General features: G+C 58.3%; 40 protein-coding genes and 3 pseudogenes (1 of these 43 cut by a window edge). 19 read left to right on the top strand and 24 right to left on the bottom strand.

Annotation, left to right across the window (positions count from 1 at the left end):
- Positions 1-408: the end of an ABC transporter permease gene (locus AC5FRW_RS13445; protein WP_493568970.1), read on the top strand. The gene continues 597 nt to the left of window position 1, outside the view; 408 of the gene's 1,005 nt are visible here — the last part of the coding sequence; its start codon lies off the left edge, out of view; its stop codon occupies positions 406-408.
- A gap of 333 nt (positions 409-741) precedes the next feature.
- On the opposite strand, the gene AC5FRW_RS13450 is transcribed toward AC5FRW_RS13445, so the two are convergent.
- The 8 genes from AC5FRW_RS13450 to AC5FRW_RS13485 form a co-directional block, all read right to left on the bottom strand.
- Complete coding sequence (locus AC5FRW_RS13450; RefSeq protein WP_493568971.1) at positions 742-2,634, bottom strand: ABC transporter substrate-binding protein; 1,893 nt, start codon at positions 2,632-2,634, stop codon at positions 742-744.
- A 671-nt stretch (positions 2,635-3,305) separates the two neighbouring features.
- Positions 3,306-3,560 carry a hypothetical protein gene (locus tag AC5FRW_RS13455; RefSeq protein ID WP_493568972.1) on the bottom strand — a complete coding sequence of 85 codons (255 nt, stop codon included), beginning with the start codon at positions 3,558-3,560 and terminating at the stop codon, positions 3,306-3,308.
- Between the two features lie 2 nt (positions 3,561-3,562).
- The gene (locus AC5FRW_RS13460) at positions 3,563-4,333 is read right to left on the bottom strand and encodes an IclR family transcriptional regulator (protein ID WP_493568973.1); all 771 of its coding nucleotides are present in this window, start codon (positions 4,331-4,333) and stop codon (positions 3,563-3,565) included.
- Positions 4,334-4,429: 96 nt separating this feature from the next.
- On the bottom strand, positions 4,430-5,527 hold the full coding sequence (locus tag AC5FRW_RS13465; protein WP_493569013.1) for a Gfo/Idh/MocA family protein: 1,098 nt from the start codon (positions 5,525-5,527) through the stop codon (positions 4,430-4,432).
- Positions 5,524-5,760: a hypothetical protein gene (locus AC5FRW_RS13470; RefSeq protein WP_493568974.1), complete on the bottom strand. Its 237-nt coding sequence runs from the start codon at positions 5,758-5,760 to the stop codon at positions 5,524-5,526. Before AC5FRW_RS13470 ends, AC5FRW_RS13465 begins: the two co-directional genes overlap by 4 nt.
- A 42-nt stretch (positions 5,761-5,802) precedes the next feature.
- Complete coding sequence (locus AC5FRW_RS13475) at positions 5,803-7,953, bottom strand: ABC transporter ATP-binding protein (protein ID WP_493568975.1); 2,151 nt, start codon at positions 7,951-7,953, stop codon at positions 5,803-5,805.
- A gap of 191 nt (positions 7,954-8,144) precedes the next feature.
- Positions 8,145-9,317, bottom strand: coding sequence for a mandelate racemase family protein (locus AC5FRW_RS13480; protein WP_493568976.1), 1,173 nt, complete (start codon positions 9,315-9,317; stop codon positions 8,145-8,147).
- Positions 9,318-9,371: 54 nt separating this feature from the next.
- Complete coding sequence (locus AC5FRW_RS13485) at positions 9,372-10,175, bottom strand: SDR family NAD(P)-dependent oxidoreductase (RefSeq protein WP_493568977.1); 804 nt, start codon at positions 10,173-10,175, stop codon at positions 9,372-9,374.
- A 74-nt stretch (positions 10,176-10,249) separates the two neighbouring features.
- Between AC5FRW_RS13485 and AC5FRW_RS13490 the strand changes: the two genes are divergently transcribed.
- Positions 10,250-11,125 carry an amidohydrolase family protein gene (locus AC5FRW_RS13490; protein ID WP_493568978.1) on the top strand — a complete coding sequence of 292 codons (876 nt, stop codon included), beginning with the start codon at positions 10,250-10,252 and terminating at the stop codon, positions 11,123-11,125.
- 61 nt (positions 11,126-11,186) lie between these two features.
- Here AC5FRW_RS13490 and AC5FRW_RS13495 read toward each other — a convergent pair whose 3' ends face one another.
- Entirely contained in the window at positions 11,187-11,522 is a 336-nt protein-coding gene (locus tag AC5FRW_RS13495; protein ID WP_493568979.1) for an L-rhamnose mutarotase, read from the bottom strand.
- Between the two features lie 98 nt (positions 11,523-11,620).
- Here AC5FRW_RS13495 and AC5FRW_RS13500 point away from each other — a divergent pair, with 98 nt between their 5' ends.
- The 5 genes from AC5FRW_RS13500 (at position 11,621) to AC5FRW_RS13520 (ending at position 18,392) form a co-directional block, all read left to right on the top strand.
- Positions 11,621-12,604: a glycoside hydrolase family 18 protein gene (locus AC5FRW_RS13500; RefSeq protein WP_493568980.1), complete on the top strand. Its 984-nt coding sequence runs from the start codon at positions 11,621-11,623 to the stop codon at positions 12,602-12,604.
- 99 nt (positions 12,605-12,703) lie between these two features.
- Entirely contained in the window at positions 12,704-14,125 is a 1,422-nt protein-coding gene (locus tag AC5FRW_RS13505; RefSeq protein WP_493568981.1) for an alpha-L-fucosidase, read from the top strand.
- A 163-nt stretch (positions 14,126-14,288) separates the two neighbouring features.
- On the top strand, positions 14,289-15,686 hold the full coding sequence (locus tag AC5FRW_RS13510; protein WP_493568982.1) for a sulfatase-like hydrolase/transferase: 1,398 nt from the start codon (positions 14,289-14,291) through the stop codon (positions 15,684-15,686).
- Between the two features lie 85 nt (positions 15,687-15,771).
- On the top strand, positions 15,772-17,220 hold the full coding sequence (locus AC5FRW_RS13515) for a M81 family metallopeptidase (RefSeq protein WP_493568983.1): 1,449 nt from the start codon (positions 15,772-15,774) through the stop codon (positions 17,218-17,220).
- Positions 17,217-18,392 (top strand): hypothetical protein, encoded by a 1,176-nt coding sequence (locus tag AC5FRW_RS13520; RefSeq protein ID WP_493568984.1) that lies wholly within the window; start codon positions 17,217-17,219, stop codon positions 18,390-18,392. The genes AC5FRW_RS13515 and AC5FRW_RS13520 overlap by 4 nt, the downstream gene beginning before the upstream one ends.
- Before the next feature lie 45 nt (positions 18,393-18,437).
- Here the strand turns inward: AC5FRW_RS13520 and AC5FRW_RS13525 are convergent, their stop codons facing one another.
- Both AC5FRW_RS13525 and AC5FRW_RS13530 read right to left on the bottom strand, forming a co-directional pair.
- A complete protein-coding gene (locus tag AC5FRW_RS13525) occupies positions 18,438-20,420 on the bottom strand; it encodes a PAS domain-containing protein (RefSeq protein WP_493568985.1) in 1,983 nt (660 codons plus the stop codon).
- A 149-nt stretch (positions 20,421-20,569) separates the two neighbouring features.
- The gene (locus AC5FRW_RS13530) at positions 20,570-21,844 is read right to left on the bottom strand and encodes an AGE family epimerase/isomerase (protein WP_493568986.1); all 1,275 of its coding nucleotides are present in this window, start codon (positions 21,842-21,844) and stop codon (positions 20,570-20,572) included.
- A 964-nt stretch (positions 21,845-22,808) separates the two neighbouring features.
- Here AC5FRW_RS13530 and AC5FRW_RS13535 point away from each other — a divergent pair.
- The 3 genes from AC5FRW_RS13535 (at position 22,809) to AC5FRW_RS13545 (ending at position 26,559) form a co-directional block, all read left to right on the top strand.
- Positions 22,809-23,648, top strand: coding sequence for a ParA family protein (locus AC5FRW_RS13535; RefSeq protein ID WP_493568987.1), 840 nt, complete (start codon positions 22,809-22,811; stop codon positions 23,646-23,648).
- The gene (locus AC5FRW_RS13540) at positions 23,645-24,097 is read left to right on the top strand and encodes a DUF7970 domain-containing protein (protein ID WP_493568988.1); all 453 of its coding nucleotides are present in this window, start codon (positions 23,645-23,647) and stop codon (positions 24,095-24,097) included. The genes AC5FRW_RS13535 and AC5FRW_RS13540 overlap by 4 nt, the downstream gene beginning before the upstream one ends.
- A gap of 1,115 nt (positions 24,098-25,212) precedes the next feature.
- Positions 25,213-26,559, top strand: coding sequence for an orc1/cdc6 family replication initiation protein (locus AC5FRW_RS13545; RefSeq protein WP_493568989.1), 1,347 nt, complete (start codon positions 25,213-25,215; stop codon positions 26,557-26,559).
- Positions 26,560-27,086: 527 nt separating this feature from the next.
- Here the strand turns inward: AC5FRW_RS13545 and AC5FRW_RS13550 are convergent.
- Positions 27,087-27,410 carry a DUF6788 family protein gene (locus AC5FRW_RS13550; RefSeq protein WP_493568990.1) on the bottom strand — a complete coding sequence of 108 codons (324 nt, stop codon included), beginning with the start codon at positions 27,408-27,410 and terminating at the stop codon, positions 27,087-27,089.
- A gap of 230 nt (positions 27,411-27,640) precedes the next feature.
- On the opposite strand from AC5FRW_RS13550, the gene AC5FRW_RS13555 reads away from it, so the two are divergent.
- Positions 27,641-28,069, top strand: a complete 429-nt coding sequence (locus tag AC5FRW_RS13555) for a CopG family ribbon-helix-helix protein (RefSeq protein ID WP_493568991.1) — start codon at positions 27,641-27,643, stop codon at positions 28,067-28,069.
- 138 nt (positions 28,070-28,207) lie between these two features.
- On the opposite strand, the pseudogene AC5FRW_RS13560 reads toward AC5FRW_RS13555, so the two are convergent.
- The 5 genes and pseudogenes from AC5FRW_RS13560 to AC5FRW_RS13580 form a co-directional block, all read right to left on the bottom strand.
- Positions 28,208-28,416: pseudogene (locus AC5FRW_RS13560) on the bottom strand (IS6 family transposase); the annotation flags it as partial.
- Between the two features lie 84 nt (positions 28,417-28,500).
- A complete protein-coding gene (locus AC5FRW_RS13565) occupies positions 28,501-28,752 on the bottom strand; it encodes an AbrB/MazE/SpoVT family DNA-binding domain-containing protein (protein ID WP_493568992.1) in 252 nt (83 codons plus the stop codon).
- Between the two features lie 359 nt (positions 28,753-29,111).
- Positions 29,112-30,035, bottom strand: coding sequence for a transcription initiation factor IIB (locus tag AC5FRW_RS13570; protein ID WP_493568993.1), 924 nt, complete (start codon positions 30,033-30,035; stop codon positions 29,112-29,114).
- A gap of 138 nt (positions 30,036-30,173) precedes the next feature.
- Positions 30,174-30,629 (bottom strand): SWIM zinc finger family protein, encoded by a 456-nt coding sequence (locus tag AC5FRW_RS13575; protein WP_493568994.1) that lies wholly within the window; start codon positions 30,627-30,629, stop codon positions 30,174-30,176.
- Between the two features lie 137 nt (positions 30,630-30,766).
- Positions 30,767-31,180, bottom strand: coding sequence for a PadR family transcriptional regulator (locus tag AC5FRW_RS13580; protein WP_493568995.1), 414 nt, complete (start codon positions 31,178-31,180; stop codon positions 30,767-30,769).
- 129 nt (positions 31,181-31,309) lie between these two features.
- Between AC5FRW_RS13580 and AC5FRW_RS13585 the strand changes: the two are divergent.
- A pseudogene (locus tag AC5FRW_RS13585) lies at positions 31,310-31,904 on the top strand (DUF8170 family protein).
- Positions 31,905-31,962: 58 nt separating this feature from the next.
- Here AC5FRW_RS13585 and AC5FRW_RS13590 read toward each other — a convergent pair.
- A pseudogene (locus tag AC5FRW_RS13590) lies at positions 31,963-32,954 on the bottom strand (transposase).
- A 254-nt stretch (positions 32,955-33,208) separates the two neighbouring features.
- Between AC5FRW_RS13590 and AC5FRW_RS13595 the strand changes: the two are divergent.
- Entirely contained in the window at positions 33,209-33,661 is a 453-nt protein-coding gene (locus AC5FRW_RS13595; protein ID WP_493568996.1) for a hypothetical protein, read from the top strand.
- Here AC5FRW_RS13595 and AC5FRW_RS13600 read toward each other — a convergent pair.
- The 4 genes from AC5FRW_RS13600 to AC5FRW_RS13615 form a co-directional block, all read right to left on the bottom strand.
- Positions 33,649-34,788: a hypothetical protein gene (locus AC5FRW_RS13600; protein ID WP_493568997.1), complete on the bottom strand. Its 1,140-nt coding sequence runs from the start codon at positions 34,786-34,788 to the stop codon at positions 33,649-33,651. The genes AC5FRW_RS13595 and AC5FRW_RS13600 overlap by 13 nt on opposite strands.
- A 326-nt stretch (positions 34,789-35,114) precedes the next feature.
- Positions 35,115-36,302 (bottom strand): hypothetical protein, encoded by a 1,188-nt coding sequence (locus tag AC5FRW_RS13605; RefSeq protein ID WP_493568998.1) that lies wholly within the window; start codon positions 36,300-36,302, stop codon positions 35,115-35,117.
- A gap of 455 nt (positions 36,303-36,757) precedes the next feature.
- Positions 36,758-36,928 (bottom strand): hypothetical protein, encoded by a 171-nt coding sequence (locus tag AC5FRW_RS13610; protein WP_493568999.1) that lies wholly within the window; start codon positions 36,926-36,928, stop codon positions 36,758-36,760.
- A 48-nt stretch (positions 36,929-36,976) separates the two neighbouring features.
- Entirely contained in the window at positions 36,977-37,663 is a 687-nt protein-coding gene (locus AC5FRW_RS13615; RefSeq protein ID WP_493569000.1) for a DUF6735 family protein, read from the bottom strand.
- A 119-nt stretch (positions 37,664-37,782) separates the two neighbouring features.
- Here AC5FRW_RS13615 and AC5FRW_RS13620 point away from each other — a divergent pair, with 119 nt between their 5' ends.
- On the top strand, positions 37,783-38,214 hold the full coding sequence (locus AC5FRW_RS13620; RefSeq protein ID WP_493569001.1) for a TRAM domain-containing protein: 432 nt from the start codon (positions 37,783-37,785) through the stop codon (positions 38,212-38,214).
- Between the two features lie 77 nt (positions 38,215-38,291).
- Here AC5FRW_RS13620 and AC5FRW_RS13625 read toward each other — a convergent pair whose 3' ends face one another.
- Positions 38,292-39,608 carry an ATP-grasp domain-containing protein gene (locus tag AC5FRW_RS13625; protein WP_493569002.1) on the bottom strand — a complete coding sequence of 439 codons (1,317 nt, stop codon included), beginning with the start codon at positions 39,606-39,608 and terminating at the stop codon, positions 38,292-38,294.
- 280 nt (positions 39,609-39,888) lie between these two features.
- Here AC5FRW_RS13625 and AC5FRW_RS13630 point away from each other — a divergent pair, with 280 nt between their 5' ends.
- The 4 genes from AC5FRW_RS13630 (at position 39,889) to AC5FRW_RS13645 (ending at position 42,376) form a co-directional block, all read left to right on the top strand.
- Positions 39,889-40,884 carry an HNH endonuclease gene (locus tag AC5FRW_RS13630; protein ID WP_493569003.1) on the top strand — a complete coding sequence of 332 codons (996 nt, stop codon included), beginning with the start codon at positions 39,889-39,891 and terminating at the stop codon, positions 40,882-40,884.
- Between the two features lie 169 nt (positions 40,885-41,053).
- A complete protein-coding gene (locus AC5FRW_RS13635; RefSeq protein WP_493569004.1) occupies positions 41,054-41,422 on the top strand; it encodes a hypothetical protein in 369 nt (122 codons plus the stop codon).
- Between the two features lie 314 nt (positions 41,423-41,736).
- Positions 41,737-42,030: a DUF433 domain-containing protein gene (locus AC5FRW_RS13640; RefSeq protein WP_493569005.1), complete on the top strand. Its 294-nt coding sequence runs from the start codon at positions 41,737-41,739 to the stop codon at positions 42,028-42,030.
- 1 nt (position 42,031) lies between these two features.
- Positions 42,032-42,376, top strand: coding sequence for a DUF5615 family PIN-like protein (locus AC5FRW_RS13645; RefSeq protein WP_493569006.1), 345 nt, complete (start codon positions 42,032-42,034; stop codon positions 42,374-42,376).
- Positions 42,377-42,480: 104 nt separating this feature from the next.
- On the opposite strand, the gene AC5FRW_RS13650 is transcribed toward AC5FRW_RS13645, so the two are convergent.
- On the bottom strand, positions 42,481-43,239 hold the full coding sequence (locus tag AC5FRW_RS13650; RefSeq protein ID WP_493569007.1) for a DUF8170 family protein: 759 nt from the start codon (positions 43,237-43,239) through the stop codon (positions 42,481-42,483).
- 122 nt (positions 43,240-43,361) lie between these two features.
- On the opposite strand from AC5FRW_RS13650, the gene AC5FRW_RS13655 reads away from it, so the two are divergent.
- Positions 43,362-44,477: a hypothetical protein gene (locus AC5FRW_RS13655; RefSeq protein ID WP_493569008.1), complete on the top strand. Its 1,116-nt coding sequence runs from the start codon at positions 43,362-43,364 to the stop codon at positions 44,475-44,477.
- The last annotated feature ends 320 nt before the right edge of the window (positions 44,478-44,797 follow it).

Genomic DNA, 44,797 nt, shown 5'->3' on the forward strand with positions numbered 1-44,797 from the left:
TCGATCCGCCACGAGTCCTACGTGGAGGCGTCCAGAGCGATGGGGATGTCCTCACCACACATCCTTCGCAAAGACGTGACAAAGCAGTTGATGCCCTACATCACGATCAACGCAGCCAACGCGGCACGGGGCGTCATCTTCGAGTCCGTCGGGCTGTACTTCCTCGGAATCCTGCCGTTTACCGCGGCCAACTGGGGCGTCATCATGAACGAGGCCTACCAGACCAGCGGCGTGTTGAGCAATCTCGGTCGGATCCACTGGATGATCTGGCCGATGCTGACCATCTCGGTGTTCTCGATCGGCCTCATTCTGCTCTCACAGGGGATGGACCGACTGTTCAACCCCCGTATTCGGGCCCGTCACTCCGATACGGCCGGCGAGGAGACGGCGACGGCGAAGATGGACTGAGACTGTCCCTGTAACTCTCTTGGGCCTCGCCACACCAATACAGCGAATCTTTTGACGAAGGTACAGCCGAGAGGGTGAGACTCCTCGCCATTTTGCGCTCATTGTCGAACACACTGCGACCGGACTACCACGACGACGCTTCGCTCTCACGACCGAAGCGACTCCCGACACGGCAATCGGGATCACAGGCGGCCAGACGAGTGGTCTCATAGTGTCGTAGCGACATCGTCGCCACTGTGGGCTAAATAGCGTGCAGCGTCGGAGTAACGAACGAAACCGTGTGAAAGCGAAAAGTGGACTGGGGGCAGACAGGTGCGGTGAGGTCGAGCAGCCTTACTTGTACTTGTATTTGATCGCCCCTCGCTTGAGTGCCGCGTGCATGCCGGCGTAGATCTCGTAGGTCTCGTCGCCGACCGGCATGTTGAAGTCTTTCGTGTCACCCCAGAAGCCGGCTTTCGGCTGGAGGATGACGAGGTGGGGCAGATCGTAGTTCCAGTACCGGGAGAGCAGGCGGATGTTCTCGCGCGTCTGTGCTTCGGATTCTGCGCTCAGCGTCTCGTCGTACAGTTCCCAGAGGTTGATCTCCTTGCCGTCGCCGGAAATCTCCTTGGCACCCGGCTCCGTCGGAATCTTCGGCTTGAGGGGCATCCCGTTGAACGGGGATCGCTCCTTGCCCTCGTCGAGCCACTTCGGGAGTTCGGTCCCGTAGTTTTCGAGATTCGCGAGACGCATCCCGCCGATCTGGCTCGATCGGAAGTAGGAGATCGGGTGGTTCAGGAAGTTGTTGTGGAAGAAGAAAGTCAGGTCGTAGTCCATCTGGTTTCTGGCACGCTTGTAGTAGACACCGCCGGAGACGCCTTCGAAGTTCATGTCGAAGCCGAACTGGTCCAGCTGCGAGTTGACCGTGCGCGCGCCTTTGGTGAATGCGCCCCAGTTGATCGAGAGCGTGTTGAACGAGACGGTCTTGCCTTCGGGGTCGACCCACTCCCCGCCTTGCTTGCTGTAGCCAGCCTCGTTCAGGTACTCCGTCGCGCCCTCAGGATCGGCAGCGATCGGGTAGTCTGCCATCTTGCTGTACAGATCGTCGCCGAGCCAGTTCTTTGCCATCCGCTTGCCCATCCCCGTCTGCTTGGGGACCGCGGCGGCCTGTGGCTCCTGGTTCGCGATGATGCTGTTCCAGTCGATCAGATGGGCCATCGCCTGCCGGACTTTCCGCTTCTTGAAGTGCTTGTTCTTGTGGTTGAACGCCACCTTGCGGAGCTGAACGGATCGGCTCTCCGTGATATTCTTCAGGTGGTCTGGACCGGTGAAAGAGGGCTTCAACAGCCCGCGGCCGAGATCCAGCTTGTCCTGCTTCTTGATGATGTCCCCGCCTTCCTTGATGGCCCGGACGCGGTAGGTCTCGATCTGGTTGTCCTGATACCACGGATGATCCTTACGGGCCTCGAACACCATGGCCTGATTGTTGGCTTCTGTCAGCTCGTAGGGGCCGTTTCCGAGGCCGTTTTCGAGGACCTCGGTGCTCGTCACTTTGAACTTTTCGAGCTCCTGCGTGACGGAGTCACGACCCGACTGGCCCGACGCGTCCTGGTACTTCTCCAGCCACTCCTGGTAGAGGCTCGGATGGGCGGCGAGGAAAGTTCCGGTGGAACTCTCCTTGAGGATGGTCGGGTTCTGTGGCTTCTTGTACTTCCGTTTGAGCGTCCGGTCGTCTTCGGTCCAGACACGCTTCATCGAACTCCCTTCGGGATTCTGGAGTCGCGAAATCTCGTCAGAGATGTACTGGTGTTCTGCGATCACCTGATCGCCGTTCCACCACGTCAAATTGTCCGGGAACGTCCACGTCTCGACTTGCTTGTCGGAGTCGTACGACCAGTCGTCGAGGACCCACAGCTGCTTGGGCCGGGTCACGTGGTACAGGCCTCGCGCAAGGTTCCACGGTAAGTCCGGACCGAAGATGTTCCAGTTCACGTCGGTCGGAATCCGTCCGATCTTCCTGACCAGTTCGGGATCACGTGGTTCGGCGTCCGGGGCTGGCGTCGACGTATCGCCGCTGCTATCAGTCGACGAGTCGCCGCTGCCGTCGCCCGACGTGGTTGTCGTCCCATCGCCGCTACAGCCCGCGAGAGCTGCAGCGCCACCGGCAGTCATAGCGAGTAGATGACGGCGCGAGACGGGATGTTTACTGTACTCTCCACTCTCCTGGCGGTCTCTGTTTGCCACCATATCACACCCCAGTTACCTCGACTATTTATAACTTTTCATCATCAGGATACAACGAATCCACAGTCCAGTCGCTTGCGACGATCTGTCGCGGTCAGCGCGAATCGACGGCAGTGGTTCGCAGTGTCGCCACGGCTGGAGTCGGTTCCAGCAGGCGACACGAGAGATTCGTTATGTGTTGCTGAATACCACGTTAGACGACCTCGTGCTGCCGATATCATGAGGTAAGGCATCCGAGAAAACCCTCAATAACAAACGTACTTTTGTTAGGAAGAGTAACGACACCACAGCAGGAATGTTCAGCTACAAAGAATTTGATTATTCATTATAGAACTCACCTTCGGCTGTTCGGCTCGTTTCGTCACCGTGGTACATATTCACGCTTTTTTGCAGACCTTCACGGTTGATTACTGTGTTTCAGACATCCGTCTAGCGACGGTACTGTCTGGCGTGGATTCGTCTGAGTGGAATAACCCGACAGAGAGCCTGATATAGGCGTTTTCGGAGGTCCGGCTATTCCCAATCGCGGTGTGTGACAAAGGTACGTTTGTTAGACTCAGTTGGTGAGTGCAAGCGAGCGCGTTCAGCAGCAAAGAATTGCGTTCAGCATTGCAGATTCTCCGTTCGACCAGATAGTGCAATCCAGAACCGACGCTGCGAGGGTCGTCGGACAGTCACTCGACGGGGTCGTTTCCGGTGATCGACCAACAGGCGAGGATGAGGACGACGAGCAGCCCTTCGAGGAGTCCGATACCGAAGAGGTTGAGAACGGCGAGAACGTGGTTCGCACTCCCGGGTTCCGTCACTGAGACCGAAACGGCGAGGAGTACGAGTGCGACTGCAAAGAAGCCAAACAGCGCTGCGATGCCGCGCTTCTGGCTACAGACGTACTTCAGCAGGAATCGTGGAAACGAATCACGTCGTGACACGGTTACGAGTACGCCATGTTCAGTTCGATCACGTTGACTGCTTTGCGCAGCAGGCTCGGGATCTCCTCCTCGTAACGCTCTCCGTTGAGGCGGTTGACCGGCCCAGAGACGCTGATCGCCCCTCTGACAGTCCCGTCTTTGTCGAGGACCGGTGCGGCGACGCAGTGGAGGCCTTCGAGACGCTCCTGCCGGTCGAATGCGATGCCCTGCTCTCGGATGGTCTCCAGTTCGTCGAAAAGGGTGTCGCGGCGCTGGATCGTCTCGTCGGTCATACTCGGCATGCCGTGCCTGTCGAGGATCGCCTCCACTTCGTCACGGTCGCGGTGGGCCAGGATCGCCTTGCCCAGCGCAGTGCTGTGGAGATAGACGCTGTGGCCGATACGTGCGTCGACGTTGACGGCGTCGTCGCCGTGTCGGCTGTAGATGTAGACGCCGCGCCCGTGCTCCTCGACCATGAGGTTCGCCAGCTCACCGGTGTCCTCGGCGAGTTCGTCGACCTCTGACTTGGAGACTTCGTAGACTTGCCGACGGGACCGAGCGTGGGTCCCGAGGCTGAGGAACTTGAGGCTGATACGGTACGTCGACCCCTCCTTCGCGACGTACTCCATCTCGCGGAGCGTGCTCAGATGGTTGTGGACGCTACTTTTCGGGAGGTCGGTCTCCGCAGCGAGTTCGGAGACGCCGGCCCCGTTGAGTTCTTCCAGTGCTTCGAGGACGCGATAGGAGGTCTGTGCAGCCTTGATCGGGTACGTCGCTTTTGGACCGTCCGGCATGAGACGGCCTACAGTCCCATGTTAAAAAACAGTTGTTCTCTTTCGAAGAACTAGCGTGGTCGAACCCCGAACTGTCGAGTGTCGGAAGTCAGTTCGTCACCACGAGGTGACCGTCACGTCTTCGAGTGGGCGCTCCAGGGGCAGCGAGACGATGCTCTCGGTGTTGTGTGAGACGTACAGGCCGATGATCACTTCCAGCGATTTGATCGCGTCGGACCCGGGCGAGTGGTTCGTCGTCGTACCCGACAGCAGATCGCTGACGTGGCGCGCCGCGTTGGGAAAGGCCGACTGGTAGTCCTCGTCCCACGACCACGCGTCTTCGATCCCGGGCAGGTCCGCTTCGACGTGCGTGCCGTCTTCGAGTCGCCAGTAGCGCCACTCGCCGTCGTCGTTATTGAGGGACAGTTTCCCCTCGGTCCCAATGAGCTGAAAGTGCATCGAGGAGATGTCCCGTTCGAGCGTACAGTCGACGTTCACGTACACGTCCTCGTCGGTGACGAGAAATCCCCCACCGCCGGAGTCGGTCACCCGCTCGTCGGCGTCGAGGGCGGTCGTCGCACCGTTCGTTCCCGTCAGGTGGCCGGCCACCGTGTTGATCTCCTGATCGAGGAGGTACGCCAGCGTGTCCAGCACGTGCGTGGAGTTACGGAGCAATTCCTGTCTGAACTGCGCGGAGACGGACCGCACGTCGCCGATGATCGCCTCGTCCTGCAACAGTGTCCGCAACCGCTGGAGTTTCTCGGTGAACCGAAAGGAGTGGTTGACGACGAGGTCGATGCCCCGCTGGTCGCACGCGTCGATCATCGCCCGGGCGTTCGCGACCTGCGAGGCGATTGGCTTCTCACACCAGATAACCGAGGGTGGATCGGCCGCGTTGGCGGCGTCGACAACGTGGTCGTGATGGAGATACGACGGCGTACAGACGGAGACGACATCGAGGTCTTCGGCGGCGAGCATCGACTCGTGGCTGGTGTAGCGACGACCGAGGGGAACGTCCCACGCGTCCCCGAAGGTCTTGAGTTTCTCCTCGTCGACGTCCGCGACGGCGACGAGTTCGATGTCCTCGGTGGCCTCGTAGCCACCGGCGTGACTCGCTCGGACCTTCTTCTCACCGATGTCGCCCTCGTCGTGCATGCCGAGGATGCCGAGACCGGCGATACCGCCCGCACCGATGATTCCCGCCCGATACATTATGGTTCGTACGAGAGCTTGTACAGGAGGTAGCCACCGAGGCCAACGAGTATGGCCGAGACGCCCCAGATGCCGAACATCCCCGCGAACACGCCGTCGATGACCAGCGCACCGAGGACGATGAGGACGAGACCCAGCATCGCGATGCGGAGGAGGTGCGATTCCCAGACGTGCCCGAGGGCGCGTCTGGCGACGTTCGGAGAAGTCGCTTCGCTCGAAACGCTATTCGAACTCATACACGCAGGTGCGACAGACGACTCAATAAAAGTTCCGCCGTGTTACGCGTCGTCGGTCAGGGAGGGACTGTCCCAGTACTCGTGAGAGTCGTCCGTCCTGAAGCAGGACGCACAGTGGTCGTCCGTTTCGAGCGTGGGCGTCTGTTCGGCACAGACCTCACGGGCCTCTGGACAGCGCGTGTGGAACCGACAGCCACTGGGCGGGTTCACGGGATCGGGAATGTCGATGGTTCGCATCGGCATCTCGGATTCGTCTTTCCCGGCGAGGTCGGGCGTCGCCCAGCGCAGTGCCTTGGTGTAGGGGTGCTTCGGGTTCTGGAGGATCTGCTCGACCGGGCCGATCTCGACGAGTTCGCCGAGGTACATGATCCCGATTCGGCCGTCGGCCTTCTCGGCGAGGTACCGGGCGTTCGAGAGGTCGTGAGAGATAAACAGGAAGGACGTGTCGAACCGGTCCTGCAGTTCGAGCATCAGGTCCATCGTCTCGACGCGCAGGGACACGTCAAGCGCGCTGATCGCCTCGTCGGCGAGGATGAGGTCGGGGTTCATCAACAGCGCGCGGATGAGTGCGATACGCTGCTGTTCGCCACCCGAAAGCTGGTGGGGGTACCGCTCGGCGTAGTCCTCGGCCGGCGTGATCCCGACCGTCTTGAGCATCCCGTAGATGCGGGCGTTGCGCTCTTGTTTGTCGAGTTCCGGGTACCAGCGTTTGATCGGTTCGGCCAGTGTGGTCTGGACCCGGTGGTAGGGGTTCAGCGCACTGCCGGGGTCCTGATGGATGATCTGGAGCGCACGGCGGATGTCGGCGAAGGGAACCGACACGTCACCTTTCCCGTCCTTTGCCTCCCAGATGTCCTGCCCGCGGTAGGTGATGGCCCCGCCGGTCGGTCGCTGGAGACCGACTGCGGTCTTGCCGAGCGTGGTCTTGCCACAGCCAGATTCCCCGACCAGCGCCACGACGTCGTTCTCGTAGATGTCGAGGTCGACACCGTCGACGGCCCGGACCGTCTCGGATTCGGAGAAGAACCCACTCAGTGGTCCGTCGTCGTCCCCGAAGTGGACCTCGATCGAATCCATCGACACGAGCGGGTCCTCGTCGCGGTGGTCTGACCACGTCGCCGACACGTCGGCCGACGCTGCGCTGTCCTGGCCGTCGTCCAGCGAGAAGGGGATCTCCGACTGTGCTTCTTCCCAGTGGTGACAGGCCACGTCGTGGCTGTCGGTCGCGTCGTAGAATCCCGGATCGGACTCGCGACACTGCGAGTCGGCCAGCGGGCAGCGTGGATGGTAGCGACAGCCATCCGGGACGTTGACCGGGTCGGGTGCAGCACCGGCGATCGGTTCCATCTTGTCGATGGGGGCTTCGAGGTTCGGGACGGCATTGAGTAACGCCCGCGTGTACGGGTGGGCTGCGTGGTCGAGCAACTCCTCGGTCGGACCGACCTCGACGAAGTCGAAGGCGTACATCACGGCCAGCCGGTCTGCAAGCTCCGAGATCAGCGCGAGGTCGTGCGTGATGAACACGAGCGTGAGGTCGTACTTCGACTGGAGGTCTTCGAGGAGTTCGAGAATCGACCGCTGCATGAGCAGGTCCAGTGCAGCCGTCGGCTCGTCCATGACGAGCACCTCGGGTTCCAGCACCAGTGCCAGCGCGATGAGGGCACGCTGGGTCATGCCCCCGGAGAGTTCGTGTGGGTACGACTCCAGTACGCGGTCGGGTTCGAGATAGAGGTCAGAGAGCAGTTCCCGTGCGTGTTCGAGACCGTCCTCCACGTCGGTGTCGTGAGCCAGCAGCGTCTCTTTGAAATGAGTCTCGATGGTCGTGGTCGGATTGAACGATGACATCGCGCCCTGGAACACCATCGAGATGTGCTCCCAGCGGAACGATTTGAGCTGATCTTCGGGTAACGACGTTACGTCGACCGGCTCACCGTCTTCGGGGTGGTAGCGGACGGTGCCACTGAGTTGGCCGGGCTGGACGACCGCATCGAGCAACGCCGAGGCGAACATCGACTTGCCCGAGCCACTCTCCCCGACGATGCCAAGGACCTCCTCGCGGTCGATGTGCATGTTCGTCTCGTCGAGGACGCGTGACTCACCGCGGTCCATATCGAACGTGACAGATGCGTTTCTGACCTCCAGGATGGGGTCGGCGACACTACTGCCCGACTGCTGGTGACTCTGAGTTTGCATAGTCGAATCCTGACTGCCCTGTAATTGCGTACCACGGACAGGGGCTTACTGGATACATTCGAAGGGTCACATATTATTTTGACGGTTAGGGCATCGACGAGCGGCCCGCGAGAGCGGGCGTTGCACTGTCGGCTGTCCGTTCGTGACCTCGTACGCGAGTAGATCGGTCACAGCAGAGAGGGCCGGCGGTATCAGTCGTAGACGTGCAGGCTCCCGGTCGCGTTGGTCTCGATGTAGTCCCAGTCGTACTCGACACCGAGGCCCGGACCGTCGGGAACAGAGACACGGCCGTCCTCGTCGACGGTGTCGAGCATATCGGAGTAGTCCCCTTCGTACACCGGTGGCTGCGTGTTCTGACAGTCGGGGTGGACCAGCGCGAGTTCGTAGTAGTTGGTGTTCCGGCAGGCGGCGATGCAGTGGCGCTGGGCCGGCCCCGGGGCGTGGAACTCCACGTCGAGACCGAAGGACTCCGCCATGCGTGCGGTCTTCATCGCGCCGGTGATCCCGCCGTCGTACTCGGGGTCGGCCCGGACGAAGTCGGTCGCGCCCGACGCCACGAAGTCGGTCTTCGGTTCGAGACCACGGACGTGTTCGGTCTGGAGGATGGGAGTATCGAGGTGCTCGCCCAGTTTGTTGTGGCTGTGCTGAGAGATGCCGCCGTCGCGGTACGGGTCCTCGTACCAGAAGAAGCCGGCGTCGTCGCAGGCGCGTCCGACCTGTAAGGCGTCGCCGAACGTCTCGTACTCGCAGGCGGGGTCCATCATCAGGTCCATCTCGTCGCCCACACGCTCGCCGACCGCTCGAACTGCGGCGGCCTCCCGGTCGACGTCCCGAGCGCCGTCGCCGCCGCCCCAGCCGTGAAGCTTGAAGCCGCCAAAGCCACGGTCGAGACACGCTTCGGCGAACGACGCGAACGCCTCGGGCGAGTCCAGCCCACCGTTCTCGTCGCCGTGGTAGGTCGACGCGTAGGCCGGGATCGACGTCCGGTAGGTGCCAAGCAGTTCGTGAATCGGCGCGTCGTGATACTTGCCGGCGAAGTCCCACAGCGCGATGTCGATGGGACCGATCCCCATCCGATCGTACTTTCGAAGCGCGCGTTTGACTTCCGACCAGTGTTTCTCGCGGTGGAGCGGGTTCTTCCCGACGAGATAGTCGGCGATAATGTTGTACTGAGCGGCCGCCGGTGAGTTGCCGCCGACGTACTCACCAGTGATGCCCGTGTCGGTGTGGACCTTGATCGCGAACAGTTTCCGCTCTGTGGTGGTCCCCGGCTCGTACACGAGATTGAATCCGTGACGGTCCGTCCCAACGTCTGGCAGCGGATAGGCGAACTCGGTACTCTCGATACTGGTGATCTCGACCATACACACACCGCCACACGGCGGCTAATAAAACTGGGTGACTTTCGTCGCCGCTCGCTACTGCAGGTTCCCGCCCCCACCGATTCGCAGGATGTCGCCGACGACGTACTCGGCCCGGTCCGAGCAGAGAAAGAGCACGCCGTCAGCGACATCGTCCGGGCGGCCGAGGCGACCGAGCGGGCGCTGCTGGCCCCAGTCGTCGAGGACAGCCTCGACAGTCGTGTCCTCTGTCTCGGCGACGGCGCGAGCTTCTTTGCGAAGCTGAAAGGTGTCGACGGCATCGGTCGAGACGGCGTTGACGCGGATCCCCTCGGTCGCGAAGTCGTGGGCGAGACGCCACGTGAGTCCGTTGACCGCCGTGTTCGAGATGCCGTACAGCCCACGCCCGCCGGTCCGCCGGTCGCCGGTCTGACTGGAGACGTTGACGATGCACCCCTCGACGCCCGCCTGTGCCATGTGCTGGCCCACGAGCGTCGCACAGTAGAACTGTGACCGGACGTTGACCGCCATCGTGTGATCCCACTCGTCGAGGTCGGCCGAGAGCAACGACTCCTCCCGCGGCCAGACCGCCGCGTTGTTGACGAGTACGTCCACCTGTTCGAACGCCGCGATGGCTTCCGCGACGAGGAACTCGACATCGTCCGGTTCGGCCATGTCGCCCGGGATACCGACGACGCTGCCGTCGCCGAGGTCGTCGAGTTCGGCCGCCGTCTCCGCGACCTCGCTTTCGGTACGCGCGTTGACGACCACGTTGGCGTCGTGTTGGGCGAACGCCGCGGCGACGCTGCGGCCGATTCCTTTCGTCGATCCGGTGACGATAGCTGACACTCCCTCGAAGTCGTACGTCGCTGTGCCGACCATAGCAGTGCAGTAGCGAGACCGGCGTCCTAAACCCTCCGGAAAGATTCATCACCCGCGGCCCTGAACGGCGGCGTATGCTGATCGACACGCACACCCACGCATGGGGGGCGGACACCGCCGAATTGCCGTGGCAACACCCGGACGTGACGCCACCGGGATGGACGGGACCGTACACGCACGAGGACCTCGTCGCGGACATGGATCAAGCCGGCGTCGACGAGGCTGTCGTCGTGACGACCCCACTGTACGGTCGCGGCGAGCGAGCCAACGAGTACACGAAGCGAGCCATCGAGGCGTCTCCCGACCGCCTCTACGGCGTCGGATTGATCGACCTGTTCCCCAGACCCGAGCGACCCGGTCCCGGCGCGCAGGTAGCACGCGTCGTCGACCACGACCGGATGCTGGGCGTCCGCCTGCACGCGGCTTTCGAGTACGCCCCCGCACCGACGACGCTCGACCGGTCGGCGACGTGGTTTCTCGACGACTCCCTCGCAGGGTTCTGGGAGACCGCTGCGGAACTCGACACCGCCGTCTTCGTCTTTCCGAAAGCCCAGCAGCTGCGCGACGTGGCACGGCTGGTGGAATCGCACCCGAACGTGACTTTCGTGATCGACCATCTGGGGTGGCCGGACGAGACGACAGCGCCCGACGCCGCCCCGTGGACCGATTTCGAGGCACTCGCCGAGGCCGACAACGTCGCAGTCAAGGTGAGTTCGGTGCCCCGGTCTTCCGACGAGTCCTGGCCGTACGCGGATATGCACAGCTACCTGCGGCGGCTACTGGAGTGGTTCGGTCCCGAACGACTCATGCTCGGCTCAGATTACCCGTGGATGGACGACTGGGCAAGCTACGAGGCGTGCCTCTCGTGGCTCGACGGTGTCGACTTCCTCTCCCCACGTGACGAGGCGTATCTCCGCTCTCGGTCGTTCACCGAGGTCCACGGCGTGTGAGCCGACCGCGGGCGTGTCGTGTTGTTCGCCGCGTTCGGGCGACGTGGCCGCGACGGCGGGGCTACTCGTCGCTGGTGAACGACCAGATCTCGTCCATCGTCGGCATCTCGCCCGTCTCGGGATCGACGCCCGAGCGTTTGAACTGGTCGACGTGGGCCTCCCACTCCAGACACGCCTCGTCGCTCTCGTAGCGCTCCTGATAGGTCTCGAACGATTCGGCTTCGACGACACAGACGGCAACGTCGCCCTCGACGAACAGACGAAACTCCTCGACACCGCCCGATTCCATCGCCTCGGTCACGGCCGCTGGCACGTTCTCGTGGCTCTCGACGTACTCGTCGACGCGGTCGGGATCGAGACGCTGCATGATGACGACAGTCTCGGTATCGCTGCCCATAGCACACGGTCGGAAGGCAGTACCTAAATACGTGTTCCCCCGTGGTCCGGGGCACCGCTTCACGTAGATTTAAGACGAGTCTGGCGTAACGGTGGCGTATGTCAGAGACAGCCCAGTCTCAGGAGACGCTCGCATCGGACGACGTAGTCGGCGCGTACGTCGCCGACCGCTGCTTGCCGGACGTCGACATCCCCGCATCGAAGCTCACGCACGTCTACTACGCGTTCGCGGACATCGAGGACGGTGTGATCGACGACGACGCCGAACACATCGACAAACTGGTCGCGCTCCGCGAGGACAATCCCGACCTGCAGGTCATCGTCTCGGTCGGTGGCTGGGGGCGCTGTTCGGAGTTCCCCGACATCGCAGCGACCCCGGAGAGCCGTGATCGGTTCGCAGATAGCGCCATCGAGTTCATCCGCGAACACGACCTCGACGGCATCGACTACGACTGGGAGTTCCCGGACGAAGACGAGACCGACGACTTCACTGCGATCCTGGATCACCTGCGCGAGCGCCTCGACGAGGCCGGACGCGAGGACGGCCGCGAGTACCTGCTCACCTCGGCACTGAGCAATCTGCCGAGCCATCTCGTCGGGGTGGACCTGCCGGCCGTCGCCGAGCGTCTCGACCTCGTCAACGCGATGACTTACGACATGCTCCTCAACGAACGGAGCCACCACACGAACCTCTACACGTCGTCGCTGAACCCACGTTTCAGCGTCGCCGACACCGTCGAGACGTACGTCGAGGCCGGCGTTCCCCGCGCAAAGATCGTGATCGGCAGTGGGTTCTACTGCCGTGGCACGGAACGCATGGGCTACGAGGAGATGCAGGCCGAGTTCGGCGACGACGACACCTACACCAGAAAGTGGGACGAGGAAGCGAAAGCCCCCTACCTCGAAGCCGAAGGGGAGTTCATGAACTACGACGATCCCGAATCGATCGGTCACAAGGTCGAATACCTCCGCGAGGAGTCCCTCCGTGGGATCATGTGCTGGCAGTACGGCCACGACGCCGAGCACAACGAACTGCTCGATGCGATGTACGGCCGGATGGTCGAGACGGCCGACGACGCGTAGGATCTCGGTGTCTCGTCTGGTGGAGACCCCGGCGACCCTGCCGGCGAACCGTTCCGGGAAGCCAAACCGTTTTTGTACTGTGGGTGTGGCTCGGGGTGTATGGGTGAGCAGTACGATCCGACATGGGAGTCGATAGACGAACATCCGGTCCCGGACTGGTTCGAAGACGCAAAGCTCGGGATCTTCATCCACTGGGGACCGTACTCGGTGCCCGGGTGGGCACCAGTCGGGAGCTACGCGGAGTGGTACCCCTTCGGAATGTACCGTGAGGACAGCGAGATCAGCGAATACCACGAGGACGAGTGGGGTGACGACGTGGACTATCTCGACTTCGCCGAGATGTGGGACGCCGAGAACTGGGATCCCGAGGAGTGGGCGTCCTTCTTCGCGGACGTGGGTGCGAGATACGTCGTCATGACCGGCGAACACCACGACGGCTTCCCGCTGTGGGACAGCCACTACATGCAGTACAACGCCGCCCAGATGGGGCCGGAGCGGGATCTCGTCGGCGATCTCTGTGACGCAGTTCGGGCGGAAGGGCTGCGCTTTGCGCCGTCGTATCACGCCAATCAGAACTACTACCAGCCCGGATTCGACGGGCTGTTCGGCCACCCCGATTACGACGCGACCACCATCGAAGACGCCGTCCCCGGCCCGGAGTACGTCGACTTCATGAACGCGAAACACCGCGAACTCATCAGGAAGTACGAACCCGACCTGCTCTGGTTCGACACGCCCCGGATCGACGGTGATCGGCTCAACGCTCAGGAACTCGTCGTCGACTTCTACGAGCGCGCGGCCGAGGAGTGGGACAAGGAAGTCGCCGTCAACGACCGCGCAGCACGGGAGTCGTGGGGTCACCACGGCGACTTCGTCACCCCGGAGTACGACCACTTAGACGACATCAACGAGGGCAAGTGGGAGATGTGCCGCGGCGTCGGCTACTCCTTTGGCTACAACCGCGCCGAGGACGAGGACGATCACCTCGACGGGAACGAACTCGTCGCGATGTTCGTCGACGTCGTCAGCAAGAACGGGAACCTCCTCATCAACGTCGGCCCGAAAGCCGACGGCACCATCCCGGAACTCCAGCGTCGCCCCATCGAGACGCTCGGCGAGTGGCTCGACGACAACGGAGAGGCCATCTACGGGACGACCTACTGGGCCACCTGGGGGCGTGATCCCGTCGCCGAGACCGAGGACGAGGTTGACGAGTCGGTGGCCGAGGACGGGCTTCCCGACGACCCGGTGAATCACGGCATCCGGTACACGTGGAAGGAGATGACCCTCTACGTCCACTTCCTCGACGAGCCGGACGAGTCGGAACGGCTCGCGCTCGGCGAGCACGCCGATCTGTCCGATCTGTCGGCAGCCGAGGCCGTCGCGACCGGCAAGGATGTACCGGTGACTGTCGAAGACGGCATCGTCACGCTGTCGGTCCCGGAATCGGCCGTCGACGAACACGTCACGACAGTCGCGCTCTCTGAGGTACCCAATCCGCAGGAAGCCGCGGACGACTGATACTGCCGGCTGGAAGCCCGTGACGAGATTCGCCCACCCCCGGGGCGAGTAGCTGAAACAGGCAGCCAGCAGTGTGCCGACCGACCAGCGTCCGGTGCGCCACTCGTTTCGAGGGGGCGGTCGCTCCCGGGGCTTCATTATGACTGGCTGTCTGGGGCCGTGTATGTCGACCGACCGGCCGAACGTGCTGTTCGTGCTCACTGATCAGCAACGAGGGGACTCTCTCGGTGTCGACCCTGCCTGTCCGCGTACCGAGAACGGTGACCCGCTCGTCCACACGCCCAATCTCAACGAACTCGCCGGGAAGGGGACGCATTTCCGCCGATCCTACACGCCGATTTCGTCGTCGATTCCCGCACGGCGATGTCTCTGGACGGGGCAAACCCCCGCGACGAACGGCTGTCCGAACTGGACGACAGACCCGTGGGACTTCGAGACGACACTGCCGGCGACGCTGACCGACGCTGGCTACCAGACACGGCTCGTCGGGAAGACACACGCCATCCCACAGCGCAATCACTTCGGGTTCGAACATCTGGAACTGCACGCCGGGCTACGCGACGAAGACGACTACGACGAGTGGCTCGCCGACCGGACGACCGGCCGCGCCGACGAGATCAGTCACGGCATCGGCCGGAACTCGTGGGATGCTCGACCGTGGCACTTGGCCGAGACCCAGCATCCGACGAACTGGACGACCGACCGCGCTGTCGAGTTCGTCGAGAAACGCGATCCGACGCGCCCGTTCTTTCTGACGGTGTCGTACGTCCGTCCCCACCAGCCATACGACCCGCCACAGCACTACTGGGACCGCTACGACCGTCGCGATGACATTCCCACTCCCGCCCACGGCGAGTGGTCCGAAGCGGAGTACCGGGAACACGTCCCCACCCACCCGCGGACCGACGCGTGGTGTGCGGACCTGCCGACGGACGCCAACCGCGCCGCCCGCGTCGGCTACTACGGCTCCGTGACGCACGTCGACCACCAGATCAATCGGCTGTTCAGACACCTGTTCCGTGCGGGCGAGCTAGACAACACCATCGTCGTCTTCGCAGCCGACCACGGCGACATGCTTGGCGATCACCTGCTGTGGCGCAAGTGCTACGCCTTCGAGGGGGCAGCCAGAGTCCCGTTGCTCCTCCAGATACCAGGGGTCGACCAGCAGTCCATCGTCTCTTCGCCAGTCGGTCTCGAAGACATCATGCCGACAGTGCTCTCGCTGTGTGACGTGGCGGTTCCCGACAGTGTGGAGGGTGTCGACCTCTCGACCGTCGCACGCGGGGCAGGAACCGACGACGGAGTCCGATCGCTCTATCACCACGAACACGGACCGATCTACCACGACACCAATGCCTACCAGTCGCTCGTCGGCTCTCGCTGGAAGTACGTCTGGAACCCGGTGACCGGTGCCGAGTTACTGTTCGACCTCGAATCGGATCCACTGGAGACAGTTGACCGATCCGACGAACGCACCGAGATCATGAGCCGATTACGCGAGGCGCTCGTCGAACGCATCGGCGACCGGCGCGAGGAGTTCGACGCGGTGGTACCGGCGTAGCACACGAGCGCAGTTGTACCCAGCGCCACCACTGGACTGCGAGACGTGCCCATAGATTTTTTACCGCTGACGCTGTCGGTCCGGTATGCGTGTTGCAGTAGCGACTCTTAGCCACGAGACGAACACATTCACAGACCGACCGACGACGTTGGAAGACTTCGAGACCGCGACCGGCGACGCGTTGCTCGATTCCTTCGCCGCGAAGCGGTCGCTCGACGGCATCGTCGACCGACTCCGCGAGACCGACGTAGAAGTCGTGCCGACGGTCGGGGCCGCAAACATCCCCTCCGGCACGGTAACGCCGGATGCCTTCGAGTGGATGCGCTCGGAACTGGCCGCCCGACTCGACGGTGAGCACGTCGACGGTGTCTGTCTCGACCTCCACGGGTCCATGTACGTCGACGGGGAACCCGACCCCGAGGGTGCGATCCTCGAAACGGTTCGCGAGGCCGTCGGCGACGACGTCCCGGTCACTGCCGCCCTCGATATGCACGCGACCATCACCGAACGGCTCGTCGACAGGCTCGACGGCGTCGCAGGCTACCGAACCGCACCGCACACCGACGTGGTCGAGACGGGCGAGCGAGCGGCCGACATGCTCGTCGACCACCTCCACGGGGAACTGGATCTGGCGCTGGCGTGGGAGGCCATTCCGATGATACTGGCTGGCGAACGCTCGGAGACGGAAGCCGAACCGATGGAGACGTTGATCGAACGACTCCGGGCGGCCGACGAGCGGCCGGGTGTCGTCGACGCCAACTACTTCCTTGGCTTTCCCTGGGCAGACTCGCCCCACGCCGGGTGTCACGCACTCGTGACCGGCGACGCGAGCGCCCGCGAGACGGTCACGGAGACGGCGGCCGACCTCGCGACCGCGTTCTGGGATCGTCGGAGTGAGTTCGACTTCACCACCGAGGCATACGCTCCTGCGGACGCACTGACGGTCGCAGCCGACGAACCCGAGCGTCCGGTCGCCGTCGCCGAAACGGGCGACATTCCCGGTGCAGGTGCCAGTCAAGACGCCGTCGACTTCCTCGAACAACTGATCGAGCGTGACGACCTCGAACGGCCGGTCGCTGCGATCTACGCAGACGCCGACGCCTACGCCACCTGTGCAGACGCCGGCGTGGGTGCGACAGTCGACCTCGAACTGGGGCAGTTCGTCGACCGAGAGGGTGGTCTCGAACTCACGGGAACGGTCGAGCAGGTCGAAGCGTACGACAGAGCCGACGTTGCGCTCCTCGCGACCGACAGTGTCGACATCTTCATCGCCGACTCGAAGACGAACTTACACCGCGATCCCGACTTCTTCGCGGATTTCGACATCGACATCGCCGAGCGCGGGGTCGTCGTCCTCAAGAGTGGCTACCTCAGTCCGGCGTGGAAGGCGGTCGCTGCCAGAAAGCTGTTCGCCCTCACTGCCGGCGATACGAATCAGCGCGTCGAGGAGGCCCCCTACGAACACGTTCCGCGACCGATCTATCCAGCCGATCAAAACACGACCTTCGAGGGGAACGCGAGGTGGTCGGCGTGAACGCCGCCATCTGGTCACATCCGTGGGACCTCGTCGACGAGGGGCCGGCACAGGCGGCCAGCCGTCTCGCTGCGCTGGGCATCGACGAGGTGAATCTGGCGACGACGATGCACTCCGTGCAGACGCTCAATCCCCACAACCCCGAGCGAAAGACGTTCTTCGCCGACGCCAGTGAGTACTTCCAGCCCGACTGGGACCGCTATGGCGAGATCACACCGGATGTCAACGAGACGATGGGGGAAGACGACTGGCTGGCCGAGATCGCGGCCGGATTCGAGGGCACCCCCGTCGATCTGAACTCGTGGGGTGCGACGTTCCACAGCTCTCGGCAGGGGCAACGCCACCCCGACGCCACGCTTACCTCGCCCTTTGGCGACTCGCTCGTGTTCGGCCTCTGTCCGTCCAACCCCGACGTACAGGAGTTCGGCATCGAGATGACGGGTGACCTCGCCGACCGTGGTGTCTTCGAGACCGTCGAGATGGAACTGGCGGACTACCAGTACGGGACGGGCTACGGCTGGCACCACCAGGAGTTTTTCCACCGGCTGGGACGGCTGGCCGAGTTCCTCTTTGGCCTCTGTTTCTGCGAGCACTGTCAGGACAACGCCCGGGCAGCCGGAGTCGACGTCGAACGCGCCCGCCAGTCGGCCCGCGCAGGACTGACAGACCGATTCGAGGGCCACATTGCCCACGATACGGACGTCGGGGGTTGGCTCATGGAACACCCCGAGGTGTTCGCCTACGCCGATGCCCGCCGCGAGACGTTGACCGACCTGTTCGGGGCGTTCGACGACGTGCTCGGAGACACCGACTTCGGCTACTACTTCAAGATGGGCGGCCTCGGTGACGACCGGATGGGCGTCGAACACTCGTGGAAACACGGACTGGATCTCTCGGGGATGTCCCGGTACATGGATGAAGCCACCGTCCTCGCGTACCACTCCGATCCGACGGTGGTTCGGGACGACGTTCACACGACCCGGTCGCTCGTCGACGCTCCCGTGCGGGCAGGAATCCTCGCGGGCGATCCGATCGTCCACTCGCGTGCACAGTTACGCGAGCAGGTCGAAGCGGCCGTCGACGCGGGCGCGGACTCGCTGTCGTTCTACGGGTACGGTGTCATCCCCGAGCGAAATCTCGACTGGATCGGGGACGTACTGGCGACGCTGTAGTGCGACCAGCGCCGTCAACAGGAAGTCGCCATCCGACGACGGCCATCACTCACAGTCGAGTTCACAGACCGTCACGTCGGCGAACGTCGCCTCGCACTCGTCGGTCGGGATCGCACCCGAGACAGCGAGCCCGACGTGGATCGGATCCGACAGTGCGACCGGTCGCTGGTCGAGACGACGCCAGTTCGAGCCATCGAGCGAGACCAGATAGGTAACCGTCTCGCCGATGCGGTCGATTCGGAGCCACTGTGGCCCGGCGTCGTCGTCGAGGAGGTGTCGACTCGTCTCGCCGCCCGTGTCCGTCCGCCAGAGGACCTCTGTACCACGGCCGACCGTCCAGCCCAGGAACCCGTACGGGTCGACGGGACCGAGTCCGTCACGGACCATCAGTCCCGCGGAGCCGTAGTCGTTGCCGTGCTCGATGTCGACGAGTCGCGCTTCGATACGAGCGTCCCCCTCGACAGCGGTGTGTGCAAAGTAGTAGTCCCGTTCCTGTCGCTGTGTGCCCGTGGTCCCGGCGAGTGTCCACCAGTTGCTCACGGACTCGACCTCGACACTGCCCGTCACGTCTCCCTCGCCGACCGGGTCGCTCTCGGTCAACGAGAGGTCCGCACCCGGAACACAGTCCGTCTCCGTGCCGGTGACGACCAGTGGACCACGGATCTCGACCCGTGTGCCGGTCTCCTCGCGATCGGTGACCGTCAGCGACCAGTTGTTGTGCTCGACGATCTCGGAGACGAACGCGAGGCCGGATCCCTGTCCGTCGGTCGGTGATTGGAACCCACCTTCGGTCGTTCGCCCGCAGTCGTTCGAGGGCGTGGCCGCGTCGTCGGCCACGTAAAAGCCCTCCTGAAGCGCGCCGACGGACACCGTCACGCCTTCACCGCTGTCGGCTGCGTGTCGGAGGAGACTCTCGACGATGGGTCGGATCCCGCCCATCGATGCGTGAATAAGCGTCTCGTCGGGCACGTTCAACTCCAGTTGCGCGTCGCCGGTCGCGATGAACGACCACACCTCGTTGACGACGTACGCCAGATTGACACTCTCCGTGGCACCGACGTTCGGGGGCTTGCGGGCGATCGTACTGAGGTCCCGCAGTCGCTGTTCCATGCAGTCGTGGGCGCTCTCGATTGCCCTGAAGGCGTCTTCGTCGCCCGTCTCACGGGCGATGCCGAGCTGTCCGTTCGCCGTCTGTAGCGTGTCGAGAACCTCCTCCGAGAGGAAGGTCGCGAACTGGTCGAAGCGGTCTTTCAGCAGTTCGAGTTGCCGTTCTTTCTGCTTGAGATCCGTGATCTCGTAGGACAGCCCCAGCAGTCCCTTCACCGCGCCGTCGTCGTCGTACCACGGTACCTTGGTCGTCCGCGCCCAGTACCGGTTGCCCGGCGGTCCGGGCGCCTCCCCACGGTCGACGATGCGCTCGCCGTTCTCGATGACCCGCATGTCGTGGTCGTAGAACTGCTCGGCCGATTCGGGATCGTACGCGTACAGTTCCCGGTCGGTCTTCCCGATGACGACATCGGGATCGATGCCGCCCCACGCCTCTGTCTTCCGAAGATGACGACCCTCCTCGTCTTTCACGAACATCGGAATCTCGATCGAGGACATGAACGACTGGAGCATATCGCTCTCTTCGGCGGTCACGAGCCGGTCACGATACGTATCGAGGTGGTCGGCGACGACATCGCACAGTTCCTCGTCCGGTGTCGAAGTCGGCACGAGCGTCGTTTCGCCAGCCCGAGTCACGTCGCTGACATCGGCCACCGTGCCATCGAACAGGAGGACGACCGGCAGATACTCGTCGCGGTCTGTGACATCCCGTCGGAACCCGACGACGTCGTCACAGTCAGGCGCGAGCACGAGACAGGCAACGTCGTCGTGCTCTGAGAGCACGTCCATTGCCCGTGCCGTCGACTCGGCAACGTACACACTGTCGGCCACGTCGTCGAGAGCCGTTTCGAGCCGCTCACGCCGCGTGCCCTCGGCACCGACCACGACGACTGCCTTCGGAGGGGAGAGTATCGGGTTCATCAGCGCACGACGTATTGCGTGTCCCGAGAATACAAAACGTTTGTCAACACGCACTGTCGTCTCGGAGTGGTGCAGTCGTCTCTACTATCACCGCCCGTTCTGCCAGCGCTCAGCTACACAACCCCGAAGCGACGCTATCTCGTCCGGTCTCAACGATCCTGCATCCGTTCGAGGGTGTTGATGCATTCGAGGAGGGCGCGGCCGTTGTGATATGCGCCCTTGTACATCGCACCCTTTCGTCCGACCGGTTCGAGTTCGGTCGTGACGCCGGAATGCCACTCACCGACCGTCTCGTCGACGTGATGAGTCTCGATGAAGTCGTATATCTCCTCGAACACCTGCGCGTACGTCTCGTCGCCGGTAAGCTCGAACATACGGAGCGCACTCGTCATCGCTTCGGCCTGCACCCACCACGCTTTGATCCGGCTCGTAGCCGACTGGTCGAAGGGACCGTAGAAATAGAGGCCTCCGTCCGCCTCGTCGTATCCGTACTCAAGCGTGTAGTCCCAGAGCGTGTCGTACAGATCACGGTAGTAGGTCAACTGCCGGTCCAGGGCAGTGGCCGCCTCCATCGTGAGCCAGACGTTCTCGACGTCGTGTCCGTAGGAGACGATCCGATAGTCCTCCTGTTCGATCCGTGGTTGCCAGTCGGGAGTGTACTTGTCCGTGCAGGCACCGAGTCGCTTTCGAACGACCGTGTTCGTGTTGATCGTCAACAGTTCGTCCAGTCGCTTGCGCGCAGCCTCGTCTTCGGTCGCTCGATAGTACGTCGTGATCGCCTCCATCAAATGGAGATGCGTGTTCATCAACTTCGTCGACGGATCGAGTTCGGCGTCCACGTCCTCTTTCGGGGACCAATCCGGCTCGATGTTGTCGAGGTACGTACCGCCCGACGTGATCGGCGTCCAGTCTGGTTCGAAGTATTCGACGTATCCGCCGTTCTCCGTGTCGTAGGCTTGCCGTTCGAACACGTCGAACAGATCGCTCGCGTACCGGCGGGCCGTCTCTTCACCGGTCGCTCGGTAGTACTCCGACAGCGCGTACAGCACGAACGACTGGCCGTACATGTGTTTGTTCGGCTTCGTCACCGTTCCGTCCCGCTCGACTTCCCAGTAGTACCCACCGGACTCCTCGTCGCGCATCTCCTCAGTGAGGAAATCGAATCCCTGCTGGGCCGCTTCGCGATACTGATCGCCGTATCCTTCACGCGCCACTCTCGCGGAAAACCACACCATCCGGGCCTGAGTAACGATCATCTTCCGGTCGTTGCCGGCGAACTCCCCGTCGGCGTCGTAGCTCGTGAGGAAGCCACCGTGGGCATCGTCGACGGCACGCGGATACCAGAAATCGAGGACGGTTTCCTGCAGGTTCGTTTCTAATCGCGAGAGGTACGACTCGATAGACAGTGGGCTTTCACTTGGCATACAGGGAGTCGATTTGCTCGGCACTTAATTGTTCGTTCTCTTGCTGTGCTGTTCGGTCGAAGAGCAGGGTAATCCGTTCTCGACCTGATCGATGCTGGATCCGTCTGCTTCAGTGACGATGTCGACGAGGTCGACGGGGCATCCGTGGACTGAGTCGCGACACCACGCGATTGTTCACGGAGCTCGGTACTCATCGCGTCTGCTTTAGCTACCAACATCGAATACAGATTTGTTTTTTGATAGTTGGCTTCGATCGTGCTCGTTCAGCTTTTCACGACTTGATTCACGAAGGCGTTTGATGGGGAGAGTCTGGTCGATTTCCCCATCACGTCGTGGTCAACGGGACGGTAAATCGAACGGACGACGAGCGGGACCGGCTTGCCGCTGTATTAGATCTTGATCGGAGCGGATACACAGAGGTGGAGAGCCATTGAGGGCGGTATTTGAGACCATCGCTCGCACAGACGTTGTCGGACGACGCGAGGACCACGACATCGATACCGCTGTGATTCTTGTCGATAGTCCACTACAATCGGATGAAGTCAAGTCACGTCACGCACGGGGTTCCAGAGGTCTGTAGCATGAAAGTCGTCGTAACGGCAGACATATCGTGTTAATTGGAATAAGCTGTACCTCTTTGCTATCGAACTATTCGATCAACGTCGGTCCAGACACTCCTGATGACTCGCTCAGATCCGCTAGGTATCTCAAATAGAGAGTCTTAACCAACATTCGGGTTTCTACTCGCGTATTGTTGGTTAATTCTCCTTACGTGGATCTCCGGTCGGATACGTTGCGATGTCACGTATAGATCATGCGGGGCAGTATCACAACGACAGGTCAAAAAGAGCAGAACCGAGGACAAGAGAGGGTTTTTCTAATAGTATAGCTATACCATATAGCTATACCATATGGTCAGACCGTCTGACTGAGTTTTATAGTTGGATAGTGCGTGGCATAGAATATGCTGGCATACACGACGTATTCGGAAGCCGGAGGGGTCGGGAAATCGACGCTGGCGGCGAATCTCGCGGTCGCCGACGCGCGCGAAGGCCGTGACGTGCTGGTCATCGACCTCGATCCACAGGAGGCATCGCTGTCGTACCTGCTCGACGTCGACGACGACCGGGACGACAGTTCGGCAGATTCGCTGGTGCGACATCTCGTCGAGCGGCCACGCGGTGCATTCGACGACCTGATCAAGACCAGCGAAGGTGTCGACGTGATCCCGGCACACAACAGCCTCGAAATGCTGGCTAAACATCTCCAGCGGCGTGAAGAGGAAGCCAACGACTTCGGAGAGAACTGGAATCGGAACGTGCAGTTGCTGCGTGTGCTTCGAGACAACGACATCCACGAGCGCTACGACACGCTCATCGTCGATCCGCCAGCGACTGCCGACGTAAAGCTGTACAACGCGATCCACGCGACGCGGTCGATCGTCGTCCCGTTCGAGCCAAGCGGCAAGGGGTTCAAGAGCGTCGACGGACTCGAAGACCTCGTTCCGGGACTCGAAGCGAACCTGAATATCAACGTCGGCGTCCTCGCGATCGTCCCGAACAACTTCGCCGGGACGAACGACCAACAGGATATGCTCGACGAGATCAGCGCGAAGGGGTACGAGATCCCAGTCATCCTGAACCAGCGTGGGTCACTGTTCGAGGGATGTTGGCGACAGCAGTGTTCTGCGTTCACCTACGTGGAAGAACATCGAAGTCGAGAACGAGACTACGAGCGAGAGACACTCGAGAAGATCACACGACTTGCTGGCGAACTTCGGGCAACCGTGGAGGCACCAGCATGAAATCCGGCGCCGGTGACGATCCGTTCGCAGAGTCACCGAGTGAGACAGATGAAGCAGGCGGAACGGAGACCAAGACAGAGCCAGCGAACGAATCCGAGAGCCAGCACGTCGCCGGAGACGAGCAGGCCGACGATCAGTCAGTATCACAGCCAAATGGGCGAGCGCAAGGACAGTCCGGTCTATCGGAAAGCGAGACCATCGAATCTGCGTCGGCACTTCCATACAAGTATCGACGTGACAGCGTCAAGGACGACCGCTCACAGCAACCGATGTTTCTCCAGGACGGTACCGAGTCGCTAATCGAGGAGACCGTCAGCGCCATCGAAGCGAAGTTCGACGAGACCGTCTACAAGACAGATGTTGTCGAGGCGATGATCGTCGCGGGTGGCGAGAACGTGACACCGGAAGCGGTGCTACGACGGTGGGGCTACGGGATGAAGAATAGCTGACGACGATCGATCAGACACACGACTCTTTCACACACGCCTGTCTTTTTCACACATCCCTCGTTCTATAGATGAATGCTGCTCGTGCATCGATCAGGGTGCTAGGAGACACCGTCTGCGAAGTGAATTACTGTCAGCAAATTCATCTCTCACGAGGGGTGCGTGTGATCGAAGACTGTGAGACGAGGCATGAGAATGGCCAAAGATAGGTCAAAACGATCGACTTGACCGACGGAAGGAAAGAGAACCCCCTCCCCCCGTGTGCGAGATGAAATTGGAGAAAAGAGAGGGTGGGGGAACAGTGGTCAGGAAGTCAGAGTGGCTGGAAATCGCCGATTTAGGCTGTAGAAAGGTCTCTATCGAGGGATTTAGGGACAGTAGTTGAATGAGGGAAACCTTTATGTAGAATAGCTTCTAACCAAAACCGCACTAGAACAACATCTGATGAAGGATAGGCATGCTATCCTGAATCAAGATCTAGAGCATTCAACGACAGCCTGCTAACTGTCGTCGATTTCTATGGATCTTCATTGAGTAACTCTCCAATGAGCGACTGCTCTGACCCTCTCCCGTGGAAATTTCGTTCTCGCGAGTTTTGACTCCTCTTACCCTCTCCTCCACTTCTGTGGCTTCCTCTCGCTTTCTCTCATACCTTCTCTCTCATTTCATCTCGCACACGGGGGGTGGGGGGTCGAAGCGGGATCTGGCGGTAATGTGGCGCTGATCGTCCAGAGAACGTTTTCAGCGGTGTACTGTACTTCTGGGTGGCGTTCTCACCGTTCGCGTAGCACCCTCTCGGCTTGGCTCTATTCTCACCACTACTGCTGTTGACCGAATTCATCTCGCACACGGGGTGGGGGTCTCTTCTCACGCTATCGAGCAGCTCATCCGAATCAAGACGACCGGTCAGAAGTTCCTCATCCTCGTTGCAACGAGATCCGTGCAGTGGATATCATTTCGCACACGGGGTGTCTCACTCGACATTTGATTTCGCCCACGGTATCTTACCACTCCGCACGATCTGGACGTAGCAACGGTCTAATCCGATAGATTCTCCGTATTAGATATCGCACGCGGTACCCATCATTTATTTACGGATCGGACTACATGCCGATATCATGGCCGACGAGAACGATCAACAATCTCTCTCGCAGTCTATCAAAGGACGTCTGCAGGAAGGGGTTCAGAACTCGGTGTTCCGGGATAAAGGCTTGCTCGACCCCGATGCGGTCATCGACGAGGACCGGATCGTCGGTCGCGACGAGCAACTCGAGGATATCATCACGTATCTCCGGCCAGCGTTACAGGGCAATCGTCCCCCGAATATGCTTCTCTACGGACCGTCTGGAACTGGCAAGTCGCTAATCATCAACGCTGTCTGTCAGCAGGTCGTCGAACTCGCGAACTCCCAGGGGACGCGATTCGGTGTCGTCGAAATCAACTGTCAAACGCTCAAGTCCCACGACCGTGCGGTCTACCAGCTCGTGGAAAACGCAGCCGCTGAGGCTGGCGTCGAGGTCGGTGTTCCGCAGAGTGGTGTCTCGACCAACCAGAAGCTCAATCGATTTTACGACATCCTGAGCGAGAACTTCGATTCGGTCGTCATCATTCTCGACGAGGTCGATCTTCTGGTCGGACGTCAGCGGGACCCAAGTGATGAACCGGCGTACTCGAAGCTCCTGTATCAATTGTCTCGGGCATCGCAACTCGGCCGAATCGACCAGCACGTTTCCGTCGCTGCCCTGACGAACGATCCGCGATTCATGGAGGAACTCGACGGTCGCGCCGAGAGTTCGTTCAATCCCCAGGATGTCGTCTTTTCGGACTACGACGCCAATCAACTGCAGGCAATTCTCGAACGCCGGCGTGACGCCTTTCAGGACGGTGTCCTCGAAGATGGAATCATCCCTCTGAGTGCCGCGCTCGCTGCACAGGACCACGGGGACGCGCGCAAGGCGATCGATCTCTTTCGCAAGTCGGGCGAGATCGCGGACCGAAAGCGCGACGAGCACATTCGTGAAGAACACGTCCGCGATGCACAGAAAGAGGCCGAGCGCGATCGGACACTGACACAGATGCAAGGGCTGTCTTCACAGAAGAAACTCTCGTTGTTCGCGACGGCGATCGTGCCAGTCTACGCACACCGCAATCTGAATGCCGTCCCCAGTACGGTCGCGTATCGGGTGTATCAGTACCTGACTGACCTGCTCGACACCGAGGAGAAATCTCGGGACTCGTATCTTCGTTACATGAGTGAGGCAGAGACCTACAATTTCGTCACCTCAGAAAAGCGCGGTCGAGGCTACGGCAGCGGTGTCCACAAGGAGTACACGTTCGTCGACGACCCGGAGGTCGTCGCGGAGACGCTGCAAGCGGACATCCGACTCGAAGAAGTCGAGCAAGACGAGACACTGATCAAGTCCGTCGTCAGCGCACAGATCGAGGACTTCTTCGAAGGGAACTAATCGAGTGACTGGCGCTGTCGCGACGAACCATGCTCGGTCATTTCCCGACGAGAGGAGAGTCGTTTAGACACGCCGGCCTTTTCCAACTCAGTACTGGAAGACTCGCTCTCGTATTGTCGATCGTTCCTGCCGATTTCATCTTGCACACGGGGTGTGGGACGCATATCTCTCTACCACATTCGCGCTGAGGATCGTACCGTGGATTTCATTTCGCACACGGGGTTGCGAGTGACCACGACAGGAAAGATACACACTTGGACGGCTTTCATTTCGCACACGGGGTCTGTGTGATTACGGCTACGAGATTCGTCGCGTTTGCCCACGAGAGGTCTGTATTCAGCGAGAATTCATCTCGCACACGGAGGGTGCGGCGACACCTTCCGGTCTCGGTCAGTCTTCGAACGATGCGACGAGGCTCGACCGCGGGAATCCACTCTCTTGTCGGTCCTTCGAAACACAGTACTTTCATTTCGCACACGGGGGGTCAGGACGGACGGGCGTCTGGCGGCCCATCCCTGTGGACGCCCCTACTCTTCGGTGTCGGCCGGTCCCTTGTACTTCGATTTCACTTTCTCTCCGTCCCGCCATTGCCAGTAATAGTAGCGGTTGTCGTTGATCTCTTTGACCGTGGTCGTCGCTCTCGACGGGACGTCTTCAGGGACATCGTCGGACCGTTGTGGTGTCTCGTCGCGGGCGTCCTGCTCGTCACGGCGCTGTGCACGCTGACGGTGTGCAGCCAGTTCCTCCGCGTATCTGGCGACCTGACGAAGGAGGTCCGGCGAAAGGTCGTCGAGCGCGTCGACGGTGTCGCCGGGAACGTCTGTCGGTGGTGTCGGTGGTTCCTCGGACATCCGATCACACAGTTAACCAACACTGGCGCAACAGGCATAGCTTTGTTGGTTAAAGCAACTCCGTACTTCGTTGTCGCCAGCAACTCCGAACTCAGCCGCCGCCAGCACCTATCTCAGTCGCTCAGCGAACGACCGCCGCTTCGTTCGATTCGGCCAGTCGAGCGTGTTCGAGACGCGGAACTCGGGCTACTATGCTAAAGTTTAATATTTGAGGGCGGCTGTGTTGTTATATGAGCGTCGTCAGCGTCTCCATGCCGGAAGAACTGCTCGAACGAATCGACGAATTCGCGGACGATCACGGCTACACGGGGCGGAGTGAAGTGGTCCGTGAGGCCAGCCGAAATCTGCTGGGCGAATTCGAGGACAAGAAGCTTGAAGACCGCGATCTGATGGGTGTCGTCACTGTGGTCTTCGACTACGAAACGACGAGCGTCGAGGAGAAAATGATGCACCTTCGACACGAACACGAAGGGATCGTCGCGTCGAACTTTCACAGTCACGTCGGCGGCCATCACTGCATGGAACTGTTCGTTCTGGAGGGGTCACTCGAAGAGATTTCGACGTTCGTCGGAAAGATCCGCGCAACGAAAGACACGCTCACCATCGACTACTCTGTGCTCCCGGTGGACGACTTTGGACCGCTCGCCGACATGAGCTGATCGACGCCGCGAGTGCGGTTGATTCGACGAACGAGATCGATACGAGTGTATCGTGAGCTAGATCTTCGGACGGAGACGGCTCGGGAAGACGGCGCTCGTCAAGCGAATCTAATTCGGTGACCGACCCGATTCTGGCTATAGATCGCCTTTCTGTACCCAATCGTGGATTGCTTTCCGACTGCGTTGGGCACCCAGATCTTCGAGTAAATCGGCAGTATTCGACAACGACAGCCTTGCACGTACGATTGAATATCCCGCGTCATCGCTGGCTCGGGTGTCCGCTCGCGCCCCACAAAATCCAAATCGATCCAGTCTCTAACTTCAATGAGGCGGGTGATTTCTGCCATAGACCAGCAAGAAATTCTCCCGCCTCACTTTTTACGCTTAATTAAACACGATCAGAAAAGGCGGCCGAAAATACGTATATGTGGTTACTCGATGTCGACGCCCCAGGCGTCGTGATCGCTCGTTACATCGGTCGGCTCCTCACCAGCGTAGCCGTCGAAATCGGCGAACGTACCCGTCTGCTGTTGGATGACTTGAGCTCGGATACTCCCGTCATCTTCGATATGCCAGCGGAGCTGATCACCATCGTCGATATCGAGTTCACGCCGAATCCGAGCGGGAATGTTTGCCTGGTTTCCAGATACCTTGCTTTCGGCGTCGATCCTGTCGCTGCTCATATCTCCCGGTATGTGACCGACCGTGAAAAACTTAGTGTGGCGGCACACTACCTGATGCTACAAGATAAGTCTCTCAGGAGAGGACGGACTCTATTCCTTGGTTGCCTACCGTTCGCACTACCTGGTCGTGCTGCTCGGCGACGCGCTCGGCATCCTCAAGGATCGTCGTTAGTTTCGACAGAGATCAGATCGCGCCTCCGTCCTCGGCGAGCGCAGAATAACGTAACCAACAAAATGGCTGTAATCCGGCCATCTGTTGGTTAAGGTGATGGCGTCCATACCATCCAGAGGCAACGACATCGGCGACCGACAGTGTAGATATAGTCTCTTCACCATCGCAGGTGTGACCAAATTCCCCTCTACTTATCGACCGCCAGCAACTCGTCGCGGCGAGCCCGAAGCGTCACGATCGATACGTCTGCCACGTCCGCTAGATCAGCCTGTGTGATCGACAACTCGTGGTCCTGTGTAGCGAGATACAGGGTTGCTGCTGCGAGGCCTGCAGGATTGCGACCGTTGTCCAGTCCTTCATCGCTTGCTCGCTCAGCGAGCGTCCGTGCCTGTCGACGAACTGCCTGTGAAAGATCGAATTCGTCAGCGAATTTCGGAAGGAGATCTTGTGGTGACTGGATCGCTGTTTCGAGTCCGAGTTCGACGTTGAGGATCGAGTAGGCGTTCGTCAGCGCCTGCTCAGTGCATCGTGCAACGTCGGCGATCTTGTGTGTGGAATACGGAAGCGATCGGCAGCGACAGACTGCATAGACACTGCCTGCCGCAAATCCTTCGAGTGATCGTCCCCGGAAGAGGTCACGATCCTGGGCCTGCCTGAAGATCGAACAGGCGAACTCGGTCGTCTCGCGCGTGAGTTCCAGCGCTGAGACGAGACGGGCAATCTCAGTGCAGCCAAAGGCGAGGTTTCGCTCTGCTTTCGACTGGAAACGTGCTCGGTTGTGTTCGCGACGGAGTCGACTGAGTTGTCGGCGCTTCTTTTCTGGGAGGACGTTGTGTTTCCCATCTCGCCACCGACCGATCTGACTGGAGAGACCGCGGTCGTGTCGTGCGTTTGTGAGTGGCGCACCCGTCCGTTCTCGATTGAGTCCATCCTCGAAGGTCCGTGGTTCGAAGTCGTGGGCGATGCCGTAGCCGTCGATGACGAGCCCACACGCTCGACAGGTGCGTTCACCTCCGTCTATTTCGATCTCGCCATCGCATTCGGGGCAAGTCCCGCTGCATTGTTTCGAAGTATCTTCATCAAAGCTACGCTCGTATGGAGTTGTGGTCATAATCGAACTCAGGGCATCTGTTGTGACACCCCGCACCCCTCTGGGGGTGATAAAAACAGGCGGCAGCGGTGGCTGTGTGGACGGGATAGACAAGATGTTCTCGCAACCAGCAATCCGAGCAGGAGACGATGTTGAGAGTCATTTGAACGTCTGTCTGCCAGCTCGATAGCACTCCCAGCAGGGAAACTCATCGGGAAGATCATCGCAATCACAGTCCTCGGGATCGTCTTCTGTATCCTCCTGCTCGATGCTCACCTCGTCAAGAGAAGGTGTATCGCTCCCGCTCTCGCGAGTCCTCAAGCCCCCGTCGGCGACTAGTTTCGTTTCGTTGGCGAAGTCGATGATTGGCCGGCGCATTGCCACAGCAACACGGTGCTTACAGGCATTCTCGTAGTGTTCATCTGCGGGGCAGGTACACGACACTGGAAGCCCATCGTCGATCACCACGAGATACTCGTGATCCTCTGGGTCAGCGTGGCTCTCGTTTCGAACGAGGACGTTCGTCTCGAAGAGTTCGAACGTCAGGGCTTCATACTGGGCGCGCTTGATGATTCGATTCGGTACGTCGAGTTGATCGAGTGGGTGATCAGTCATAGCGAAGTGCGAGGGGAGTGCCCCCGCACCCCTCAGGGGGCGATAAAACGCGTCGCGTCTCTGGAGGACTCACTGGAGACAAAGAGCGCGAAAACAGTTGTTGACGGGTGCTTCGAAGCCGCTTCAACGAATTGATTTCACACGTCGTCCGGACGCGGGGCGTTCTCGTATTTGACCATTTTCTCGGGCTTGTCGGAGATCGTCTCGTAGATCTGTTGGAGCGTCTCTTCGGCAGCGAGCAGATTATGCTCCTCAAGGAATTCCCGCCCCCCATCCGTGAGGCCATAGAACTTCCATGGATAGCCCTGCCGGCGCTGGTCGTCGTCCAGTGCGACTTCTTTGACGATACCGGCGTCGATAAGCTTCTGGATGTGCTTGTAGACGGTGGCGTCACTCACGCTGGGGTTGAGCTCCACAAGTTCGTACATCGAAGGCAACTGCTCGGGGTGCTGGAGGATGTTGTTGATAAGTGCGAAGCGCGTCTGTTGAGTGACGAAATGGACGAGATCGCGGGTTTCTCTACTCTCAGTGGTTCCCAGATCGGTGCTCATACGTCACAGTTACCGCTCTGGCGACAAGTAGTTTACTCTTGAGTAAATTACTCAGAGACGAATTAGTCAGTAGTTGAGTGGGTAAATCACTTCAGAACGTATATGGCACGACCGGGAGAGAGGCGATGTATGTCTGACGAGGAGACGCCGGTCCCCGAAGATGTCCTCACCAGTGCCAAAGACACAACTGGACGAAGAAGAGATCTCACTGGCGGACAACGAAGAGATTCTCCACGCATTGAGTGAGTTGACGCCGGTCTACGAGAATGATCGGTCGTATTTCGTACTGGGGAACTACGACCGAGATCCAATCCGACGATTAAACCTCGTCGTGGATCGTCTCAACCGACGCACTGACGCGTACGCCTTCCGGATGGTCGACATCAAAGGTGAGTGGGACAACAGCATCCAGAAATTCTGCCTGATCGCTGATATCGTAACGTTCCTTGTGGGTGTCGCTGAGAAGGATCCGAGCGACTTCCTCGTTGAGCAAGGACTGCTCGTCGGGACGACTGAATACTTCTCAAAGAGCCACGTGCTCAAGCGGGAGTACGAAAACGAGGATCATTCGTTCGGCTGGATGCAGGACGGTGTCTTCGATTTGTTCGACCGGAACCGTTCTGTTCGAGTTCTGCTCGAACGTGAGCAGGCAGGGAATCCGGTGCAGTCTGTGGTAACGGGTAGGCTGGGACATCGTGGAGCGAGGCAACGTCGAAAGGTGTGAGACTGCGGTGTGACTCGTCTCCGAATTTCATTAGATAGAGGGTGTCATAGAAGAGTTCTCACACCGTGATCACGGTACTTCCCGGATTATCTCCGCGTTCGAAGTTCGTGATTGCGACGACGAGACGCGACACAGCGCAAGGAAGACCTGCGCTCGTGCGTGGACGCGGTCTCGGGCGTGCGTTCGCCCGAGGCCGCAGTCCTTCACTGATTCGTTGGTTCGTTCAACTCCTGTACGGCGATTATATGTCTCGTCCCGCGTCGATTGCTTCAGCTGAACGTCTTCGCTGTGTTCCTCAATACGGTCTTCGACCCTGTACTCGATGTCGAGAGGTTCGTCGGTGTTTCGCGCGTTGTACGGAGCGACTGGCACGACCCCTGCGGCCAGCAAGTGGTCGTGCCAGTCGAGCGTATCGTAGGCGCTGTCACCGACCATCTATATCGGCTGATCGACGGCGAGCGCGTCACGGGTGACGCGCATCGCCGTCTCCTCTGGCGCTTGCTTACTCTCTGTGAACTCTGCTGCAATTGGGATCTTTGATCCGGTCGAGACGATCGTGCAGCCGTATCCGTGGTAGTACTCTTCAGCGGTTAGATCGTAGCACTTTGAGGCGTCTTGGTCGGCGGCCATCGCTCTCACGTCGGTTGAATCGATGCAGTAGGTCACGTCGAGCAGGCCGCCCACCGCGGCCTGCTCGACGAGTCGGTCGAAGACATCGTCAACAACGTGTTCGAGGTCGGTGAGAAACCGATCGACCGCGTCTTTCGACGGCGGTCGATCGAAGCCACAGCTCAGCCAAACAACGGTGTTCCGTAGTTCTCGTGCAACGGGACGGATACCGTAGATATCGTGGTAGTAGCAATGGAGGAGGCCACGCATCATCTCTGGTGACTCATGCTCTCGTGTTCGCCCCGTCTCCGCCGGGGCGAACACGTTGAACCCTCCAAGAAACTCGAAAGAGAGATGCTCAAACAACGCTAACGTTTCGGCCTCCGCGACATTGAAGAACGTCTCTACCGAAGGATCATCTTGCAGGGTCGCTGAACTCATTCCACCTCAGCGTTCACCCTGCTCTTTGGTGTGGTAATCGTTCTATGACACCCTCTAACGGTATACCCTTCATATGTATCCACATCTGGAAAGTCGACCTTGGCATGAGTATCGTCGGGTAAACAGGCGTCCACGTCACTCCAGAACCCGAAAATCCCTACCGTAGCTACTGAATTTTCCGAGAGATTTATCTGTATTAAAGTTCGACGAGGATAGTTCAAAAGGATTATCTGGACGTGATCCTCTATTTATAAATGACCCTACGAACTATGCCGACCAGAAGAAAAATATTAAAGCTTTTTCCGGGAGTTTTAACATTAATCCCTGGGTGCACCTCGACTATTGATTATTCTGTCAGAATGGCTCAAGTTGACGTGCTAAACTGGACAGATAGTGAGAAAAAAGTAGAGTTAGTGGTGGAAGTGGGTAATAAATCTGTATTCTCTCAATCAAAAAAGATTGCCCCTAAAGATTCGGAGCAGTCCTCAGTATGGCGAGTGAATTCTGATGAATTATCTGAAAAAAGAGATTATAGCTTCAAATTAATCACAGGTGACAAGACTATTGAGACAAGCGGTGATGAATTGATCTCCTCTTTTGAAGATACTAATTGTAGAACGGTACATCTGACATTTCAACTCCGCCCAGATGGGAGTGTCGGGGTTTTTCCAGATCTCAGTTGCGATGACAGCACTCAGACATCTTGAGAGCTGTCTTTGCAATCTGTCTCGGAATCGAATTGGAAGTATTCGTTGGATGTAGGTATGGGGGGAATTGCTTCAGTCCAAATATATCTCCTCAGCCAATTTCGAAGAGACTCATCATCCGAGACATCTACTACTGCATTGGCAAACCCATCAAACGATGATAAGTCATAGTCCGATCCCGCTAAAACATCAATTAATGAACTAGGCGAAGCCGATTGGATATTTGCATCAAGTGCTGCAAGAACATGACCTCCCTTATTGTAGTCTGCTTTTGAAGATCTGTTTCGTCTTTGAGCTGCGAGAATAGCATCTTGATTTTGATTTGCCTCCACAGCATTAATAAACTCTCTAAAGTTTCCCATCCCATAATTATAAGACAATAGTATTCCATAATATTGGGCTGATGATTCTTGTAGCCAATACATCGCCTTGTTGTCAAACTTGCCGAACAGTGTATGACAATACTCGTGCGTGACAATGTTCTGGAGTTGTGTTAATTCTATACTTGAGCTTGCAACTAAAAGGTCCTGACCCACTGCTAACCCTCCGTCATATTCTGGATTAACTGATTGAGGGATTATGAATAGACAGACTTGACTTGTTTCAAATCGTGACTTGAGGTATTCTGCACCATATGTGAGCACAGTCAATATTTTATTCGAATCAATAGTAGAGTCATTTGATGCAGGAACAATTACAGAGTATTTAGTACTGTTCTTATTCTGGTGATAACTATTATACGGTCCTATATATGCAAACGATGTTCCAAAGAAACCAGAGCCTTTTGTATTGTATCTTTTGTTAACAGCAATTCGGTTTTGTTCTGATGCGTTCCAATTAAGTCGAGTTTCAGGGAGGGGTGCAAGAGCGGAGTCTTCAGAGAGAAATGTGGGCAATGGACTGTTAGAAAGCAGCCCAGAGAAATCCATTTTGAGAGTAATGCTTGGCTCTATTTCACTGTCCCATATAAACGATTTATCCTCAATGAATCCTCCTTCTACATTCTCTATTGACGCATATGACTCACTTAGTGATTTAAAATTCACAGAAAAATCAGTGATAGTGTCAGGTATGGTATAATCTATATTATATTCAAATTGGCTCTGACCATAATTGAAATCTGCCATTTGTGACTCATATATGGTATATATCTCTGATGACTGTTGTAGATTGGTGGTCTTGGTAGATGTATGGTTGTTGGTGTGTTGTGAGAAGGATAAATTCTGATAGTCTGTACATCCACAAACACTTATTAATGAACAAGAAATTGCTTGTTTGAGATAATCTCTCCGATCTGGCATTAAAGTATCATTCTGGTATTGTTTTTATAAACTTTACCATATAGTAGAAGTTATAATTTCACATAATATAATTATTTTTTAATTAAAACTATAAATATAAATATTTAAAATTATAGATAGATGCGTATGTGCGTGTGGTGGTGTAGGGCTTATTAATCGTCGCTTAGTTCGGATGGTATCCCTTGATGGATAACTCCATGGTCGTCGCTCACGACACCATTTGCGTTCTCAGCAATTTTCCTGCCATATATTGTTGCTGGGAGCTTAGTTGCAATGAAAGAAGGTGTTTCTCCGTTAATCTCTCGGTTCCAGTCAGGATTATTTACATTATCAGTTCGTTTAATTCCAAGAGCTGCCCGCTCATTTCGAGTCATTTCGCGAGGATTAGTTGATGAAATTACTGTTGCCGCTTCACGTCCCTGTTTAGTAGATCCACTAAATGGGTTTGCATTATCTGTTGGCAGTTCGGATGGAGGACCGTTCGACCTTGGCTCAGTTTGTTCATCGGACACTGAACTATTCTGGCTGGTACATGTCCAATCTCCAGTACATTGGTTCTTGTATGTCTCCTTATCTACGTAGTTTGTCTCACCTTTCCAGAATGAGATTTGGAACATGACATTAGTAGTCCAATTTGAATCCCCACGACCGCCTCGGCCGTGGACGATTAGGTCATCGTCTGATTTTGACTCGGTTCCGGATTCGTATAGAGCTCGTTGGTAGTGAGCAATATCTGACCAATCGGAATCAAAGTATCCAACGGTATTGAGAAATTCAAATCCTTGGTCGTTTTTAATCGAGCTAAATCCATCCTTTGGTTGGAGTTCTTCTGCAAAATCATCTACAGCGAGAGCAAAGGCTGCTGGAGCGCTAAGAGAGCCAACGGCCACATCGAAAGTCAGTTCAACCCAATCTGGAAGATCGTTATCCTGTCCGTCTGGATAGATTCCCTGTCTGGTACCATTTGTGTCTGGATCAACATTTCCATCGTCATTGTAATCCTGTGGGTAAAATTCATAATAATTCCCCACCATGTCTTTGATTTCTGATCCAGAATCCCACTGTGAACAGGCGACTGTTCCCAAGGCGATATCATGCATCCATCCTCGGCTATCGAAGTATCCAGATCCATACCATGAGAGGGTGGACGATTGATATGCTGATTGGTCTTTCAACATCGACTGCTGCATTGGTTGAGTCCAATGTTTCTTTGGATCGTTATCTGCAGCTTCAACAGGGCTCACAATGTCTCCAAGGCCGACAACGGAAGTAGCGCCCAACCCAGAGATTGTCTTTAATGCATTTCTTCTGCTTATCGAGAACTTGCCTTTATTCGACATCGGCACTAACTCCATCAAATATCCAGCTTAAATATTCTTCTGAATTTGGATTACTCTATTATATATTTTCGATACAAATTTAGATTTGCATTTATGTGCCTTGTTGAATCCACAGATGGCGTTGGGATCACTCTGCTCTGTTGAACCCACAGAAGGCGTCGGGATTGATTCACTCTGTCGTCGGTTCAGGAGCGCTGTCGAGAGAATTCTGAGATGGAATCTCGGCAGAGAAGGAACGGATCGAGATCACTGGGTAGATCGATCCAATTTCTCGACGACGAAACGCAAGAAAATCACACCTTCAGAGATCGTGATCCCCGTGCTGTCATCGGATTCAACAGAGCAGTTCGACCAGAAAGGACGACTCTATTTCTGGCAGACAGAGTATGATCTCGTTGATGTGGCTGAAGATCTCCCATAACAGTGGTTAGCAGAATCGCACCAGTGCCGTTGTTCTACCGACGCCACGTCCGTGGGACGTATCCCTGCTCCTCGACGAGATCGGCATAGTCACGAAGGATCGCGATGAGCGCAAGCTCGGGAACGTCATTTTCAGCGGTCGCGACGAGGAATGCTTGGAGTTGCTGTTCGGCGTCGACGAGTTCTGCAAGTTCGTTCTCGGACATAGTTGAGAGGGCAATGAATGCGCCCTCGCCCGTCGGGGCGCAATACAACTACGGCTGTGCTGGCCGGGTGACGTGCAGTTCTTGCTCACGAGTCCAGGTTCTGAGCTTCTGGATCATGTATCTCGTCGCGCTCTCTTGGTCGAAGACACCGCGATCAAGCATATCGCCAGTCAGGTCTTTCAGGGCCTTACACCGACCGCGCATGACGCCGTCTCCAACGGGGACGCCCTCGTACCACCGAACGGTATAGTACGCGCCGTTGCCGATCGTCGGTGCCGCTTCGATGGTTTCTGAATCCTGCGTGAGCCCAAGCCAGCACGTTCGATATGGTGTAATCTCGAAGGTCTCCGAGACGATGTAGAACGCTTCGTGATGGAGGTAATCGAGCGTTGTGAAGGCAATGTCGTCGAGCGTGATCGCGACCTCTAGTGGGTCGAGATCGACGGGGCAATCGTTCGTCGGTGGTGAGCGAGGAGTGGTGTCACGAGGAGTGTCGAGAAGTTCTTCGAAGTATGTCTGAATTTCCCTCGAAGGAGTATGTCCGCCGAACGGCGTCACCTTCGACAGTTTGTCTGTGAGTCTGAGGTTCATACCGCCCCAGTGAGAGTAGTGGCAGTTGTACAGTCCATCCGGTCGTTCGTAGGCAACGAGTGCTCGATGTCCCATAGTTGATCTGCGGGATTCCCCCGCACCCTTCTGGGGGTGATAAAATGCGGTGTCGTTGGCGTGCTTCACGGGGCTACCATCTGATTCATATCATCACTACCCAAGGGGTTCCGATAGGAGCAGTTGCCTGCCTTGCTGGACAGTAGAATCAAGTGTTCTGCCTTGGTATCTCGCGCAAGAGACTACTGATGGAAATCTCAGACCAACTTCGATGTGTATTCTCTGCCGATGTCGAACAGCAAGACGACTCATATTTGATCGAAGTCCCAGAACAAGAAATTCGACTTGGCGATCTTCAGCAGGGCGAAGCGTATCGTGTCGCTGTCTTGCCTTGCCCATCCAATGAGGAAGCCAACGATACCGACGCTGATACTGATACAAAAGCTGAACCAGAACGTGAACGTGGCCGCTCAAAGCCACCGGTCGAAGAGGGCGAAGAGCGGACTGTCGAGATCGAGGATCTCGGCGAACAGGGTGATGGTATCACCCGGGTTGAGCGTGGTTTCGTCCTCATCGTTCCCGAGACCGAACTGGGCGAGCGCGTCGTCGTCGAGATTGCAGATGTGCGAGAGAACGTCGCCTTTGCCGAGGTTGTCGAGCGTGTGAGTTACTACGAGTGACACCCCTCTTTCGTATAGATTTGCAGGGAGACACCACTGCCCGCTCAGTCAATCCTTTGTAGTGATAATGTGGACTGTCATTCCTCGTTTGTCTCGTCGCCGGGAGCACGCGTTGAAACGTCGACGAAGTAGTCATCGAGGATATCCCGGCCGAGGAGGACGGGATAGTTCATGTGATCGCGATCGATCACGTCCGCGGTGACCTCATGCCAGCGATCGCCAACGCGGATGTCGAGGGTGACGAGGGGGCGCGAACTGCTCGACTTTGAGGAGCCCGAGCGGACGCTCGTCGTGCCTTCGAGCGGGCCGGCGCCGACCTCGGCGGCGAGTGAGAGGTCGACGGTAGTGCGTTTGGCGCCCGTGTCGGACTTAGCGATTGCAGTGGCGATGCCACCCCCAGCGGCGACGTCTACGCTCTCGGTGTAGCCAACGGTGAGGAAGTCCTCCTCGGAGTCACGCGAGGACGCACACGTCGGCCACTCGTCGGCGAGTCGAGTCTCGTGGGCGGCGAATCCTGCCTCGTCGACCGTCCCGCCAGCACGCTCGATTGCGAGGCGCGCGATGTAGGGTGCGGGGCTTGCACCCGTTGCCTCGAAGAGCCCCTTAAACCCCGCTGTGGCGTTCACTTCGAGGACGTACGGGTCGCGCTCCATTCCGATGACGTCGACGCCCGCGACGTCGAGGTCAAGCTCGTCGACGGCGCGCACTGCGGTCTCGCGAACGCTGTCGTCGAGGTCGTCGGTGACGTCCTCGACCGCCCCGCCGACCGCAACGTTCGTCCGCCAATCATCGTCGGGAGCATGTCGACGCATCGCGCCAACGATCTCTCCCCCGACAACGTAGACACGGACGTCGGAGGCGTGATCTCCCGTGTCGACGAATGCCTGGATGAGTGTCCGGCGTGACGCTGGCGGGCGGTCGTCGGCTTCCTCAGCGATCGAAACACCAGCGGCATTCGTACCGAGTACGGGCTTGCGAACGTAGCGTCGGTCATCGGCACCAGATCCGTCGCTACGGCCGTCGAAGTCTTGATAGGTGTCTGGAACCGGCACGTCCGCATCAGCGAGGATGCGCAACGCCGCGGGCTCGTACGTCGTCCGGAGGACGGCCGCACTCGGATTCAATACGGGGATTTCACGGTCCTCGAAGAGTTCGACCACACCGAGGTCCGCAAGCCCCGTACTACTCTTCGTCAGCAACAGCCGGTTCACGACCGCGTCGACATCCGGGTCGACGCGACCGCGGCCACCCTCGACCGCAAGCGAGAGCGTCTCTTCGCGGATCCACACAGGCTCGTGACCAAGCGCCTCGATCGCGTTCAGGATCGCTTTCGTTTCCTTGCTATTGTGCAGGCTCAACACCCCGATCCGTTTCGTTGCTGCAGTCTCAGTCATCTTATTCACATCCAGTCGTCCGTGGTTGTGATGTGTCTCACCACTGCTTATGTATAGCTCTGTTCGAACTCGGTCTGAGAGGTCCTCTCTCTGTCAAGTCAGATGCCCGTTCTCCTTCCTCGATGCCTGCATTGTCGCATATATGCAAACCGAGGGACTCGGCTATCTGTCTGCGTTCGACGGTGACTTCGATGCAGCCGAGGATGTTTATCGACTCGATACAGCGACGAATCCCTCACCACGCAAGAATCTTGTAACCGTGTAATAAATCCAGAAAGAGATGCATCCAGAGCGCCTCAGAAGTATCGTCCCGATGTTTGGTGGGGCAACGAGCTACGTCGAGACGCTCGATTGGATTCTCGAATTCGTCTCCGAACACCAGCCCACAGAAGATGAACTGATCGGCTGGCATCGTGGGACGTTCGATCGTGTGTCCAGTCGAGACTCGATCACGCGCCGGATCGACTATCTGGAGAACGTCGGCTTTCTCGAACTGCGCGATGGGCAGTGGGCACTCGGTCCAGAAGGTCGGACGTATTTTGAAGAACGGTCGATCGAGACACTACTGGAGATTATGTGCCGTCGAAACGTCGGGCTCCGGAGTCTCTTGTATACGCTCTCTCCAGGCCCGATGACGATCGATGAAATCAATCGCCAGCAACTCCAGACCCATCCCGAACTCGGCTGGGACCCCGCGAATACCGATATGGCGAAACAACGAGCGAACTGGCTCCGGAGCCTTGGACTCGTCGAGAAAGAGGGTCAAACGTACGCGCTCACTGACGACGGCCACGAGTTCACCGAATCGGCTGTCGAGCAGTGGGCTGAATCGTCGACGCCGAGTGTGGCTGACGAGACAGGGACGATGACGGCCGGGACCTACGAGACGACCGTGACGGCTCGCTCGGTGGATCCAGAGTTTCGGGCGACGGTACTGCATCGATACGAATCGACGTGTCCAGTCTCAGGTGTGGACCACAGCGGCCTGCTCGACGTTGCCCACATCCTCCCGTGGAGCGAGTATCCAGACCATCGCGCTGATCTCTCGAACGTGGTGCCGTTGAGCAAGCTCCACCACGCCGCCTTCGATCGTAAACTGTTCACGATCGACGACGAGTACCGACTTCAGGTGTCGCCGTCGTTTGAGACAGAAAGTACAGTGTTACAGGAGACGATTGTCGATCGAGCTGGTGATCGATTCCCAGATCTTGCTGAGAGTGTTGATTCGGGATATCTTAGTACGTACAATGAAGGGCTTGGATGGGTTGCGGATTGAAGACGGGATATAGTACAGTGTCTTCCCGTAGAACGGAGTGAGGGGTCATCAGTTTGCTGTCCGCTCTGAAGATCTGCCAAGACAGTTAGCAGAAAGATCACTGAAATATGATTCACCAGCACATAAGTACAGCAGTACATTAATTACAGTAGCACGCGAATTTCGGTATATGCCCCTCAGCATCGACGACTTCGAATCAGGAGAGCTGCCCTCGGGACCGAGCGTCCCCGAACAGGTGATCAGATACCTGCTTTCCAACAGTGACCAGGCGTTCACCCGTGCTGAGATAGCGAGTGCAATAGAGGAAGCGCCGAATACCGTCGGCACTGCGCTCTCACGGCTCAAGGATCGAGAGCTCGTCCGGCACAAGGGCGAATACTGGGCCATCACAGACGACAGAGAGCGCGTCACCGCCGCCTACGATCTCCACACTGCGAGCGAACAGTTAGATGAGGAAGATGGAGGTATCGACGCCGAAGCGTGGGACAGTAGCGCTCCTGAAACGGCCCATCCCAGCGAACGCGATGGAGACGAGTGAGGGTTCGAAATGATGGACGAACTCATTAGCGAAAGTGAACTCACCGAACACGACGTGCAGGAGATTGCCGAGAAAATCAACGAGAGCGGCCGAAAGCGCGTCGAAGAAGAGCTGAAGTGAACCGGCGTGGCGTCAGGTTTTGAGTGGCTCGAATCGAGTCTGTCCACAAGTCCCAACACCAGTATTCCGGCATTTGATCGGGATCTGTACTCACTCGGCCGACTGCCAGCAGATCATCCGGTTCAACGGGCAAGTGGACCGGCGAACGATGTCTCGGGCGAACGCTTTTGCGACAGCAGATGGTAGTAACGAGCATGGCTGAGCGGGAAACCCGTCGTGTCGCCCACGACCTCTTGGACGAACCTCATATCGCCGGACATCGCATTAGCGTCCGCCAAGTATATGCGCTGGTCGAGGAGCACGGCGTCGATCCCGAAACAGTCGCCGATCGCTACGACCTAGACGTAGCAGACGTCTATCACGCACTCGCGTACTATCATGACCATCCGCGCGAAATGAGTGATGTCGAAGCTGAACGCGACGAAGCGATGGCGAACTTCCGTGAATCGATCGAACGTCCAGACGGCGTTGAACCGGATACGGCCTGAGATGTCTGCCTGGCGGTTTCTCCTCGACGAGAATATTGACCCGAAAGTCGCCACGTATCTCGACAAAGAAGATCTATTTGCCGTCCACGTTCGGGACACAGTCGGTCAGGGGGCCGACGACGAAGAGGATGTCCTCCCCTATGCTCGGGAACAGGATCTCATTATCGTGACGAGCGACGTGAAGGACTTCGGGGCACTCCCGAGTGAGCTCCATGCCGGAATTATTCTCCTTTACGACGACACGATGCCTGCCTATCGTGTCGCGTCTGCCCTCATTACGATGGTCGACACCTACTCGAATCGGGAGGAGTTCGCAGGCCGAGAAGAACTTGATGCATGGGTCTGAGAGATCTTCGGACGATGCGCCGATCAGTGATTGATTAGCTTATGGCTTGGAAGCTAGGTGGTTCTACCCGACTACAACCGAGTAGAGGGATCGTATTCAGCTCCTTACCGAACGTCATCGACGACATCACGGAGATCATCTTGGCTAGACCAGGCAAAGCATCGGTCGTGGAGTTCGAAGAGGCGGAACTCGTTGAGGTGAACCCAGCTGTATGAGACGGGTGCAGGTTCGCTGTCTTCTCGCTCCTCTAATCTGTCTATGACATCTGGTGTTGTGAGGCTGATGTCGTTCTTCGTGGCCGCTGTGATGAGCGAGGTGAGTTCTGCTTCAGTGGTAGCGTCGTCGAGGTCGTCGTTGAAGTAGATCGTCGCAGCAGCCGCGAGAACGTCTGCTTCCGTATCGAGATTCTGGTCGGTCATCCATGCGTAGTCTCGTGGGAGTACGTATGATTTGTCGAAATACGGTGTCGTACTGATCTTTCCGAGTTCGGTGACTTCGCCGCCAGCGTCCTGTTCGTACACGGCAACGATACTATCGGCGTGTGCGGCGAGGAGAGTAAATCGGATGCGAAAGACAGGGAGGCGATCGAGATCCAATTCCGGAAGATCGGCCATCAAGAACGGGTATGTGGCGAGGCGCTTGTCCAGTTCGTTCTGGACGATGCGGAGCCGTCGAAGGTACGGATCACGGTAGCTGCCGAGGATAAAATAGGAGTCTTCGGGCGTGTGCAAATGTGGGAGTTCCCGGTTGGCGAATCCCAGTATCTCTGAGGTCTCGTGTGGTTCTAGTTCGAGCCCCTGGAGCGCGTCGTTCACGCTCTCCTTGATCGCTGCCGCATTCGGAGGTGGGCCGGGGTCAGTCATACTGTGTGGTCCTTGGCGCGTGAGCAAATAGGTTGCCAATTGGTTTGGCTAACACTCGATTAGACCACATCAGTTGAACCGAAGTATTATTCACGTTGCCGAAGTAATCTCAGAGTGAGACCATGAGTGATGCGCCTGCCGCGAATGGTGACGGCCCGTTCGAAGAACAGCGGCAGATCTACGATCTCCTCTCTCAGGAGACGCGCCACTTGATCCTGCAGTTCATCCTTGGCCACCCGGATCATCTTCCCTCGCTAGATGAGCTGGCGTATATGATGCCGAAGAACAAGGCAGCAATCCGGGATCAGCTTGCGGTTCTCAGTGACCACAATATCATCGAGTGCTATCGGTATCCACCGAATGAGGACGCGCGTGATCTCCCATCGCAGTTCTACGGCCTGACCGAACGCGGTGTGGAGACTCTCTCCGAGTACAACTATCTTCGTGGCCTTCCTGTCGCACGCGCACTGTACGATAACACGCGCTTGTCGGAGAAGGCCCAGCGCCACCGTGATGCGCCGCGTCCCGAACTCCCACAGAGAGTCAGCGACGCTCTCACGATTGAGGAGGACAACGACACTGATTTCGACCGCGTAGAGCGGTTTCTCCGGGAGCGAAAGGGAGACACACACAGCATCGACGACCAGGTAACCGTCGCGAAGGCGTTCTACAATGCGGGAGTCGGTCCAGACGAAGCGGGTCTCAAGCGAACCGAGCTGCTTGACTCACTTGGTGTCGATATCGAGTACCAACCACGGACGGTACTGAATCACCTCGTCGATGTTGGCATCCTTGCCCAGACAGCCCCACCCGGACCAGATGTCTTCGCGATTAGCGAGCGACTCGACGATATCGTAAATGGGCAGGTGACTGCGGAAGCACAAGCGAATCTGGATGCCTTGATTGCACACATCGACGATGAACTGCAGGTTACAGCGCTTTCCGAAGACGCTGCAGAGCGGGACAGTCCGCGGTTCCAAGCCTCGGCCCCGTCTATTGCTGTCGCTGACGGTGCTGGGCGGAGTGTTCGTAGCATCGTGGCTACTGAGTTTGGGATCGAGCCAGAGCAGGTGACGGATTACCTTCGCTCCGGTGACCCAGTCGATCGACTCAATACGGCTGTCGAAGCGATCGAGTCGTCTGAAGAAGTCACGAAATCGAAAGACTACGGGCAGATCGTGTTTGTCCGACCGGCATATCGCTACCGGCTGACCGAGCAGGCGATGGAGCTCGTTTGAGCGACACGCGGCTAACTCGGAACGAGCTGTGTGTCCCATGCTTTGTCGAGAACAGTCAGAGCCACTCCTGGATTGGTCTGAACAGAATCAGTATCCTGGAGAAGAGTGCCAACAGACACCCATTTGTCAACGACCAAGGACGAGGACAACACCGAAACGAAAACCAAGCTGACGGCCCTCTCTTTGGTATGGACTGCTCTGTTGAATCCGGAGACAGCGAGGGGATAGCGTCGCTCTGAAGGTGGAAGCGAAGCGGAAAGAGTGAATGTGACTAGAGTACTCTTCCGCTTCGTTAAACAAGCCGCATCGCTGGCTCAAAA

Source organism: Halomicrobium sp. HArcht3-1, from assembly GCF_058933345.1.

Coding starts and splice junctions, on each gene's coding strand:
- AC5FRW_RS13500 (WP_493568980.1), top strand. CDS start 11,621: ATGTCAGAGACAGCCCAGTCTCAGGAGACGCTCGCATCGGACGACGTA.
- AC5FRW_RS13535 (WP_493568987.1), top strand. CDS start 22,809: ATGCTGGCATACACGACGTATTCGGAAGCCGGAGGGGTCGGGAAATCG.
- AC5FRW_RS13505 (WP_493568981.1), top strand. CDS start 12,704: ATGGGTGAGCAGTACGATCCGACATGGGAGTCGATAGACGAACATCCG.
- AC5FRW_RS13490 (WP_493568978.1), top strand. CDS start 10,250: ATGCTGATCGACACGCACACCCACGCATGGGGGGCGGACACCGCCGAA.
- AC5FRW_RS13605 (WP_493568998.1), bottom strand. CDS start 36,302: ATGTCGAATAAAGGCAAGTTCTCGATAAGCAGAAGAAATGCATTAAAG.
- AC5FRW_RS13555 (WP_493568991.1), top strand. CDS start 27,641: ATGAGCGTCGTCAGCGTCTCCATGCCGGAAGAACTGCTCGAACGAATC.
- AC5FRW_RS13610 (WP_493568999.1), bottom strand. CDS start 36,928: ATGTCCGAGAACGAACTTGCAGAACTCGTCGACGCCGAACAGCAACTC.
- AC5FRW_RS13565 (WP_493568992.1), bottom strand. CDS start 28,752: ATGAGCAGCGACAGGATCGACGCCGAAAGCAAGGTATCTGGAAACCAG.
- AC5FRW_RS13640 (WP_493569005.1), top strand. CDS start 41,737: ATGGCTGAGCGGGAAACCCGTCGTGTCGCCCACGACCTCTTGGACGAA.
- AC5FRW_RS13530 (WP_493568986.1), bottom strand. CDS start 21,844: ATGCCAAGTGAAAGCCCACTGTCTATCGAGTCGTACCTCTCGCGATTA.
- AC5FRW_RS13475 (WP_493568975.1), bottom strand. CDS start 7,953: ATGCAAACTCAGAGTCACCAGCAGTCGGGCAGTAGTGTCGCCGACCCC.
- AC5FRW_RS13545 (WP_493568989.1), top strand. CDS start 25,213: ATGGCCGACGAGAACGATCAACAATCTCTCTCGCAGTCTATCAAAGGA.
- AC5FRW_RS13570 (WP_493568993.1), bottom strand. CDS start 30,035: ATGACCACAACTCCATACGAGCGTAGCTTTGATGAAGATACTTCGAAA.
- AC5FRW_RS13525 (WP_493568985.1), bottom strand. CDS start 20,420: ATGAACCCGATACTCTCCCCTCCGAAGGCAGTCGTCGTGGTCGGTGCC.
- AC5FRW_RS13495 (WP_493568979.1), bottom strand. CDS start 11,522: ATGGGCAGCGATACCGAGACTGTCGTCATCATGCAGCGTCTCGATCCC.
- AC5FRW_RS13485 (WP_493568977.1), bottom strand. CDS start 10,175: ATGGTCGGCACAGCGACGTACGACTTCGAGGGAGTGTCAGCTATCGTC.
- AC5FRW_RS13600 (WP_493568997.1), bottom strand. CDS start 34,788: ATGGCAGATTTCAATTATGGTCAGAGCCAATTTGAATATAATATAGAT.
- AC5FRW_RS13655 (WP_493569008.1), top strand. CDS start 43,362: ATGAGTGATGCGCCTGCCGCGAATGGTGACGGCCCGTTCGAAGAACAG.
- AC5FRW_RS13630 (WP_493569003.1), top strand. CDS start 39,889: ATGCATCCAGAGCGCCTCAGAAGTATCGTCCCGATGTTTGGTGGGGCA.
- AC5FRW_RS13515 (WP_493568983.1), top strand. CDS start 15,772: ATGCGTGTTGCAGTAGCGACTCTTAGCCACGAGACGAACACATTCACA.
- AC5FRW_RS13480 (WP_493568976.1), bottom strand. CDS start 9,317: ATGGTCGAGATCACCAGTATCGAGAGTACCGAGTTCGCCTATCCGCTG.
- AC5FRW_RS13625 (WP_493569002.1), bottom strand. CDS start 39,608: ATGACTGAGACTGCAGCAACGAAACGGATCGGGGTGTTGAGCCTGCAC.
- AC5FRW_RS13635 (WP_493569004.1), top strand. CDS start 41,054: ATGCCCCTCAGCATCGACGACTTCGAATCAGGAGAGCTGCCCTCGGGA.
- AC5FRW_RS13595 (WP_493568996.1), top strand. CDS start 33,209: ATGACCCTACGAACTATGCCGACCAGAAGAAAAATATTAAAGCTTTTT.
- AC5FRW_RS13575 (WP_493568994.1), bottom strand. CDS start 30,629: ATGACTGATCACCCACTCGATCAACTCGACGTACCGAATCGAATCATC.
- AC5FRW_RS13450 (WP_493568971.1), bottom strand. CDS start 2,634: ATGGTGGCAAACAGAGACCGCCAGGAGAGTGGAGAGTACAGTAAACAT.
- AC5FRW_RS13580 (WP_493568995.1), bottom strand. CDS start 31,180: ATGAGCACCGATCTGGGAACCACTGAGAGTAGAGAAACCCGCGATCTC.
- AC5FRW_RS13510 (WP_493568982.1), top strand. CDS start 14,289: ATGTCGACCGACCGGCCGAACGTGCTGTTCGTGCTCACTGATCAGCAA.
- AC5FRW_RS13550 (WP_493568990.1), bottom strand. CDS start 27,410: ATGTCCGAGGAACCACCGACACCACCGACAGACGTTCCCGGCGACACC.
- AC5FRW_RS13540 (WP_493568988.1), top strand. CDS start 23,645: ATGAAATCCGGCGCCGGTGACGATCCGTTCGCAGAGTCACCGAGTGAG.
- AC5FRW_RS13650 (WP_493569007.1), bottom strand. CDS start 43,239: ATGACTGACCCCGGCCCACCTCCGAATGCGGCAGCGATCAAGGAGAGC.
- AC5FRW_RS13460 (WP_493568973.1), bottom strand. CDS start 4,333: ATGCCGGACGGTCCAAAAGCGACGTACCCGATCAAGGCTGCACAGACC.
- AC5FRW_RS13620 (WP_493569001.1), top strand. CDS start 37,783: ATGGAAATCTCAGACCAACTTCGATGTGTATTCTCTGCCGATGTCGAA.
- AC5FRW_RS13470 (WP_493568974.1), bottom strand. CDS start 5,760: ATGAGTTCGAATAGCGTTTCGAGCGAAGCGACTTCTCCGAACGTCGCC.
- AC5FRW_RS13645 (WP_493569006.1), top strand. CDS start 42,032: ATGTCTGCCTGGCGGTTTCTCCTCGACGAGAATATTGACCCGAAAGTC.